General features: G+C 70.4%; 55 protein-coding genes and 2 riboswitches (2 of these 57 cut by a window edge). Of the genes, 12 read left to right on the top strand and 43 right to left on the bottom strand.

The window, feature by feature from the left end:
• Positions 1-210, top strand: partial view of a GNAT family N-acetyltransferase gene (locus AB0M51_RS05880; RefSeq protein ID WP_344196890.1) — the 3' end only. The gene continues 402 nt to the left of window position 1, outside the view; only the last 210 of its 612 coding nucleotides appear in the window; its start codon lies off the left edge, out of view; its stop codon occupies positions 208-210.
• Positions 211-232: 22 nt separating this feature from the next.
• Here the strand turns inward: AB0M51_RS05880 and AB0M51_RS05875 are convergent, their stop codons facing one another.
• Both AB0M51_RS05875 and AB0M51_RS05870 read right to left on the bottom strand, forming a co-directional pair.
• On the bottom strand, positions 233-1,843 hold the full coding sequence (locus AB0M51_RS05875; protein WP_344196892.1) for a DNA polymerase Y family protein: 1,611 nt from the start codon (positions 1,841-1,843) through the stop codon (positions 233-235).
• Positions 1,843-2,790 (bottom strand): hypothetical protein, encoded by a 948-nt coding sequence (locus AB0M51_RS05870; protein ID WP_363748237.1) that lies wholly within the window; start codon positions 2,788-2,790, stop codon positions 1,843-1,845. The genes AB0M51_RS05875 and AB0M51_RS05870 overlap by 1 nt, the downstream gene beginning before the upstream one ends.
• Before the next feature lie 76 nt (positions 2,791-2,866).
• On the opposite strand from AB0M51_RS05870, the gene AB0M51_RS05865 reads away from it, so the two are divergent.
• The 3 genes from AB0M51_RS05865 to AB0M51_RS05855 are packed head-to-tail and all read left to right on the top strand — an operon-like array spanning position 2,867 to position 4,583.
• A complete protein-coding gene (locus tag AB0M51_RS05865; RefSeq protein ID WP_363748235.1) occupies positions 2,867-3,388 on the top strand; it encodes a hypothetical protein in 522 nt (173 codons plus the stop codon).
• Between the two features lie 5 nt (positions 3,389-3,393).
• Positions 3,394-3,858: a PPOX class F420-dependent oxidoreductase gene (locus AB0M51_RS05860; protein WP_344196898.1), complete on the top strand. Its 465-nt coding sequence runs from the start codon at positions 3,394-3,396 to the stop codon at positions 3,856-3,858.
• Positions 3,858-4,583 (top strand): PIG-L family deacetylase, encoded by a 726-nt coding sequence (locus AB0M51_RS05855; protein WP_363748233.1) that lies wholly within the window; start codon positions 3,858-3,860, stop codon positions 4,581-4,583. Before AB0M51_RS05860 ends, AB0M51_RS05855 begins: the two co-directional genes overlap by 1 nt.
• Here the strand turns inward: AB0M51_RS05855 and AB0M51_RS05850 are convergent.
• The 13 genes from AB0M51_RS05850 to AB0M51_RS05790 all read right to left on the bottom strand — a co-directional run bounded on the left by AB0M51_RS05850 (position 4,549) and on the right by AB0M51_RS05790 (position 15,593).
• Complete coding sequence (locus AB0M51_RS05850; RefSeq protein WP_344196902.1) at positions 4,549-5,238, bottom strand: GntR family transcriptional regulator; 690 nt, start codon at positions 5,236-5,238, stop codon at positions 4,549-4,551. The two genes, AB0M51_RS05855 and AB0M51_RS05850, sit on opposite strands and share 35 nt — an antisense overlap.
• Before the next feature lie 104 nt (positions 5,239-5,342).
• Positions 5,343-6,287, bottom strand: coding sequence for a zinc-binding alcohol dehydrogenase family protein (locus tag AB0M51_RS05845; RefSeq protein WP_363748230.1), 945 nt, complete (start codon positions 6,285-6,287; stop codon positions 5,343-5,345).
• 64 nt (positions 6,288-6,351) lie between these two features.
• On the bottom strand, positions 6,352-7,251 hold the full coding sequence (locus AB0M51_RS05840; RefSeq protein WP_363748228.1) for an amidohydrolase family protein: 900 nt from the start codon (positions 7,249-7,251) through the stop codon (positions 6,352-6,354).
• A 1-nt stretch (position 7,252) separates the two neighbouring features.
• Positions 7,253-7,642, bottom strand: coding sequence for a cupin domain-containing protein (locus AB0M51_RS05835; protein ID WP_363748226.1), 390 nt, complete (start codon positions 7,640-7,642; stop codon positions 7,253-7,255).
• Positions 7,639-9,198 (bottom strand): FAD-dependent monooxygenase, encoded by a 1,560-nt coding sequence (locus tag AB0M51_RS05830; RefSeq protein ID WP_363748223.1) that lies wholly within the window; start codon positions 9,196-9,198, stop codon positions 7,639-7,641. The genes AB0M51_RS05835 and AB0M51_RS05830 overlap by 4 nt, the downstream gene beginning before the upstream one ends.
• 5 nt (positions 9,199-9,203) lie before the next feature.
• Positions 9,204-9,929: an SDR family NAD(P)-dependent oxidoreductase gene (locus AB0M51_RS05825; protein ID WP_363748221.1), complete on the bottom strand. Its 726-nt coding sequence runs from the start codon at positions 9,927-9,929 to the stop codon at positions 9,204-9,206.
• Positions 9,926-10,624 carry a GntR family transcriptional regulator gene (locus AB0M51_RS05820; RefSeq protein ID WP_344196914.1) on the bottom strand — a complete coding sequence of 233 codons (699 nt, stop codon included), beginning with the start codon at positions 10,622-10,624 and terminating at the stop codon, positions 9,926-9,928. The genes AB0M51_RS05825 and AB0M51_RS05820 overlap by 4 nt, the downstream gene beginning before the upstream one ends.
• Positions 10,621-11,457 carry a fumarylacetoacetate hydrolase family protein gene (locus AB0M51_RS05815; protein WP_344196916.1) on the bottom strand — a complete coding sequence of 279 codons (837 nt, stop codon included), beginning with the start codon at positions 11,455-11,457 and terminating at the stop codon, positions 10,621-10,623. The genes AB0M51_RS05820 and AB0M51_RS05815 overlap by 4 nt, the downstream gene beginning before the upstream one ends.
• A gap of 39 nt (positions 11,458-11,496) precedes the next feature.
• Positions 11,497-11,892 carry a RidA family protein gene (locus tag AB0M51_RS05810; RefSeq protein ID WP_344196918.1) on the bottom strand — a complete coding sequence of 132 codons (396 nt, stop codon included), beginning with the start codon at positions 11,890-11,892 and terminating at the stop codon, positions 11,497-11,499.
• The gene (locus AB0M51_RS05805) at positions 11,892-12,980 is read right to left on the bottom strand and encodes an Ldh family oxidoreductase (protein ID WP_344196920.1); all 1,089 of its coding nucleotides are present in this window, start codon (positions 12,978-12,980) and stop codon (positions 11,892-11,894) included. Before AB0M51_RS05805 ends, AB0M51_RS05810 begins: the two co-directional genes overlap by 1 nt.
• A complete protein-coding gene (locus AB0M51_RS05800) occupies positions 12,977-13,759 on the bottom strand; it encodes an ABC transporter permease (RefSeq protein ID WP_344196921.1) in 783 nt (260 codons plus the stop codon). Before AB0M51_RS05800 ends, AB0M51_RS05805 begins: the two co-directional genes overlap by 4 nt.
• Positions 13,756-14,535, bottom strand: a complete 780-nt coding sequence (locus tag AB0M51_RS05795; protein ID WP_344196923.1) for an ABC transporter ATP-binding protein — start codon at positions 14,533-14,535, stop codon at positions 13,756-13,758. Before AB0M51_RS05795 ends, AB0M51_RS05800 begins: the two co-directional genes overlap by 4 nt.
• Before the next feature lie 32 nt (positions 14,536-14,567).
• Complete coding sequence (locus tag AB0M51_RS05790) at positions 14,568-15,593, bottom strand: ABC transporter substrate-binding protein (RefSeq protein WP_344196925.1); 1,026 nt, start codon at positions 15,591-15,593, stop codon at positions 14,568-14,570.
• Between the two features lie 362 nt (positions 15,594-15,955).
• On the opposite strand from AB0M51_RS05790, the gene AB0M51_RS05785 reads away from it, so the two are divergent.
• Positions 15,956-17,248, top strand: a complete 1,293-nt coding sequence (locus AB0M51_RS05785; RefSeq protein WP_344196927.1) for a histidine kinase — start codon at positions 15,956-15,958, stop codon at positions 17,246-17,248.
• A gap of 1 nt (position 17,249) precedes the next feature.
• Positions 17,250-17,900: a response regulator transcription factor gene (locus tag AB0M51_RS05780; RefSeq protein WP_344196929.1), complete on the top strand. Its 651-nt coding sequence runs from the start codon at positions 17,250-17,252 to the stop codon at positions 17,898-17,900.
• 8 nt (positions 17,901-17,908) lie between these two features.
• On the opposite strand, the gene AB0M51_RS05775 is transcribed toward AB0M51_RS05780, so the two are convergent.
• Positions 17,909-18,457 carry a MarR family winged helix-turn-helix transcriptional regulator gene (locus AB0M51_RS05775; protein WP_344196931.1) on the bottom strand — a complete coding sequence of 183 codons (549 nt, stop codon included), beginning with the start codon at positions 18,455-18,457 and terminating at the stop codon, positions 17,909-17,911.
• A gap of 126 nt (positions 18,458-18,583) precedes the next feature.
• Here AB0M51_RS05775 and AB0M51_RS05770 point away from each other — a divergent pair, with 126 nt between their 5' ends.
• Positions 18,584-19,252, top strand: a complete 669-nt coding sequence (locus AB0M51_RS05770; RefSeq protein WP_344196933.1) for an NAD(P)H-dependent oxidoreductase — start codon at positions 18,584-18,586, stop codon at positions 19,250-19,252.
• 49 nt (positions 19,253-19,301) lie between these two features.
• On the opposite strand, the gene AB0M51_RS05765 is transcribed toward AB0M51_RS05770, so the two are convergent.
• From AB0M51_RS05765 to AB0M51_RS05695, 15 genes are all read right to left on the bottom strand, one after another.
• Entirely contained in the window at positions 19,302-20,132 is an 831-nt protein-coding gene (locus AB0M51_RS05765) for a putative RNA methyltransferase (RefSeq protein ID WP_344196935.1), read from the bottom strand.
• A 30-nt stretch (positions 20,133-20,162) separates the two neighbouring features.
• Positions 20,163-21,251 carry an ABC transporter permease subunit gene (locus tag AB0M51_RS05760; protein ID WP_344196937.1) on the bottom strand — a complete coding sequence of 363 codons (1,089 nt, stop codon included), beginning with the start codon at positions 21,249-21,251 and terminating at the stop codon, positions 20,163-20,165.
• Entirely contained in the window at positions 21,238-22,176 is a 939-nt protein-coding gene (locus AB0M51_RS05755; protein WP_344196939.1) for an ABC transporter ATP-binding protein, read from the bottom strand. Before AB0M51_RS05755 ends, AB0M51_RS05760 begins: the two co-directional genes overlap by 14 nt.
• Positions 22,177-22,178: 2 nt before the next feature.
• Positions 22,179-23,318, bottom strand: coding sequence for a hypothetical protein (locus AB0M51_RS05750; RefSeq protein ID WP_344196940.1), 1,140 nt, complete (start codon positions 23,316-23,318; stop codon positions 22,179-22,181).
• Positions 23,319-23,429: 111 nt separating this feature from the next.
• Positions 23,430-24,026, bottom strand: a complete 597-nt coding sequence (locus AB0M51_RS05745; RefSeq protein ID WP_344196942.1) for a hypothetical protein — start codon at positions 24,024-24,026, stop codon at positions 23,430-23,432.
• Positions 24,023-25,396 carry a 5,6-dimethylbenzimidazole synthase gene (gene bluB, locus AB0M51_RS05740; RefSeq protein ID WP_344196944.1) on the bottom strand — a complete coding sequence of 458 codons (1,374 nt, stop codon included), beginning with the start codon at positions 25,394-25,396 and terminating at the stop codon, positions 24,023-24,025. The genes AB0M51_RS05745 and bluB overlap by 4 nt, the downstream gene beginning before the upstream one ends.
• Positions 25,393-26,736, bottom strand: a complete 1,344-nt coding sequence (locus AB0M51_RS05735; RefSeq protein ID WP_344196945.1) for a cobyrinate a,c-diamide synthase — start codon at positions 26,734-26,736, stop codon at positions 25,393-25,395. Before AB0M51_RS05735 ends, bluB begins: the two co-directional genes overlap by 4 nt.
• On the bottom strand, positions 26,730-27,344 hold the full coding sequence (gene cobO, locus AB0M51_RS05730) for a cob(I)yrinic acid a,c-diamide adenosyltransferase (protein ID WP_344196947.1): 615 nt from the start codon (positions 27,342-27,344) through the stop codon (positions 26,730-26,732). The genes AB0M51_RS05735 and cobO overlap by 7 nt, the downstream gene beginning before the upstream one ends.
• A 1-nt stretch (position 27,345) precedes the next feature.
• Positions 27,346-29,427: a putative cobaltochelatase gene (locus tag AB0M51_RS05725; RefSeq protein ID WP_344196949.1), complete on the bottom strand. Its 2,082-nt coding sequence runs from the start codon at positions 29,425-29,427 to the stop codon at positions 27,346-27,348.
• A gap of 66 nt (positions 29,428-29,493) precedes the next feature.
• Positions 29,494-29,650: riboswitch (cobalamin riboswitch) on the bottom strand.
• Positions 29,645-30,511 (bottom strand): alpha/beta hydrolase, encoded by an 867-nt coding sequence (locus tag AB0M51_RS05720; RefSeq protein ID WP_344196951.1) that lies wholly within the window; start codon positions 30,509-30,511, stop codon positions 29,645-29,647. Its footprint overlaps the riboswitch before it by 6 nt.
• A 7-nt stretch (positions 30,512-30,518) precedes the next feature.
• On the bottom strand, positions 30,519-31,274 hold the full coding sequence (gene surE, locus AB0M51_RS05715; RefSeq protein WP_344196952.1) for a 5'/3'-nucleotidase SurE: 756 nt from the start codon (positions 31,272-31,274) through the stop codon (positions 30,519-30,521).
• 12 nt (positions 31,275-31,286) lie between these two features.
• Entirely contained in the window at positions 31,287-34,994 is a 3,708-nt protein-coding gene (cobN, locus tag AB0M51_RS05710) for a cobaltochelatase subunit CobN (protein ID WP_363748211.1), read from the bottom strand.
• 32 nt (positions 34,995-35,026) lie between these two features.
• Positions 35,027-35,141: riboswitch (cobalamin riboswitch) on the bottom strand.
• 1 nt (position 35,142) lies between these two features.
• Complete coding sequence (locus AB0M51_RS05705; RefSeq protein WP_344196956.1) at positions 35,143-36,111, bottom strand: DUF3500 domain-containing protein; 969 nt, start codon at positions 36,109-36,111, stop codon at positions 35,143-35,145.
• On the bottom strand, positions 36,102-36,782 hold the full coding sequence (locus AB0M51_RS05700) for a phosphoglycerate mutase family protein (RefSeq protein WP_363748209.1): 681 nt from the start codon (positions 36,780-36,782) through the stop codon (positions 36,102-36,104). Before AB0M51_RS05700 ends, AB0M51_RS05705 begins: the two co-directional genes overlap by 10 nt.
• The gene (locus AB0M51_RS05695; RefSeq protein WP_363748207.1) at positions 36,773-37,753 is read right to left on the bottom strand and encodes a cobalamin biosynthesis protein; all 981 of its coding nucleotides are present in this window, start codon (positions 37,751-37,753) and stop codon (positions 36,773-36,775) included. Before AB0M51_RS05695 ends, AB0M51_RS05700 begins: the two co-directional genes overlap by 10 nt.
• Positions 37,754-37,796: 43 nt before the next feature.
• On the opposite strand from AB0M51_RS05695, the gene AB0M51_RS05690 reads away from it, so the two are divergent.
• The 3 genes from AB0M51_RS05690 to AB0M51_RS05680 are packed head-to-tail and all read left to right on the top strand — an operon-like array spanning position 37,797 to position 40,548.
• Positions 37,797-38,624 (top strand): serine hydrolase, encoded by an 828-nt coding sequence (locus AB0M51_RS05690; protein ID WP_363748205.1) that lies wholly within the window; start codon positions 37,797-37,799, stop codon positions 38,622-38,624.
• On the top strand, positions 38,621-39,685 hold the full coding sequence (locus tag AB0M51_RS05685; protein ID WP_363748203.1) for a dipeptide epimerase: 1,065 nt from the start codon (positions 38,621-38,623) through the stop codon (positions 39,683-39,685). The genes AB0M51_RS05690 and AB0M51_RS05685 overlap by 4 nt, the downstream gene beginning before the upstream one ends.
• Positions 39,682-40,548: an NlpC/P60 family protein gene (locus AB0M51_RS05680; protein WP_363748201.1), complete on the top strand. Its 867-nt coding sequence runs from the start codon at positions 39,682-39,684 to the stop codon at positions 40,546-40,548. The genes AB0M51_RS05685 and AB0M51_RS05680 overlap by 4 nt, the downstream gene beginning before the upstream one ends.
• 736 nt (positions 40,549-41,284) lie before the next feature.
• Here AB0M51_RS05680 and AB0M51_RS05675 read toward each other — a convergent pair.
• The 5 genes from AB0M51_RS05675 to AB0M51_RS05655 form a co-directional block, all read right to left on the bottom strand.
• Entirely contained in the window at positions 41,285-42,289 is a 1,005-nt protein-coding gene (locus AB0M51_RS05675; protein ID WP_344196970.1) for a TerC family protein, read from the bottom strand.
• Between the two features lie 266 nt (positions 42,290-42,555).
• On the bottom strand, positions 42,556-43,392 hold the full coding sequence (locus AB0M51_RS05670) for an NAD(P)H-binding protein (RefSeq protein ID WP_363748199.1): 837 nt from the start codon (positions 43,390-43,392) through the stop codon (positions 42,556-42,558).
• Between the two features lie 89 nt (positions 43,393-43,481).
• Entirely contained in the window at positions 43,482-44,447 is a 966-nt protein-coding gene (locus AB0M51_RS05665; RefSeq protein WP_344196974.1) for an Lrp/AsnC family transcriptional regulator, read from the bottom strand.
• Positions 44,444-44,794 carry an MmcQ/YjbR family DNA-binding protein gene (locus AB0M51_RS05660; protein ID WP_363748197.1) on the bottom strand — a complete coding sequence of 117 codons (351 nt, stop codon included), beginning with the start codon at positions 44,792-44,794 and terminating at the stop codon, positions 44,444-44,446. The genes AB0M51_RS05665 and AB0M51_RS05660 overlap by 4 nt, the downstream gene beginning before the upstream one ends.
• The gene (locus AB0M51_RS05655) at positions 44,787-45,155 is read right to left on the bottom strand and encodes a VOC family protein (RefSeq protein WP_363748195.1); all 369 of its coding nucleotides are present in this window, start codon (positions 45,153-45,155) and stop codon (positions 44,787-44,789) included. Before AB0M51_RS05655 ends, AB0M51_RS05660 begins: the two co-directional genes overlap by 8 nt.
• 35 nt (positions 45,156-45,190) lie before the next feature.
• On the opposite strand from AB0M51_RS05655, the gene AB0M51_RS05650 reads away from it, so the two are divergent.
• Together AB0M51_RS05650 and AB0M51_RS05645 are read left to right on the top strand one after the other, a co-directional pair.
• A complete protein-coding gene (locus AB0M51_RS05650; protein WP_363748193.1) occupies positions 45,191-46,723 on the top strand; it encodes an FAD-dependent monooxygenase in 1,533 nt (510 codons plus the stop codon).
• 27 nt (positions 46,724-46,750) lie between these two features.
• Positions 46,751-47,356 (top strand): PadR family transcriptional regulator, encoded by a 606-nt coding sequence (locus tag AB0M51_RS05645; RefSeq protein WP_363748191.1) that lies wholly within the window; start codon positions 46,751-46,753, stop codon positions 47,354-47,356.
• Between the two features lie 32 nt (positions 47,357-47,388).
• Here AB0M51_RS05645 and uvrB read toward each other — a convergent pair whose 3' ends face one another.
• The 7 genes from uvrB to rpsA form a co-directional block, all read right to left on the bottom strand.
• The gene (gene uvrB, locus AB0M51_RS05640; RefSeq protein WP_344196984.1) at positions 47,389-49,506 is read right to left on the bottom strand and encodes an excinuclease ABC subunit UvrB; all 2,118 of its coding nucleotides are present in this window, start codon (positions 49,504-49,506) and stop codon (positions 47,389-47,391) included.
• 61 nt (positions 49,507-49,567) lie between these two features.
• Positions 49,568-50,326 carry a hypothetical protein gene (locus tag AB0M51_RS05635; RefSeq protein WP_344196986.1) on the bottom strand — a complete coding sequence of 253 codons (759 nt, stop codon included), beginning with the start codon at positions 50,324-50,326 and terminating at the stop codon, positions 49,568-49,570.
• A gap of 40 nt (positions 50,327-50,366) precedes the next feature.
• The gene (locus AB0M51_RS05630; protein ID WP_363748188.1) at positions 50,367-51,317 is read right to left on the bottom strand and encodes a hypothetical protein; all 951 of its coding nucleotides are present in this window, start codon (positions 51,315-51,317) and stop codon (positions 50,367-50,369) included.
• Positions 51,314-52,435: a PT domain-containing protein gene (locus AB0M51_RS05625; RefSeq protein ID WP_363748186.1), complete on the bottom strand. Its 1,122-nt coding sequence runs from the start codon at positions 52,433-52,435 to the stop codon at positions 51,314-51,316. Before AB0M51_RS05625 ends, AB0M51_RS05630 begins: the two co-directional genes overlap by 4 nt.
• Positions 52,432-53,553, bottom strand: a complete 1,122-nt coding sequence (locus AB0M51_RS05620) for a PrsW family glutamic-type intramembrane protease (RefSeq protein ID WP_344196992.1) — start codon at positions 53,551-53,553, stop codon at positions 52,432-52,434. Before AB0M51_RS05620 ends, AB0M51_RS05625 begins: the two co-directional genes overlap by 4 nt.
• Before the next feature lie 201 nt (positions 53,554-53,754).
• Positions 53,755-54,372, bottom strand: coding sequence for a dephospho-CoA kinase (gene coaE / locus AB0M51_RS05615; protein WP_363748184.1), 618 nt, complete (start codon positions 54,370-54,372; stop codon positions 53,755-53,757).
• Positions 54,373-54,459: 87 nt separating this feature from the next.
• Positions 54,460-55,502, bottom strand: partial view of a 30S ribosomal protein S1 gene (gene rpsA / locus AB0M51_RS05610; protein WP_344196996.1) — the 3' portion only. 436 nt of this gene lie beyond the right edge of the window; only the last 1,043 of its 1,479 coding nucleotides appear in the window; its start codon lies off the right edge, out of view; its stop codon occupies positions 54,460-54,462.

Raw genomic sequence — 55,502 nt, 5'->3', positions numbered from 1 at the left:
ACGTACCACCTCGCCCGCGCCACGATCGCCCATGCCCGCACCCGCGGCGCCCGCGCGCTGGAGGCCTACCCGATGTTCACCCAACCCGGCAAAACCATCACCTGGGGCGAACTCCACGTAGGCCCGCACCAAGCCTTCGAAGAAGCCGGCTTCCACCAACTCACCCACCCCACCCTCCGCCGAACGGTGATGCGCATCGACTTCCCCTGACCCCGGCTGCGCGGGACAACATTCAGTCGTACGTCGCCTGTGCGCGCCAGTTGTTCTGGGTGAGGGTGAAGAGCCAGGCACGGGTGTCGGCGGTCTGGAACTGGAAGCGGGCCTGGCGGGACTCGGTGGCCGGGTCCCACCAGCGGTCGGTGGTCAGCCAGGGGCCGGCCCAGGAGCTGATCGGGTGGATCTTGTTGCTGTCGGCAACTTGAACGCGGGCGCCGTCCGACGGGCCGAGGGTGAACGCGACGGGGGCGCCGGACAGCTCGCCGCGGGCGGTCACCGAGACCAGGGTGCCGTCGGCGGCGAACACCTTCGCGGGGATCGGCTCCGGGAAGATCGTGGTCGGGGCCAGGGTCGGCCAGCGCTTCGGGTCCGCGCCGGTGATCGCCCCCGGCCACGGCTGGTCCGGCGGCCGGGCCGGCACCGGCGGGTCGCCCCACGGCACCAGCGTCTGCCGCTCGGCGAACCCGCGCCCGCCGCCGATCACCACCGACACCACCGCGCCGTGCCCGAGCATGCTCTGCACCCGCGACAGCGCACGGTGGATCCGCTCGTCCGGCCCGCCGCCCCACAGTCCGTCGGCATGCGCGCCGACCGGGTCCGCCTGGCCCGGGACCAGCCGCACCCGGACCACGGGTGAGGTCAGCTCGCTGGTCGCCGTACCGCTGCCCTGCAGTTGCCAGCGCACCCGGTCCACCACGTCCGCCGCGGTGAACCAGCGCGGGTGCAGCCACTCCCGCTCGTGCACCCGCCCGGACTCGGTGCCGACCTCGACCCGCAGCGTCGTACACACCAGGCCGAGCTCGGTCAGCCGGACGACCAGCTCGTCGGCGGCCGACCGGACCGCGAACGCGACCTGGTCGACACGGTCCACGGCCGGCTCGAAGTCGACCGTCCGGGTGAGCTCCGGCGGGATCTCCCGGCCGGTCACCGGGCGGTCGTCGGCGCCGCGGGCCAGCCGGTGCGCGAACGCGCCGTCCGGGCCGAAGCGGGTCAGCACCTCGGAGCCGGACAGCCCCGCGAACGCCCCCAGCGACCGCAGCCCGAGCCTGCGCAGCAGGTCGGTGAGCGCAGGCTGCTCGAGCAGGTCGACCGACAGCGGCGCCAGGAACTCCGGCGAACCGCCCGGCGGCACCACGTGCACCCGGGTCCGCGCGGAGCTCACCCGGGCGGCCTGCTCCGCGGCGAACGGGCCGTCGGCGATCCCGATCCGGCTGCCCTGCACGTCGTACGTCTCCAGCCGGTCGAGGAGTTTCTCCGCGGCCGCCTCCTCGCTGCCGTAGAACCGCGCCGGGCCGCGGGCCTTCAGCGCGCACATCCCCGGGCGGATCATCTGCACGCCGGGCGTGATCGCCTCCAGGCAGGAGATCACCGGGTCGAACGCGCGGGCGTCGAGCACCGGGTCGTACTTCAGCACGACCAGCTCCGGGCACCGCGACTGCGCGTCCCGGGCCCGTTGACCGCGGCGCACCCCCTCGGCGCGCGCGGCCGCGGACGTGGCGAGCACCTTGCCCTTCTCCAGCACCGCGATCGGCTCCTCCGCCACCCGCCCACTCGCCCCCGCGGCCGCCACCACCGGCCAGTCCGGCACCCAGATCACCATCGACCGGGTCAGGCCCCGCCCACTCATCACCCCACCGCCCCGATCTGCTCGGCCCACTCGTCGGCGGAGTGCTCCGTGGTCCGCTCGACCGGGCGGATCTCGCCGTCCGGTGCGGGTAGCCAGAGCTGGTGACGGCGAGCGCGCACGGCGGCTCGCCGGCCGGTCACGGCGACCGTCGCCCGGCGTGCCGTGAGCAGGCCTTCTCCCTCGCCCAGGCCGGTCCACGTGCTGGTCTCGATCTCGAAGCGGGCCTCGCTGCCCGGCCAGGACCCGTACGCGATCAGCATCGCGCCGCGGGTGCGAAGCCGCGCCGCCAGCCGGGACGCCTCCCCCGACGTCACCTCGCCGGGCGGCCGCACCACCACCACGGTCAGCGCGTCGACCAGCGCGGCGACCACGCTGAGCCACTCGCGCCCCGGGTCCGGGACCAGCACCAGCCGCTCCAGGTCCACCCCGAGTCCGCGCGCCGCCTCGGCCCCGAACGACGGCACCCCGACGACACCGCACCAGGCCCCGTCCGCGGACGGCCCCGCCATCAACGCCATCACCAGCGCGGCGCTCCCACGCACCGAGTACGCCGAGCCACCGCGCAGCCCGGCCCCGGCCAGCAACTCCCGCACCGCCGGATGCGTAGGCAGCTCCCGCTCCACCCCTGCCGTGTCCAGCGCCTGCTGCACCCGCGCCGTGTCCGTCCCCCGCTGCACCCGCGCCGGCGAGGACGTCCGCCCCCCGTCGACCGCGGCGAGCCGCTCCCCCGTCCCGGGCTCAGGCTGGTGGACGAGATCCGGGTCGAAGCTCGCAACAGTCGCCAACCGCACCGGCCCGGCGGGCGGGTGCCGGTCCGGCGGGGAGTCCTCCAGGATCGGGACGGAGGCCTGACCTGCGGCGGCTTTCTGGGCCTTGGCCCGGGCCAGGAGCGCGCGGGCCTGGTCGAGCGCTGTGACTCGACTCTCCGGTGCCGCGTTCCCCGTCATACTCCCATGTTCGAACACCTGTTCGAACAAGTCAATCCGGTCGTCCACAGCCCCGCGGCTGGCTAGAGTCCGGGGCATGCGACGTGTCGATCACCCTCGGTTCACCGCCGCCCTGCAGCAGGTCGAGGACAGTATCGACGCCGCCTGGGACAGTTTCCGCACCGCCTCCGGGGTGGCCGCGGAGGACGCCCGTGAGCTGGCTGAGGTCGTGCTGCAGGACACCTCCGAGTTCGACTGGCGCGTGGTGGACGGTGCGCTGAAGCAGCTGATCTGCCCGGAGTGCGGTGCCCAGCTCGGAGCGGGCAACCTCGGCTGCCGGAGCTGCGACCTGGCGAACGGATTCCGGTTCGCCGCACGGGAGACCGACCGTCCCGGCGTACCGCCGGGGAACGAGCACGCGATCCGGGTGTCCTCGGCCGTGGCTCGCACCCGCCACCGGTACACCCCGCGCGCCCGCGCCGGCTACGAGCTGCTCCTGCCCGACCTGCTCGCCGGACAGCTCCCCAGCACCGCCCAGGCCCAGCACGCCAAGGACCTCGTCAACCAGCTCACCGACGACGAACTGGAATGCCTCGTCACCCCGGCGGACTTAGGGTAAGAGGCATGCCTAGAACTATTGCCACCAACACCAAGGTCGAGCTGGACGGGCTGCTGGAGTTCGTCCGGCCGCGGCACCATATGTTGCTGCTGACAACGAGAGCGGACGGGTCCGTGCAGGCGTCGCCGGTGTCCGGCGGGGTGGACGAGCAGGGCCGGATCGTCATCTCGTCGTACCCGGAGCGGGCGAAGAGCCGGAACGTGAAGCGGGCCGGCAAGGCGAGTGTGGTCGTGCTGTCGGACGAGTGGAACGGCGCCTGGGTGCAGGTGGACGGCAGCGGCGAGGTGATCGAGCTGCCGGACGCGGTGGAGCCGCTGGTCGACTACTTCCGGGCGATCTCCGGCGAGCACCCGGACTGGGACGAGTACCGCGAGGCGATGGTGAAGCAGGGCAAGTGCCTCATCCGGATCACCCCGGAGCGCTGGAGCCCGATCGCCACCGGCGGCTTCCCGTCCCGCCTCGCCGATTGATGCGCACCGCCCTGGTCGTCCACGCACATCCTGACGACGAGGTGTTCGCCACCGGCGCGGCCACCTCGGTTCTCAGCGAGCAGGGCTGGAACGTCGTACTGCGTGTTGCCACCGCCGGCATGCACGGGGCGTCCGATCACCTCAGCGCTTCCTGCGAACTGCTGGGCATCGCCGACTGGGACTGGCTGGGCGCGCCGGACCAGTGGATCGACGACGGCGGCCGCAACAGCTCACGCACGCTGGCAGCTGCTCAGCGGTACGACGTGGTCGCGGCTGTCGAAGCGGCCGTCGACAAGCTCCAGCCGGAGCTCATCCTCACGGTGGGCAGCGACGGGCTGACCGGTCACCCGGACCACATCGCGATCTCACAGGCAGTCCAACGCATCCAGTGCCGCGCACTGGGAGCACGCCTCAGAGCGCAGGACGTGCGTGCAGGTGAGCAACTGGTGCAGCAGCTGGCTCCAGGTGAGCATGTCGGCTCAGGGCACGTCAAAGGCTGTGACGTGCCGCTGCAAGAGATCGGTGGTGCGTCCGAGGAGCGCAGGCGCCAGGCTTTGGACGCGTACTACGACGGTCTCGGCAGCAAGCCGCTCGCGGAGCTCATCACGACCCACCGTGCGAGCAGCGACGGCCTGCTGCTGCGTGCGGTCTTCGACGCGACCGGCTGGCAGCAGGACCGCTTCGAGGAGCTCACTGCTTCGAGCGCCGCTCCATCGTCTCGGTGATGCGCTGCATGGCCCCTTCGAGGTGCTGCCGCAGCGCGGCCTCGGCACCTTCCTCGTCGTGGGCCAGGCACGCGTCGAGGATGGCCTGGTGCTCGCGCCGGGTCTGCTCGATCCGGGCCTTGGTCTGCCGGGAACCGAACCGGTAGCGCTCGCTGTTCTGCCAGACCGGCTCGATCGCCCGCGGCAGCCAGCGCGAGCCGCCGGCCCGGTAGATCGCGAAGTGGAACTCGGTGTGCGCCTGCCGGGAGGCGATGTTGTCGCCGAGCTTCGACAACCGGACGTGCTCGGCCAGCGCCGTCCGGGCCGCGGTCGCGTCCGCGTCGGAGAACCGGGTGGCGGCCGCCCGGACCGCCAGCGACTCCAGGGCCAGCCGGGTCTCGTGGGTGTCGCGCAGGTCCTCCATCGACAGCTCGCGGACCCAGGCCCCCTTGTGCGGGACGATCTCGACCAGCCCCAACGCCGCCATCCGCCGCAGCCCTTCGCGGATCGGCATCTGGCTCATGTCCAGGCGCTTGGCGAGCTCCTCGAGCCGGAGCGCCGTACCGCTGGGCAGCTCGCCGGACAGGATGAGCTCGTGCAGCTCGGCGGCGGCTTCCTCGGCGAGCGTACGGCGTCCGGTCGGTCCCCCAGGTGTGAGCTCGAGTCGTCGGATCATCAGTAGCGGGCTGCCTCTCTCCTGTTCAGCTCTGGAGGTACGGTAGCCGCCCGCCGGGCTTCTGGTGGCCTTCGAGGGCAGATTGCCCAGTAAACACAAGTGGTCTAGGCCACCGAGAGGCCTGTCAGGTCCAGCAGCACCCGGCCTCCCGGGCGCTCCAGTACGTCGCCGATCCGGTCCGCCGGTACGACGTCGTAGTCCGCACGCCAGGGCACCGACGCGATGTCCGCGAGCGCCTGACCGGCCGCGTCCGGAGCCAGCGTGGTGCGCTGCAGGTTCACCGGCAGCAGCCGCAGGTCCCGGCCGATCAGCTGGTGCAGGTCGATCGTGGTGAACTCTCCGGCCTTGTACCCGAGTACAACAATCCGCCCGCCGGGTGAGACGTGTCCGAGCACCCCGCCGGTCACCGGACCGCCCATGGTGTCGACGACCGCGTCGCACCACGGCAGCTCCCGGCCCACCTGCCCGAGCCCGTCCACGCGGACGAGCTGGTCGACGAGTCCGCCGATACTGTCCGCGGAATCGTCCAGCGACACCAGCCCGATCACCCGGGCCGCTCCAGCTGCCCTTGCGATCGCCGCGCACATCCGCCCGATCAGCCCGGTCACACCGGTGACGACGACGGTCTCACCCTTCTGTACGTCGGCCACCCGCCGTACCGCGGTGTGCGCGGTCAACGCGGGCGTCAGCAACGCCAGCGCGGCAGCAGGCTCCAGCGACGACGGCACAGCATGTACAGCGGCGTTGGGTACAACGGCGTACCGTCCCCACACGCCCTGCCGCGTCACGCCGACGCCCTCGCCGCGGACCAGGACGGTCGCGCCGGCGGCCGCCACGTCCGAGCTCAGCACCACGCCGATGCCCTCGGAGCCCGGGACGAACGGCGTGCCCGGCTGCCTGCCCGCCAGCGTCGACCGGTCCAGCGGAGTCACCGCGGCCAGCCGCATCTCGACCAACGTCTCACCCGGCCCGACGGTCAGCTCGACCTCGTCGGCCTTCAGCTGTCCCCCGGGTCCATGACTGTGCAGCACAGTCCCCCGTGTACTCACTCCGCTACCCCGTTCCCCACGATTTGATATCTGATCACAACCTCGACCAGACCGAAGACCCGTCTCACTCCGCGGAGACCTCCGTCGCCAGCGGCCGGGTGAGCACCTCGGCCGTCGCGGACCGCGCAGCGGACACCTCGTCGCTGCCCATCGGGAACGGCCAGTCACTCCCGGCCAGCACCCGCTCGGCACCGAACGTCTTGGTCAGCAGTTCCAGTACGGCGTCGTCGTGCACGAGATCGTCCACGTAGAACCGGCGCAGCGCCTCGGCCACCGGCAGGGACACCGGCTCGATCCCGGGCCGGGCCTGGTCGATCCCGCGCTGCCACCGTCCCGCGACAGCCGCCGTCACACCACCCCCATGACACAAACAGAACCGGATCCCCGGAAACCGCCCCGGCACGTCCGCGAAGACGAGCGAAGCCGCTGCCACTCCGGTCTCGTACGGATTCCCCAACAGGTTCGACAGGTAAAACGAATCAAGCCGTTTGTCGTCACTGGCACCTGGATGAATCAAAGTGAACGCCTCAGCCGCGTCCAGCACCCGCCACAGCGGATCCAGCCCGGCATAGCTCGGCGTGCCGATGGCGAAGCCGCTGAAGACGCCCTCACCCGCAAGGCCGGCCGCGACACCAGGCGCGGCCGGGTCGAGCAGAGGCAGGTGCGCCAGCACGCGGAGCTGCGGTGTGGCGAGCTCGCGGAGTCCCTGGTTCACCAGCTCGACCCACTCGGGTCCTGCGTCGTACCGGAACAGGGGCGGCGGCACGGACACCACGGCGCCGTCCAGGTCCTGCGTGGCGATCCAGTGCAGCAGGGCGGCCGGGTCGGCGAGCCGGCGGAGCGGCAGGCGGTTGCCGTCGACGACCAGCGAGCCGCTGTCGACGGACAGCCCGAACTCGCCCCGATGCGCCGCTGCCAGCACGGTCGGCGGGATCAGGTGCGTGTGGACGTCCCATCCGGCCATGTCAGCGGGCGTCCTCGTCGTTGTCGTAGAAGTCCGGACGCTCCGGGTAGTGCGGACCGTCGTACACCTCCAGCAGCACCGAGGTCTCCTCGGCCCGCGTCGGTCCGTGGACGACGCCCTTCGGGTTCCAGTAGAAGCTGCCCTTGGTGAGGGTCGTCCCGGTCGGCAGGTACACGTACCGGCCGGACAGGCAGAACATGAACTGGTTCGAGGCGTGCTTGTGCTCCGACGGAATACCGGAGCCCTTCTCGAAACGCACCAGCGCGATCGACGCCTCGGTCTCCGGGTCCCGCCAGAGCATCTTGTGGGACAGGCCGGCCAGCGACTTCTCCACCCATTCCAGGTCATCCGTCTGCAGCAGGATCTCCCGCAACGGTAAGTCGAAACTCACGGCACCTCCCGGCCTGTTACGTGCTTGTAGAGGTCCTCGGCCACACCGGTACCCATCGGGGCGACCGCGGCGATGTGGCCGTCCGGACGGATCAACACGACGCTCTCCGGCGGTACGCCGTACCTGTTGGTGGCGACGCTGCCCGGGTCGAACAGTGCCCGGTCGCGCAGACCGGAGTCGTGCGGCGCGTCCCACCGGGACACCGCGTAGTGCTGCAACGCGGGAGAGCCGTTGACCGGGATCTCCGGCCGCCGGCGTACGTCGGTGAAGTACAGCGCGACGAACGAGTCCTTGCACAGGTCGTGGATCGTCGTACGCCCCGTCGGGCTCTGCAGCACCAGGTCCGGCGCCCTGTCCCCCGCACGGACCGCGGGTGGCGCGGCGGACGTGGCCACCATCGACCAGTCGCCCACGCCCTCCACGTCGAGCCGCACGCTCAGCAAGGTCCGGTTGTACGCCGTGGCCCACGCGCCGGTGTTCTCCGTGACAGCACCGCGCTGGAACGACATGTACTTCCGGGCCGCCTCGGCCATCTCGCCCGAGCCCTCGATCGCGACCGGCCGCTGCTCCTGCTCGTAGCCGTCCAACAGCTCAGGGGAAGCCCAGCCGCGCAGTACCCAGGCCAGCCGCCACGGCAGGTTGGACGCGTCCAGCGCGCCGGTGTTCAGCCCGAGCGCCCACATCGGCGTGATCAGGTGCGCCGCGTCGCCCATCAGGAAGACCTTGCGGTCGGCGGTCCACTGCTCCGCGACCCGGTGGTGCACGTTGTAGACGACCGAGCCCATCAGCTCGATCCGGTCCACCTCGCCGATGAACTGCTTCACCTTCACCAGCAGGTCCTCGTCGCCCGGCGCGTCGGCCCCTGCCGCCAGCGGGAACAGGAACCGCCAGTTGTCCGGCTGCCGGATCAGCACCATCCACTCGGACTTGTCCGCGAAGTACGCGAGGTACGGGTAGTCCCGGGCGTTGTCGACGTCCAGGTCCACCACGACGTCGATCAGCATGTACCGCTCGGGGAGGGTCTCCCCCACGACCTTCACGCCCAGCGCGTCGCGGATCCGCGACCGCCCGCCGTCACAGGCCAGCAGGTACGACGCCTCGAGCTCCTGCGGGCCGTCCGGCGTCTCCAGATGCAGCACGACGCGGTCGTCGCGGATCTCGAACGACGTCATCCGGTGCTGCGTGCGGACCGGCTCGGTCAACGCCTCCGCGAGCAGCGGCTCCATCTTCTGCTGCGGCAGGTTGATCACGAACGGGAACTGGGTGTCGTTGACCAGCTCGGCCAGCTGCACCGAGGCCCGCGGGGTGTTGGTGGCCCGGTCGATGTCGCCGATCTCGTCGATCCGCAGCGCGGCACCGAGGATCCGGTCGACCGCGCCGTACCGGTTCCAGATCTCCAGCGTCCGGCTGAGCGTCGTACCGGCCTTGGTGTCCGAGGAGAGCGTGGCGTCCTCCTCCAGCAGCACGTACGGGATGCCGTAGTGCTGCAGACCGAGCGCGGTGGTCAGACCGATCGGTCCGGCTCCTACTACCGCCACAGGAAGCTGTTCAGTCAACTTGTTCACTCCACAAAGCTCTTGAGCTTGGCAAAGGCACGTTCTCGCGTCAGCGTCGACCCGGTCATCGCGGCCGCGTCGGACAGCAGGAACAACAGCGGGCCGACCACGTCGTCGGGATCGCCGATACCTATGGTGTCCTGCCAGTGCTCCCGGTCGGCACCGGCGTTCGCTCCCCGGAACTGCTCCGTGTCGATCACCCCCGGCGCGACCACGTTCACCCGGACCCGGTCCGCCGCCACCTCCGCCGCGAGCGTCTTCGCGAACGCCACCAGCGCCGCCTTGCTCGCCGCGTACGCCGCAGCGCCCGGGTACCCGCTGGACGCCATCCCCGAGGTGAAGACCACCACCGAACCGGACCGGCGAGCGACCATGTGCGGTACGACGGCCTGGCACGCCCAGACCACTCCGTCCAGGTTCACCTGCAACGTCCGGGTCCACTCGGCCGCGTCCAGCTCCAGCACAGCCGACCGCGGCTGCACGGCCGCGCCGGCCACGAGCCCGTCGATCCGCCCGTACCGCGCCAGCACCTCATCGACCGCCGCCACGACCGCCGACCGATCTGCCACGTCCGCCTGGACAAAAGCCGTGCCGTCAGGCGGCGCAGCGACGTCCAGGACCACCGCAGTACCGCCGGCAGCGTTCACAGCCTTGGCGAGCGCCGCACCGATGCCCTGAGCGCCGCCGGTGATCAGCACGACCTCACCGGTCGCGTCGAAGGCCGCCTTCATAGCGTGTCCTTCTGTTTCGAGGTCATGGTCTCGGTGATCCGCTGGAACGCACCAGCCAGATGACTACGCAACGCCAGCTCGGCGGCGTCCGGATCACGCGCTACGCACGCGTCCAGGATCGCCTGGTGCTCCTGGCGGCTCTTCTCGATCAAGAACGCGGTAGGACGACTCCCGAACCGGTAACGCTCGCTGTTCTGCCACACCGGCTCGATTGCCCGCGGCAACCACTGCGACCCGCTGGCACGGTAGATCGTGAAGTGGAAGTCCGCATGCGCGTCCCGGGCGCCGGCAGAGTCCTCGGCGCGCGACAGCCGCAAGTGCTCCGCCAACGCGGCCGCTGCCTTCGACAGATCCTCTTCGGTGAAACGAGCAGCCGCCGCCCGTACGGCGAGGCTCTCCAACGCCAGCCGCGTCTCGTGCGTGTCCCGCAGATCCGCCAGCGACAGGTCACGGACCCACGCGCCGCGGTGCGGGATGATCTCGACCAGCCCCAGTGCCTCCAGCCGGCGAAGGCCTTCACGTACCGGCATCTGGCTCATCTCCAGCCGGCTGGCCAGCTCCACGAGGCGCAACGGCGTACCGCTGGGCAGCTCACCGGACAGGATCAGCTGATGCAGCTCGGCGGCCGCGTGTTCGGCGAGGGTACGACGACCGCCCTTGCCGCCGCCCGGCAGCAGTTCCAACGGTCCGCTCATCCTCGGGTCACCCTGTTGCGCAGCTCCCCCAGCTTGTCGGAGCGCGTCACGACCACGTCGCCGTCCTGCAGGAACACCTGCGGCTCGCGAGCGTTCCCGATACCGGCGGGCGTACCCGTCAGCAGCAGATCACCCGGGCGCAGCGTCATACCGAACGACAGCTCACTGATCAGCGTGGCCACGTCGAACGCCATCTGCCGCGTCGACGCGTCCTGGCGCACCTCGCCATTCACGAGGCACTGCAAGTGGATGTCCTGCGGGTCGCCCAGCTCGTCGGCGGTGACGATCCACGGGCCGAGCGGCATCGTGTCGTCGATGCTCTTGCCCTTCAGCCACTGCCCGCCGTGCGCGCGCTGCAGATCGCGCTGCGACACGTCGTTCGCGAGCAGGTAGCCCCAGACGTGGTCGAGTGCCTCGTCCACGGGAATGTTCTTGCCGGCCTTGCCGATCACCAGCGCGACCTCGGCCTCGTAGTCCCACTTGGCGGAGATCGCCGGGTCCCAGGCGATGTCGTCGTACGGCCCGATCACCACGTCCGGGCCCTTGGTGAAGAACGTCGGGTGCTCCGGCCGGTCCACGTCCTGGCCCTCGCGCTTGCCCCGGCTCTCCTCGAAGTGGTCCCAGTAGTTCCACCCGGTGCACAGGATGTCCCGCCGGAACCGCCGCAGCGGCGCCCGCAGAATCTCTTCCCGATAGGGAATCTGCTCGCCGGTCAGCTCAGCCCCGGAGAGAATCACCTCGGTCAGGTCTGTTGCTGCCAGCAACTGAACCGAGTCTGCAGCGAGCACGCCGGGGACGACCGCCCCGGCGTGCTCGACCATCACATATCTCATCTCAGGTCCACTCGACGCCGCGCACAACATCACCCCCGGTCATGAGACCACCGCGATCGCGTTGATCTCGATCAGATAGTCAGGATTGGCGAGCTTGCTGACCTCGACCATGGTCGAGGCCGGCAAGGGTTCCTGGAAGTACTGCGCCCGGACCTCGTGGATCTTGGCGAAGTCCTCCATGTTGCGGACATACACATCGACCCGGCAGACGTCCGCGAGCGTTCCGCCGGCCGCCTCGACGGCCGCCTTGACGTTCTCGCACACCTGCCTGGTCTGCTCCCGGACGTCCCCGACGCCGGCGATGCTGCCGTCCGGCGTCCGTGCGGTCATCCCGGAGACGAACACCAACCGCCCGGTCGCCTCGACCGTGGTGGCCTGCGAGAACACCCCGTTCGGGCTCCGCAGCGCCGCGGTGGAAATCTGTGTCTTCGGCATCAGTTCAGCACCCCTCCCGCCGGTACGACGGCACCGACCGCACGCGCGGCGGCCAGCAGCCCGTCGAGTCCCGACCTCTCGATCAGTACGCCGTTGCGCCGTTGCTGTGCGGCGCGTTCGGCCTCTATCTCCCCCGGCAGGTACAGCCGGTTCACCCCCGGTGCGGTCGCGCTGCCCCGGACCCGGGCCGCCAGCCCCGACGACCGGCGCTTGAAGTCCTCGACGCCGCCCATCAGCTCCGGGTCGATCGCCAGGAACAGGTGCGCGCAGTCGTTCGGCCGGTCCGGCTCGCGGTACAGCGGGCGGACCTGGTCGCCCCAGCCGCCGCCGCTGAGGACGCCGGTGAGCACGTCGATCATCAGCGCCAGCCCGAAGCCCTTGTGGCCCGCGGCCGGCAGCAGCATGCCCAGGACGGCCTCGTCCGGGTCGGTGGTCGGCGTACCGTCGCGGTCCGTCGCCCAGCTGTCCGGGATCGTCCGGCCGGCCGACGCGGCCAGCCGGATCTTGCCCAGGGCAACCGCCGACAACGCCATGTCCAGCACGATCTCGACGCCGGCCGTGGTCGGTACCGCGATCGCCAGCGGGTTGTTGCCGACCAGCCGTTCCGCGCCGCCGGGAGCTGGCATCAGCGGGGTCGTGTTCGACATTGCGATACCGATACACCCAGCTTCGCCGGCCTGCATCGCCCAGCGGCTCGCGGCGCCGAAATGGTGCGCGTTCCGCACCGAAACGATGCCGATCCCGTGCCGCCCGGCACGCTCGACCGCGTGGGCCATCGCCTGCGGGCTGGTCAGCTGCCCCATGCCGCCGCGGGCGTCCACCACCATCGCGGCTCCGGCGTCGAACAGTACGTCGAGCTCGCGCTCCCGGGTGACACCGCCGGCGTTCAGCCGTTCGACGTACATCGGGACCAGCATCACGCCGTGCGAGCTGACGCCGCGCAGGTCCGCCTCCACGAGCGCGGACGCGATCTCACCGGCGTCCGCGGACTCGAACCCGAGCGCACCGAACACCCCCGCCACCGTGGCCTCAAGCCACTCCGGCCGAACCAAGACCCTCCGGTCCGCGCCAGATGCCTGTGCGGTCATCGCTTCTCCTTGGCCCAGGGGAGCAATACGTGCTCCAGGAGGGTCAGGCCGTAGAAGAGGACGATGCTCATCACGCTCAGCAGCATGATCGCGGCGAACGCCAGCGTGGTGTCGGCGCTCGCGCCGGACTGCTGGATGACGTACCCGAGGCCCTTGGTAGCGCCGACGAACTCGGAGATCACCGAGCCGATCACCGCGAGCGAGATCGCCACCTTGAGCCCGGTGAAGATCTGCGGCATCGCGTACCGCAGCCGGAGCTTGAAGAACTCCTGCGTCCGGCTAGCGTTCAGCGACCGCATCAGCTCGACCAGCTCGGTCGGGGTCGACTTCATCCCCTCCGCGGTCGAGATCACAATCGGGAAGAAGCACAGCAGCAGCACCATCACGACCTTCGGCCACTGCCCGAAGCCCATCCAGATCACCAGCAGCGGCGCCACCGCCACCTTCGGGATCGCGTTCACCATCAGCAGCAGCGGGTACACCAGCCGCTCGAGGATCACCGAGCGGACGATCACCAGCGCGATCGGTACGCCGATCACGATCGCCAGCAGGAAGCCCTCGATCGTCTCGGCCAGCGACGTACCGGTCTCGGACAGCAGCTGTCCGGGCTGCTCGAAGAACTTCTGCAGCACCGCCCACGGGCTCGGCAGCAGGAACGGTTCGATCGCGAACACGATCGTCGCGCCCCACCACAGCCCGATAGCGGCCAGCAGGCCGACGATCGGCAGTACGACCGCCGAGGCCGGGGACGAGGTCAGCCAAGAGCGTCTGTTCGTCACGGCCGCACGTCCTGAACCTCTTTTTCGGCCAGCAGCTCGTGCAGCCGTCCGCTGATCTCCGCGACCTCGGTCAGGTGCGCGTTCTGGCCGAGGCTGCGCGGCCGCGGGATGCCGATCTCGACGACCTCCCGCATCCGGCCCGGCCGCGGCGTCAGCACGACCACCCGGTCGGCGAGGACGACGGCCTCCTCGATCGAGTGCGTGACGAACACGATCGTCGTGGACAGCTCCATCTTGATCCGCTGCAGCTCCTCGGACAGCTCGGTCCGGGTGAGCGCGTCGAGCGCGGAGAACGGCTCGTCCATCAGCATCACCTGCGGGTCGCGGATCAGCGACCGGCACAGCGACACCCGTTGCTGCATACCGCCGGACAGCTCGTGCGGCAGCCGCCGTTCGAACCCCTGCAACCCGACCAGCTCGAGCAGCTGGTGGGCCCGATCCAGGTACGCCGCCTTGGTGCCGGCGCCCTTGTCGATCTCCACCGGCAGCATCACGTTCGACAGCACCGACCGCCACGGCAGCAGGGCCGGCCGCTGGAACATGAACGAGACGTCCCGGCGGGGTCCGGTGACGGGTTCCCCCGCCACCTGGACCGCACCGGACGTCGGCGGCAGCAGTCCCGCGATCAGCCGGAGCAGCGTGGACTTGCCACAGCCGGACCGGCCGATCAGCGTGACGAACTCACCGCCGCGAACGTGCAGGTCGATCTCCTCCAGGGCGGTCACCCGGCCCTCACGTCCGTCGAAGACCTGCCCCACACCGTCCAGGCGAATCATCCGGTTCCAGTACTCCTAACCTGAGCTCTGCGTCAGCTCTTCGGGGCCAGGTTCATCGTCACGATGTCGTCCGGCTTGATCGAGCCCTTGCCGATCGCCTGCGACTCCTCGAGCAGCGCGATGATCTTCTGTACCCGCTCCTGCGTGACCTCGCCGAGCGGACCCTTGAAGGTGTCCGGCTTCACGTACTTCTTCATGATCTCGAGTTCCTTGGTGGCAACGTCCAGATCGGTGTTCGGCACGTACTTCTTCAGGATCGCGGCGGCCCCGGCCGGGTCGTTCACGGTGTCCTGCAGGCCCTTCAGCAGGGCGGTGGTGAACTTCTTCACCTGGTCCGGGTGGTCCTTCGCCAGGTCCGACCGGGTGATGATCGTGTTCCCGTACAGCTCCGGAAGCTTGTCGCCGTACGGCAGCGTGATCACCTTGCGGTGCTTGTTGTCGGCCTTCGCGATCAGCGGCTCGCCGACCACGAACTGGCCGATGCCCTGCACCTTCCCGGAGGCCAGCAGGGCCGGCAGCCCCGGCGGCGGCGACGGCAGGAACGTGACCGACTTCGGGTCGATCCCGATCGCCTTGGCGTAGACCGGGAACATCACCGTGTTGGTGGAGCCCGGCTGGTCGCCGATGGTCTTGCCCGGCAGGTCCTGCGGCTTGTTGATGCCCAGGCCGTCCAGCGACATGATCGCGGCCATCGACCGCTGGTGGACCATGCCGACCGAGGTGACCGGCAGCTTCTGCTTGGCGAGGGTGATCGCGAACGCGGTGAAGTCGCCGATGCCGTAGTCGGCCTGACCGCCGGCCACCAGCTTCATCACGTCGACGGTCCCGCTGCCGGGAGTGATCTTGACGTCGAAACCGGCGTCCTTGAAGTAGCCCTTCTCGAGCGCGACATACGCGTACGCCTCGCGACCGAAGGTGTTGAACGACGTCAGGTAGTTGACCTTCTGCAGGCCACTGTCACCGCCGCTCGACGCCTTGTCGTCACCGCCGCCACACGCACTCACCACGGCGAGCCCCAGGACCGCCATCAGGGCGATGACGGAACGCCTCAACCTCATATCGACCTCTCTCGTCCCGATATTTGATCAAACATCAAATGCAGAAAGGTGGTCAATCGGTCCGCGGGGACTTCACGGGGACTTAACGTCCGCCGCACCGGGTCCTCGCATCCTGCCGGCCACCCGTTCCTGGAGCTCCCCCATACCTGTCCGTAACCAGACGGGCACCCGCCCCGACCACAGACCGTACCTGCCTGGGCAGCAGATCGCGACGCCCCTGGGGACCGAACCCGGTGGCATTGCGTCAAATTTGCGTAAACCCTCAACTTTCCGGGTGACCCAGACCACGTCGGCGGCCGGTTTCCCGCGTGCTCACTCCGGGGAGGGAGGTGGCGGTCCCCCGGCTTTGACACGATGTGACGGTGAGAACGACGGCGGGACGGGTGTGGCGGGCGATCGGTTGCCTGTGGCGTCCGTCGACCTACCTGCGCTGGGTGTACCTGCTGCTCGGCGCCGCGCTGGTGCTGGCGTTCATCCTGGTCGACAGCGCGCTCGGTGCCGTGGTCTCCGGCCTCGGCCTGCCGAAAGTTGCCACCGGCACCCTCTACGTGGTGCTGGGGCTGGTGCCGCCGCTGGTGCTCGGACTGCTCCCCGCGGTCCGCGAGGTCGAGGGCATCGCGGTCGAGTCGCTGCTCGCGGTGCGGTTCGAGGAGCGGCCGCTCGGCCCGGCACGGACCTGGGCGCAACGCCGCCGTACGACGGCCTGGTTCTGCCTGCACCTGCTGGCCGGCGGCGTGATCGGCGTCCTCAGCACCTTTGTGTTCGGGCTCGGCGCGGTCTGGCTGTCGGCGCCGTTCCGCTCGACCGGTCCGCACGACGTCGTGCCCGGCTGGTCGTACGACGTGCGCGGCGACTGGACCGACCTGTGGATGCCTGCGGCCGCGATCGGCGGGCTCGTCGTACTGTTCCTGCTCTCGTCCGCGGTCGGAGCACTGCTGGCGTACGTGGCACCGCGGGTCCTCGGCCCGACCGCCGCGGAGCGCATCGAACTGCTGGAGAAGCAGACCGCGACGCTTGCCGAGCGCAACCGTCTGGCCAGGGAGCTGCACGACAGTGTCGGGCACGCCCTCAGCCTGGTCACCATCCAGGCCGCGGCCGCCCGGCGCGTGCTGGCCAGCGATCCCGAGTTCGCCGAGACCGCGCTGGCCGCGATGGAGACGTCCGCCCGGGCGGCGCTCGCGGACCTCGACCACGTCCTCGGACTGCTCCGCGACGACCGCCGCTCCGGTTCCCGTACGTCGCCGCAGGCCACCCTGGGCGGCCTGGACCGGCTGGTCGAGGCGACCCGGGCCGGCGGCATCACGGTCGAGGTCGAGCACCACGGCGACCTGGAGCAGCTGCCCGCCGCGGTGTCCCGGGAGGCGTACCGGATCATCCAGGAGGGCCTGACCAACGCGATCCGGCACGCGGGCCGCCCGGCCGGCGACCTCGCCGTCCAGCTCTCGATCTGCCTGGACACGTCCGGGCTCGAGCTGATCGTGGCCAACCCGGTCAGCGGCCGGTCCGACCACTCGGGTGGCGGCCGCGGGCTGGCCGGGATCCGTGAAAGAGTCGCCGTACTGCGTGGCACCGTCGACGCCGGACCGGTCAGCCGTCCCGACGGCCCGGGCTGGAAACTCGCCGTACAGCTGCCGGTGAACGTGACGAAGGGATGAGATGAACCTGTCCGTGGTCGTCGTCGACGACGAGCCGCTGATCCGCAGCGGGCTGCGCGCGATCATCAACGCCGAGGAGGACCTCACGGTCGTCGGCGAGGCCGGCGACGGCGCGGAGGTGCTCCCGCTGGTCCGCCGTACCGGTGCCGACGTCGTGCTGATGGACGTCCGGATGCCCGCGGTGGACGGCATCCAGGCGACCCGGCTGCTGCTCGACAGCCTCGACCCGGCGCCGCGGGTGCTGGTCGTCACCACGTTCGAGAACGACGACTACGTGTACGACGCACTCCGCGCGGGCGCGTCCGGGTTCCTGCTCAAGCGGACACCGCCGGACGACATCGTCGCGGCGATCCGGACCGTCGCGCGCAGCGAGTCGCTGCTGTTCCCGCAGGCGATCCGCGCACTGGCCCTCGCGCACGCCGGTACGCCGGCGCCGAGCGGGCTCGGCGAGTACCAGCTGACCGAGCGCGAGCAGGAGGTGCTGCGGCTGATGGCGCGCGGGCTGTCGAACGCCGAGATCGCCACCGAGCTGATCCTCGGCCTGCAGACCGTCAAGACGCACGTCGCGAACGTGCTCTCCAAGCTGAACGCCCGCGACCGCACGCAGGCCGTGATCCGAGCGTACGAGTCAGGCTTCGTGCCGCTGCACTAGGGCAGGTCCTAGGTCTGGGCGGGGTCGTCGGCCTCAGCGAGCGTGCAGGCGTTGTGCAGGGGGTCGATGGCGTTGGCCGTCATCGCGAGCCGCTGCAGCAGCATCCGGAAGCTGGCGCGCTCGGACTCGTCGAGGATGCCGAGCATGTGGTCCTCGGTAGCGCGCAGCCGCCGCTCCAGGTCGCACATCACCTCGTGGCCCTGCTCGGTCGGCGCGATCAGCCGCGCCCGGCGGTCGGCCGGGTCCGGGCGGCGCTGCACGAGGCCGGCCTTCTCCAGGTCGTCCAGCAGATAGGTCATCACGGTTCGGTCGACGCCGAGCTGCGCGGCCAGGTCCAGCTGCCGCTTCGGGCCCTCGGAGCTGGTCGTCGCCAGCACCTGATACCCGCGCGGGCCGCCGGGCAGGCCCTCCAGCGCCGCCGCGGACGCCTTCGCGTACTGCCGGAAGAGCACGCCCAGCGCCCAGCCGAGATCGGCCTCCACGGGCGCACCACCGGCGCTCTGGGGCTCGATCCCCCGCGCTCCGCGGGCGGCGACGTCGGCCGGAGTACTGGACATGCCTCCATCCTACGTGGCGTACACCACCCGGAATACGATCTGACTTGAATATGTTCTGCTTCACAGATTATCTTCGAAGCAGCTCAACCGAGCTCGCCCCCCTCAACTCGATGGAGACAGACAGATATGAGCACCCTGCTACGCGTCGACGCCAGCATCCGGCTGGAGGGTTCGGTGTCCCGCGCGCTGGCGGACAGCGCCGAGGCCGCCTGGAAGGCGGAGCACCCGGACGGTGTCGTGGTACGGCGTGACCTCGGACAGCACCCACTCCCCTCGACCGTGTGGCCGACGCTGGCCCGGGCCCAGGTTCTCGGCCAGGAGGCCGTGACCGGGGACGACCGCGCGGCGCTCGCCGAGGCCCAGGCGCTCGCGGCCGAACTGGTGGCCGAGATCCGGGAAGCCGACGCCGTCCTGCTCGCCGTACCGCTCTACAACTACGGCATCGCGCAGAACGTCAAGACCTGGATCGACGTGCTGCTGATCGACCGCGAGCTCTCCGGCAGCGGTCAGCTGAAGGGCCGCCCGGCGATCTTCGCGCTGGCCCGCGGCGGCGGCTACGGCCCGGGTACGCCGAAGGACGGCTGGGACCACGCCACGCCGTACCTCGAGCGGATCTTCGGCGACGTCTACGGCATGAACATCCGGACCGCGGCCGCCGAACTCACACTGGCCCCGGTCACCCCCGGGATGGAGGGGCTGATCGACGCCTCCAAGGTTTCCGAGTCCGAGGCCCACGTCGAGGCCGACAAGCACGGAACGACCGTCGCCCGCGAACTGATCGGCAAGGCAGCCTGATCTGAGGTGAGCTCAGTGATGCCGTGCTCGAGCCGGCGTCACTCTGCTGTCAGGACGGCTCCCAGGTCGACAGCGTGACCGACAACGTGACGATCGAGGGTTCCGGCAGTACCGCGATCCGCTGCAGCAGTTCGCGGTAGTTCAGGTGCCGGGCGCTCGGCGTCATCAGCACCAACTGCTCAACGGCCGTCCGGTCGAGGGACATGACCTCCTCGACCAGCTCGCTGCCGGTCCGGGTGAACTCGCCGTTGAGCGACTCCTCCAGGCGGCGCTCCTTCTGCTCGTCGACGCTGACCATCCCGAGTACGTCGACCAGTTCGGCAAGATGCTGCTGGTTCGGCGTGACCACGAGCAGCCGGCCGTCCGGCGCGAGCACACGCGCCATCTCGCGGGCGTTGCGAGGCGCGAACACGTTCAGCAGCAGCTGCGCGGACCCGTCGACGAGCGGCAGCTCACGCCACGCGTCGCACACCACGGACGCGATCCGCGGATCGGCCTTCGCGGCCCGGCGCGCGGCGTACTTCGACACGTCCAGGGCGATGCCGCGCCGGTGCTCCGACAGGCCGAGGACGCCGGCCAGGTAGTACGCCGTACCCGCGCCGACCTCGACGACCAGGTCGTCGTCGCCGAGCGCGGCCGCGAGGATCAGCGCGTCCCGGATCGCCGCGTAGTGGCCGGTGCCGAGGAACACCGTCCGCGCGCCGACCATCGCGGCCGAGTCACCCTCGATCCCGTTCGACGCCGCGGGCAACAGGTTCAGGTACCCCTGCTTGGCCAGGTCGTACGCATGCCCGCGCGAACAACGCGCCGTACGACCGTCCAACACGAGCGAGTCCGCACAGACCGGGCAACGCAGTACGGCGACTAGGTCTGAATCCACCTGGCCCAGTATCCCGGACGGTGCGGACCACTAAGTTATGTCCCGGCTGGTGATTCTTGCCCAGGCGGCTGTGTAGAAGACGACGACGTAGCCGGCCTGGAGCAGGAGGTTGCGGAGGATGTCGTGGTAGTACGGCGGATCTCGGAGCAGGTCGGCGAACGACTGCCAGCGGTAGACCAGCAGCCACGGGTGGATCGCGTGCAACTGCGGGATCGCGGTCAGGATCCCGAGGATGACGAACGTGCCGAACGTCGCCGCCATCGCGGCCAGCGGCGTCGAGGTCAGCGACGACACGAACAGGCCGATCGCGGCCAGGCCGAGCAGCGACAGCGCGATCACCACCGCGATCCCGAGCGCCCGGAGCAGGCCTTCACCGAGTGAGACGGTCGAGCCGGACAGCAGCAGCACGTCGCCGACCGGGAACAGCACGAAGCCGACGATCAGCCCGGAGATCCAGATCACCATCGTCGCGGCGAAGCAGAAGACGACGAGTGCGACCATCTTCGCGGCGAGCAGCCGGGATCGCCCGGCCGGCGCCACGAGCAGGTTGCGCAGCGTGCCGAGGCTGGTTTCGCCGGCCAGCGACTCACCGGAGACCACGGTCACCGCGGTCGGCAGGAAGAACGGCATCGACAGGCCGAGGCTGCCGACGATCAGGAACAGTCCGTTTCCGGCGATCTGCCCGAGGAACCCCTCGGTGCCGCCGTCGGTGCCGGAGAGCTTGATCGCGATCCCGATCAGCAACGGGACCGCGGCCAGTACGGCGAGCCCGACCTGGGTCCGCGCCCGCCCGAACACCAGCCGCAACTCGGACCCGAACAACGCCACCGTATGCCGCCCCGCACTCGGCCCCCCGGAGCCCGCCGTCACCACTCCAGCTCCCGACGCCACCGTCGGCTCTGCGCCCGTCGGCTCGGCGTCCCGCGTCAGCGCGGCGTCGGCGTCCCGCGTCACCGCGGCGTCGGCGTCCCGCGTCACCGCGGCGTCGGCGTCCCGCGTCACCGCGGCGTCGGCGCCCGGCGTCACCGTGGGGTCGGGGTCCCGCGTCGTCGCGGGGTTGGTGGCCGGCGGCGCGGCGGGGTTGGGGGGTGGGGTGGTTGTGGGTTCACTCGGCGACATCGAAGCCCTCCCCGGTGAGTGCCACGAACGCGTCCTCCAGGCTCGGGCGTTCCAGGCCGAAGCCGTGGATGCGGACGTCGGCCGCGACCAGGGCGGCCGCGAACTTCTCGATCGGGAGGTCGCCGGGGTCGCCCTCGACGGTCTCCTCGGTGGTCTTCAGATCCGTCACACCGAGACCCTGCAGCGTCTCCGCCGCCTGGGTGAGATCCGGCGTACGCACGACCAGCCGGGGACGGAGCTCCGCCCGCAGATCCGCCACCGTGGACTGCCGGAGCAGCTTCCCGCGGCTCATCACCGCGGCGTGCGTGCAGACCTGCTCGACCTCGGCCAGCAGGTGCGTCGACGTGAACACCGTCGTACCGTCACTCGCCAGCTCGCGGATCAGGTGCCGGACCTCGCGGGTGCCCTGCGGGTCCAGGCCGTTCGTCGGCTCGTCCAGCACCAGCAGCTCGCGGCGCTGCATCAGCGCGACCGCGATCGCGAGCCGCTGCCGCATGCCGAGTGAGTACGCGCGAACCTTCTTGCCGGCCGCGTTCGACAGCCCGACCCGCTCCAGCGCCTCCCCGGCGCGCGCCTTGCGGGTCTTCGGGTCTGCCGTCCGGTCCGCGGCGTCGAAGCGCAGCAGGTTCGCCTGACCGGTCCAGAAGGGGTAGAAGGCCGGGCCCTCGACCAGCGCGCCGACCCGCGGCAGCACCTGCAGGTGCGCCTTCGGCATCGACTCGCCGAGCAGCTCGACCGACCCGGACGTCGGCGCGATCAGGCCCAGCAGCATCCGGATCGTGGTGGTCTTCCCCGACCCGTTCGGGCCGAGGAAGCCGAACACGCTACCGGCCGGCACCTCCAGATCGACGGCGTCCACCGCGATCTGGCCGCTGCGGAACCGCTTGGTCAACCCGTGGGTGACGACCGGTGCTCCACTCGTCATGCTCAGCGCGGGGCCTTCGCCGCGGCGGCCTGCAGGGTGTCCGGAGTAACCAGACCGGCGAACACCCGGCCGTCGTCCGTGATCAGCACACTCACCATCTTGCTGGTCAGCACCTTGCCCTTGCCCCAGGAGCCCTGCACGGTCGGCGCCTTCGCGAGCAGCTGCGCGAGCTGACCGTTCCCGGTCAGGCCTGCGGTCTGCGCGCCGCCCTTGATCATCACGACGCTGTCCCAGCCGGTCCCGATCACGGTCGGCTTGTCAGCCGGCGTCCCGGACTTGCGCGGCAACACGTTCCGCGGCGGCGTGACCTGCTTCGGGGCGATCTGCTTCGGCGCGACCTTCGACGGCACCTTCTGGTCGGTGACCTTCACACCCTTCGGCGGGGTGAACGTGAACGTGCTCGCGGACGGTACGTCGAACGAGACCGAGGTGAAGCCCAGCTCGACGGCCGGGTTGCCACCGCTGCGCGGCATCACGGTCACGTCCAGCGGCACCCAGGTCTTCGAGTCGATCGCCAGCGTCACCGAGCCGACCGTCGTCTTGTCGGTCTTCGGCACCAGGCGCAGCTTGTACGCGTCCCGGCCGGCGACCTTCTCGGTCCCGCTGACCTGGACCGCGGTGGTCGGGTCGATCGCGGCCAGGAACTGCTTGGCCACGTCCTGCGGGTTGTAGTTCTGCGGCATCTTCCCGGGCGCCGTCTTCTCCGGCTTGGCGTTCTGGTGGGCGGGCAGCGTCAGCTTGGTCGCCTCACGCCTGGCCGAGTCGTACGCCCAGGCCGACGTGCCGTCGGTCGTCCAGACCCGCTCGGCCTGGTTGTCGAGCACCGACACCCGGGCCTTGTCCGGGGACGCGAACGCGATTCGCGCGGTGTGCTGACCGCTGAGCATCTCGGTGAGCTGGCTGCTGCCGCGGCCGGACATCCCCGGGATCGCCGGGAGCCCCAGATCCGCGCTCGAACTGACCGTGCCACTGAAGCCGTCCACCTTCGCGGTCTGCACCTTGGTGAGCAGATCCTGCGCGGTGATGCTCGGCAGCTTCGGCGAGGCGTCCGCGACCACCGGACCGAGTGCCCCCACCCCTGCCACCACGGCAACCGCCGTGACCGGAACCAACCATCGTCTGTTGCGCTGCGCTACGCCCATGAATACAGACTCGCACTGCGTGCCGACGGAACCAAGGCCCCTCGGGGCAGGTTCACCCGAAAGAGTGAGGCCGGTGTACGACCCTGGTAGTACGCCGGCCTCAGAAACGTCTCAGCGGGACTGCAAAGCGTCCAGCGCGACCGTCATCGCGGCCGCGACCCGGAAGTCCAGGCGCTGGTCCTGCACGGTGATCCGGTAGCGGTCCCGGACCGAGATCTTCCGCTCCACCGACAGCACCGGCTGCTGCGTGTCCCGGGCAGTGAAATCGAAGTGGAAGACGAACGGCAGCGGGATCTCCCCCACGATCGGGACGAACTCCCAGACCCGGCGCACGACCGCGACCGTCGGGTTGCGCTCGGTGCCGTCCGCGTCGACACCCGGCGCGCTGAGCTGCCAGCTCGACCGGAGCAGGCTCTTGCCGAACTCCTTCTTGAAACAGCCGATCGCCTGCCCGTTCGCGTCGTACACGTCGTACCCGGAGCCGAGGTCGATCGTCTTACGGGCCTTGAACGAGAACACCGGCTGGGACTTGGTGTCGTCGGTGTAGAACGTCACCTGCTCCTTGAACGCCATCCGCTTCTGCTGCGCGAAGGCGAGCAGCGGCCCGTCACTCCCGTCCGGGTTGGTGGCGATCAGCTCGTACTTGTTCGCCATCATCGTGATCCGCTGCTTCATCGAGAACGCGGGAACGTACATCGGCTGACTCATGCGCAGGAGTGTGTCAGACCGGAGGCCGACGCACCGGCCATCAGTCCTTCCGCCAGTGCTTTCGCGTTCGGCTCGTCCGTTGCCAGTCGCACCTGAAGGTGGCCTGCGCCTTGCAGGGCGAGGTCCCGCGCGATCTCGACGCCGTACTCCTCAGCTTCCTCGGGGGTACGGGCGGGGCGCCAGAGTACGCCGAAGTCGTGGTCGGGTCTGGTGCTGCCGAGATCGATGACCAGCGACTCCTGCTGTCGGAGGTCTTCGGCGTCGCCGCCGACGATCACGTGGATGCGTTGGCCAGCCGCACGTACGGCGTTCTGGGCGGCGTGCCGGGCGTCGTCGACGATCGACGTGTCGCGGCGGCCCCACTCGTCGTGGTGGATCGCCCAGGACAGCGGGCGACGTTCGGCCCAGCCGGATCGGACCAGTTCGGGCGCCGGCGCGAACTCGTCGACGTACCCGACGCAGAGGTAGCCGATCAGCTCGACGTGGGGCGGGAGGCCGAGCACTTCCGCGACCTCGTCCGGGCCGAAGAACGAGACCCAGCCGACGCCGATCCCCTCGGCGCGGGCGGCCAGCCAGAGGTTCTGGATCGCGATCGCGGCGGAGAACCAGGTGGTCCGCGGGTCGGCGTGCCGGCCGAGTACGTGCCGGCCGCCGCGACCCGGGTCGCAGGTCACCGCGATGTTCAGCGGGGTGTCGAGGATCGCCTCGATCTTCAGCCCGTCGAACTTCTGCCGGCGCTGCTCCGGAAGCGATCGCGCGAACGCGTCACGCTGCCGGCTCGCCAACTCGTGTACCTTCCGCCGGGTCGTGACGTCCCGGATCAGCAGGAAGTCCCAGGGCTGGCTGAGCCCCACACTCGGCGCCCGGTGCGCCGCCTCGAGTACCCGCGTCAGCGCCTCGCCGTCGATCGGCACGTCGAGGAAACCCCGCCGCACGTCCCGCCGCTCGGCAATCACCCGCTGCACGACCTCACGCTCCCGCACGTCGTAGCCGGCTCGGCCCGAGGTCGCCGCGGCTGGCAGCCGGCCTACTGCGATGGTGGTGTTGGGGGTCTTGTGCTTGGGGACCAAGAGTTCGGCGCCGGTCGCCAGCACGGCCGCTTCGGCGACGCTGGGGGTGGTCTTCAGGTGGGCGACCTGGGCGCTCGGGGTCGGGGCCGGCTGGTCGGCGAGCTCACCTGCTGTGAAGGTACGCAGTTCGGCGTGCAGGTGATCCGCCAACTGCCGCAGGGCGGGTTCGGATTCGCGGCCGGTGAGGGTGACAAGCAGGCGGACCTCGCCGGGGAGGTCCTGCACGGCCGCTGCGACGGCGGCGGCGAGTTCGGCGTACGGCGTACCGGATCGGAGGCCCACTCCGACGACGAGGCTCATCCGGCGTACTCGCGGGCGGCCGCGACGAAGCGGGCCGGGACGTCCGGGGTGGCGGTCCAGTGCAGGTGCAGGTACGACGCGTGCACGTGTGGGAGCGTGACGCCTTCGGTGCCCGTCGGGAGGTGCCAGGCGGGACGGACGTCCTGGTCGAGCGTGATCGCGGTCCGGTGGAACTCGTGGCCGCGGACCCGGCGGCCCTCGTCGAAGAACGCCGTCGTGGCGGCGGCGACCGCCGTACGGTAGCCGAGGGTGAGGCGCGGCGTCATGGTGGCGGTTGCCGGGAGTACGCCGGTCATCTCGTGGCCGTCGAGCTCGCGACAGAGGTAGAGGAGGCCGGCGCACTCGGCGATCACGGGGAGGCCGTCCGATACTGCGGTCGCCACCTGTTCACGGAGGCCGGCATTCGCGGACAGGGCTTCGGCGTGCAGTTCGGGGAAGCCGCCGCCGAGGTACAGGCCGGCGGTTGCTTCGGGCAACTTGTCCATCAGCGGGTCGAAGGTCACCACCTCGGCGCCTGCCGCGGTCAGGAGCTCGGTCGTCTCGGTGTAGTGGAAGGAGAACACCGGACCACCCGCAACAGCGATCACCGGCCGCCGCCCGAGAACTGCCGCGGGGCTGTTCGGGATCCACGGGGTGGTTTGCCGGGGTGGGGCGGCTTGGGCTGTGGCCGCTACTGCTTCGAGGTCCACGCCTTGGTGGACGAGTTCTGCTGCGGCGGCTACCGCGTCCTCTGCCTGGGTCCGCTGTTCGCCGGCGGGCACCAGGCCCAGGTGGCGGCTGGGGACGGTCAGGCGGGTGTCCCGACGGAGGACACCCAGGACGGGTACGCCGGTGGGTGCCACCCCCGCGCGTACTTCGGCCTCGTGGCGGTCGGAGCCGACCTTGTTGAGAATCACGCCGACGATCCGTACTTCGGTGTCATAGGCAACGAAACCCTGTACGACAGCCCCGACGCTGCGGCCGGCCGCGGACGCGTCCACCACCAGGATCACCGGTGCCGCGAGGAGTTTCGCGACGTGCGCGGTGGACGAGAAACCTTCCGTGCCGAGCGCACCGTCGTACAGCCCCATCACCCCCTCGACGACGGCCAGGTCCGCGCCGGCGGAGCCGTGGGCGAAGAGCGGCGCGATGCGTTCCTCCCCGGACAGCATCGGGTCGAGGTTGCGTCCCGGCCGGCCGGTGGCGATCGCGTGGAACCCGGGATCGATGTAGTCCGGCCCGACCTTGAAACCGGCCACCGTGTGCCCGGCCCGCCGCAGTGCCGCCATCAACCCGACCGCGACCGTCGTCTTCCCCGCGCCCGACGACGGCGCGGCGACCACCACCCGCGGGATCACCACTCGATGCCCTTCTGGCCCTTCTGGCCGGTGTCCATCGGGTGTTTCAGCTTGGTCATCTCGGTGGCCAGGTCCGCGGCCGCGAGCAGCTTCGGATGCGCGTCGCGGCCGGTGATCACGACGTACTGACGGCCCGGCCGCCCGGTCAGCGTCTCGACGACCTCGTCGACGTCGATCCAGCCCCACTTCATCGGGTACGTGAACTCGTCCAGCACATACAGGTCGTGCGTCTCCGCGGCCAGCCGGCGCTGGATCTCGCGCCAGCCCTCGAGTGCGTCGGCGGCGTGGTCCTCCTCGGTGCCGGCCTTGCGCGACCAGCTCCAGCCCTCGCCCATCTTGTGCCACTCGACCGGCCCGCCCTGCCCGGTCGCCTCGTGCACCGAGCCGAGCGCCTTGAACGCGGTCTCCTCGCCGACCTTCCACTTGGCGCTCTTCACGAACTGGAAGACCCCGATGTTCCAGCCCTGGTTCCAGGCCCGCAACGCCATCCCGAACGCGGCCGTCGACTTACCCTTCATCGCGCCGGTGTGCACCATCAGCAGCGGCCGGTTGCGGCGCTGGCGGGTGGTGAGACCGTCCTCCGGTACGGCGACCGGTTGTCCCTTCGGCATCTCAGGCCGCCTTCCGTTCGGTGACCGTGCGGATGAGGTTGCCGGCGGCAACGTCTCCGAGGTCGAGGTACTCCGCACCGAGATCGGCCGCGAGCTCCGCGGCGAGGCCGAGCCGGACGCCGCGACGCGGTTCGCAGTCGACCACGACGGTGGCGATCCCGCGCTGCGCGAGCTGACCGGCCGCCTGCCGGGCGCGGGCGAACGCGTTGTCGCCGTACGTCGCGCGGCCGTCGGTGACCAGCACGAGGAGCGGGCGTCGGCGGGGGTCCCGGACGGCGGCGATCCGCAGTACGTCGGCGGCTCGCAGGAGGCCTTCGGCGAGCGGGGTACGGCCGCCGGTGGGGAGCGATTCGAGGCGCCGTACGGCGGTCTCGACGCTGCCCGTCGGCGGGAGCGCGACCGTCGCCTCCGGGCCGGCGAACGTGACGAGGCCGACCGTGTCGCGGCGCTGGTACGCGTCCAGCAGGAGCGAGACGATCGCGGTCTTCACCTCGACCATGCGCTTCTTGGTCCCCATCGAGCCGGATGCGTCGACGCAGAACAGCACGAGGTTGCCTTCACGTCCTTCGCGGACCGCGAGCCGCACGTCGTCCGCGCGCACCACCAGCCCAGGTCCGCTGCGGCCCCGAACCTTCTGGTACGGCGCCGCGCTCCGCACCGTCCCCAGCACATGCGGCCGCCCGGACTCCCGCCCGACCCGGGCCCGCTCCCCCACGACCCGCCCCACCTCGGTCAACGCCCGCGACCGCCGCCCGGCCACCCCGGCCCCAGCAGCAGAAACACTCAACAACCGGGCCTTGTACGGCGCCGTACTCGCAACCACGTCCTCGCGCTGCCCGCCCGCGTTGACGCCCGGCTCGGCCGCTTCGCGGTGCGCGCTCTCGTGCACGCTCGGCTCGGCGGCGCCGTTCGTGGGGTCCGAGTCGCCGTCGGCGGGCTCTGCTCCTCCGCCGGGTCCGCCCGGTCCTCCGGCTCCACCGGGGCCGCCCGAACCGTCGGGGTCCGGGTCCTCGTCGGGTGGGGTGCTGTTGTTGATGGCTTCTTCCAGCTGCTGCTGGTCCAGACCGGGTTCGTCGAACGGGTTCCGACGCCGCCGGTGCGGCAGCGCGAGCTTGGCGGCGGCGCGGACGTCCTCGACCTCGACGACCGTACGACCCGACCAGGCGGCATGCGCCACCGCCGTACGAGCGGTCACCAGGTCGGCGCGCATCCCGTCCACGTCGAACGAGGCGCAGATCTCCGCGATCTGCCGCAGTGCCGCGTCGGTCAGGATCACCTCGGGCAGCAGGTCGCGCGCCTTCACGATGCGTTCCGCCAGCTCCCGCTGCGGGCCGTCGTACCGGGCCACGAACCCGTCCGGGTCCGCCTCGTACCCGAGCCGCGCCCGCATCACCTCGACCCGTACGGCGGGATCCCGGCTGGCGACCACGTCCACGGTCAGCCCGAACCGGTCGAGCAGCTGCGGCCGCAGCTCGCCCTCCTCCGGGTTCATCGTGCCGACCAGCACGAACCGCGCCGGATGCGTGACCGACACCCCGTCCCGTTCCACCGTCGCCCGGCCCATCGCGGCGGCGTCCAGCAGTACGTCGACCAAGTGGTCGTGCAGCAGGTTGACCTCGTCGACGTACAGCAGCCCGCGGTGCGCGGCCGCGAGGAGCCCCGGCTCGTACGCCGTGACGCCCTCGGCGAGCGCCTTCTCCAGGTGCAGCGACCCGAGCACCCGGTCCTCGGTGGCCCCGACCGGCAACTCCACCAACCGAGCGGGACGCACAGCCCGCCCACCGGCCACGTGCCCGGCGCTCACGTCCTGAGCAGTGCCGGACTCCCCCGCGTGCGGACCGTCGGGGCACGTCGGGTCCGGCCGCTCCGGGTCGCAGGAGAAGCGGCAGCCCGGTACGACGTCCAGCGGCGGCAGGATCTCGGTCAGCGCCCGGACGGCGGTCGACTTCGCCGTACCCTTCTCGCCGCGGATCAGGACCCCGCCGATCGCCGGCGAGATCGCGGCCAGGACCAGCGCGAGCTGGAGCTCGTCCATCCCGACGACCGCGGTGAAGGGGAAAGAGTTCGGCACTGCAGCCCGCATCAGCGGTCGCCCTTTCGTCGAGCGGGTGTCCACGCCCGCTACGGCTGGTACGCCGGGACCGCACGTGCGGGTCCGGCGGACGACCGCGGATGTCCTGGCTTCCAGGCTCTGTCAGAACCGCACAGACCTGGTCACAGTGGCGGGACCGCCCCGGACTCGCACCGGTGTTCCTCCACAACCGTCGCCCCGATCATGCCACGGAGCTGCCGGGTAGCTGTCACGGGCGTTGTGTGACCTCCAGGACAAAGGCCCGCACCACCGCGGCGTACCGGACTGCTTCTTCGAAGTGCGGGAAATGACCGGAGCGCTCGAACGTGACGGTCCGCCCGCGCGGGACCGTCTCGCGATAGGTCCGGACGGACACCGGGTCGGTGGCCAGGTCGTCCACGCCCTCGATCAGCAGACTCGGCTGCGGCATCAACGCCAGCCGCTCGAGCTTCGAGGTGTAGAGCTCGTCGAGCGTGACCAGGTGGCTGTTCCCGCGCGCCCACTCCTCGTCGCTGAACCCGCCCTGCTCCCCGAGCGCGAAGAACTCGGCCCGCCGCGACGGATCGTGGAACGACAGGTCCTGGAACCGCTCGCCCAGCCCGAAGGCCAGCTCGACACTGCCGTCGGCCGGCGTCAGCCGCCGCGGTAGGGCGGCCAGCTCGCGGCACCGGTCCGCCGCCTCGGTGTCACCGAGCTCGTCGTACAACCGGGCGAAGATCGGCAGGCGATGACGGTCGTTCGCGTCGAAGTCCCAGCACGGGCAGTCGAAGATCACCGCGTTCACCGCGTCCGGATGCCGGATCGCGTACTCGACCGCGTAGTTGCCGCCGGCCGAGTGGCCGAGGATCGTCCACCGCTCGATGCCCAGGTCCGCCCGCAACTCCTCGAAGTCCGCGATCAGCAGGTCGAGGCTCACGGTCTCACCGGGAGGCAGCGGAGTCCGCAGCACGCCGCGCTGGTCCGGCGCGATCAGCCGCAGGTCGTGAGCGAGCAGGTCTGCCTGGCAGCGCTGGTAGTGATACCCGCCGCCGTGGCCGTGGATGAACAGCAAGGGCGGCGCGTCCGGGGCGCCGTACTCCGCGGTGCTGAGCTTCATCGGTGGCTCAGCGGGTGAGTCGTTTGGCGAGGGCAGTGGCGGCGTCGTCGTCGGCGACCTCGCGGATGCCGACGATCGGTGTCACTGTGACGAATCCCTCGGCCAGCAACGCCTCGTCGGTGCCGGGGATCGGGTTCGGGCGCGGCGGTTCGAGCGCGATCATCGGCTCGCCGCCCGGGCCGGTGGTGCCGATCAGGCGGGAGCGCTTCAGCGGGGCCAGCGACGCGTGCCGGACACCGGCCAACTGGTCCAGCGGGCGGTCCGGCACGTTGATCGTCAGGACCGTGCCGGCCGGCTCGGACTCGACCCAGCCGAGTGCCTCGGCCGCGACGGCCGCCGCGGTCGGCCAGTGCCGCGGGTCCTCGGAGTCGATGCTGACGGCAACCGCCGACGTACCGTAGCCGGACGCGGTGAGCGCCGCCGCGACGGTGCCGGAGTGGAAGATCGAGTCGCCGATGTTGAGCCCGCGGTTGATCCCGGACAGCACCAGATCGGGCACCGGCCCGAACGCACCGAGGACCGCCAGCGTCACCGCGCCCGCGGGCGTCCCCTCGATCCCGACGTACGTGACGCCGTTCTCCTCGTCCGACACGGTCCGGATCGGCCGGCCCACCATCCCGGCGCGGGCCGATCCGACACCGCTCTCGTCGAGCAGCGGCGCGACCACGAGTACGTCGTACCCGAGCTCGGCGATCGCCGGTGCGAGCGCCCGGATCCCGGGTGCGAGGTAACCGTCGTCGTTCGTGATCAAGACCCGTGGCATACGTTTACCCAATCAGGCGCGGTCCTCGATGTCACCCTCCGTCTCAAGGACTGCACTCCGCAGCGTCTCCAGTGCCTCGTCGGACGGCTCCGCCCAGAGTCCGCGCTGCGCCGCCTCCAGCAGCCGTTCCGCGATGCCGTGCCGGGCCCACGGGTTCGACTTCCGGAAGAACTCCGCCATCTCCGGGTCCGCGACGTACTCGGTGGTCAGCGACTCGTACATCCAGTCGTCCACCACCCCCGCGGTCGCGTCGTACCCGAACAGGTAGTCCACGGTCGCCGCCATCTCGAACGCGCCCTTGTACCCGTGCCGCCGCATCGCCGCCATCCACCGCGGGTTCACCACCCGCGCGCGGAACACCCGCTTCGCCTCCTCCTCGAGCGTCCGCGTCTTCACCTGCGCGGGGACCGCCGAGTCGCCGACGTACGCCTTCGGGTTCGCGCCGGTCAGGTGCCGGACCATCGCGATCATGCCGCCGTGGTACTGGAAGTAGTCGTCGGAGTCCATGATGTCGTGCTCGCGGGTGTCGGCGTTCTTGGCCGCGACCTGGATCCGGGCGTACGCGCGTTCCATCGAGCCGCGGGCCTCCGCGCCGTCGAGGTCCTTGCCGTACGCGTACCCGCCCCAGACGGCGTACACCTCGGCGAGCTCCGCGTCGGTGCGCCAGTTCCGGGCGTCGACCAGCGGCAGCAGGCCGGCGCCGTACGAGCCGGGCTTGGAGCCGAACACCCGGGCCGTCGCCTGCCGTACGTCGTTGCCTGCGGCAACGTCCTGCTGGACGTGGTCGCGCAGGAAGTTGGCGGCCGGCGGCTCGTCCAGGCCGGCGACCGTACGCATGGCCTCGTCGAGCAGCGCGACCACGTGCGGGAACGCGTCCCGGAAGAACCCGGAGATCCGGATCGTCACGTCGATCCGTGGCCGGCCCAGCTCCTCCAGCCCGACGACCTCGAAGCTGGTCACCCGCCGGGACGCCTCGTCCCAGACGGGACGGCACCCGAGCAGCCAGAGCACCTCGGCCAGGTCGTCGCCCTGCGTCCGCATCGCCGACGTACCCCAGATCGTCAGCCCGACGGACCGCGGGTACTCCCCGGTCTCCGCTTGGTGCCGGGCGAGCAGCGAGTCGGCCAGCGCGACACCGACGTCCCACGCGTTCCGGCTCGGAATCGCCTTGGGGTCGACCGCGTAGAAGTTCCGCCCGGTCGGCAGCACGTTCACCAGGCCCCGGGTCGGCGACCCCGACGGCCCGGCCTCCACGAACCGCCCGTCCAGCGCCCGCAGCACGTTCGCCAACTCGTCCCCGGTCCGGCCCAACCGAGGCACGACCTCGGTCGCCGCGAACGTCAGCGACCGCTCGACCTCCGGGCAGTCCCGGCCCAGCACCTCGCTGACGACCACCGGAACCTTCGTCTCGTCCCACCCGAGCGTTTCCATCCCGAGGACGAGCTTCCGCGCGACGGCCTCCAGCAGATCCACCCCGTCCGCGCCGCTCACCGCGGGCAGGTCGGCGAGCGTCGCGAGCTCGGCAAGCTCGGCAACTGCCCCCGGATCTGCCAGCAACGCGGCCTCGTCGACCCCGAACGCCTCGCCCAACGCGGTCCGCAGCCCCGGGATCGAGTACGAACCACCCCACAGCTGCCCGGCCCGCAGTACGGCGAGGACCAGGTTGACGCGTGCTTCGCCGGTCGGCGCACCGCCCAGTACGTGCAACCCATCCCGGATCTGCACGTCCTTGATCTCACACAGATACCCGTCCAGATGCAGCACGAACTCGTCGAACTCCTCGTCCGACGGCTTGTCCGACGTGTGCAGGTCGTGGTGCAACTGCGCTGCCTGGATCAGCGTCCAGATCTGCGCCCGCAACGTCGGCACCTTCTCCGGGTCGAGCGCCGACACCGTCGCGTACTCGTCCAGCAGGTACTCGAGCTTCGCCATGTCGCCGTACGTCTCGGCCCGCGCCATCGGCGGCACCAGGTGGTCCACGACCGTCGCGTGCGCCCGCCGCTTCGCCTGCGTGCCCTCGCCGGGATCGTTGACGATGAACGGGTACACCATCGGCAGGTTCCCGAGGACCGCGTCCGGCGCGCAGTCGGCCGCCATCCCGATCCCCTTGCCCGGCAGCCATTCCAGCGTCCCGTGCTTGCCCAGATGGACGACGGCGTGCGCGCCGAAGCCGCCCTCCTCCGGGGAGGCCTCCAGCCAGCGGTACGCCGCCAGGTAGTGGTGCGACGGCGCCATGTCCGGGTCGTGGTAGATCGCCACCGGATTCTCGCCGAACCCGCGCGGCGGCTGGATCATCAGCACCACGTTCCCGAACCGCAAGGCGGCCAGCGCGATCGCCGGCTCGGCACCCGAGTGGTCGACGTACAGCTCACCCGGTGCCGCACCCCATGCCTCGGTCATTGCCGTCTGCAACGATTCCGGCGTACGCCCGAACCATTGTGCGTACGTCGACAGCGGCACCTTCGCGACCGCGTTCTCCAGCTGCTCGTCGGTCAGCCAGTCCGCGTCGTGCCCACCGGCGGCGATCAGCCGGTGGATCAGTCCGTCGGCGCCGTCCGCCCCCTGCAGCTCGCTCAGGTCGAGCCCGCCGAGGTCGTACCCGGCCGCTTCCAGCCGGCCGAGCAGCTGGACCGCGGACGCCGGGGTGTCGAGGCCGACCGCGTTCCCGATCCGCGCATGTTTGGTGGGGTACGACGAGAGCACCAGCGCGAGCCGCTTCTCGCCCGCGGGCACGTGCCGCAACCGGGCATGGGCGACCGCGATCCCCGCGAGCCGGGCGCACCGCTCCGCGTCCGGTGCGTACCGCGCGAGCCCGTCGGCGTCGTACGACTTGAACGAGAACGGCACCGAGATCAGCCGCCCGTCGAACTCCGGGATCGCCACCTGCGTCGCCGCGTCCAGCGGGCTCACGGCCGCGTCGCTCTCCAGCCACTGCTCGCGGGTCGAGGTCAGCGCCAGCCCCTGGATCAACGGGATGTCGAGCGATGCCAGCGCACCCGCGTCCCAGGCGTCGTCCGCCCCGCCGGCGCTCGCGTTCGCCGCGACCGATCCACCGGCGGCGAGCAATGTCGTCACGAGTACGTCGCACTTCCGGAGCAGGTCGAACAGCCCGGCGTTCTCGTCGCCGGCCGGGTCGAGCCCGCGCAGCGTCCCGCAGTACACCGGTAGCGGCTGCGCTCCGGCGTCGGCCACCGCGGCGGCCAGGGCGTCGACGAACGCGGTGTTCCCGGAGATCTGGTGCGCGCGGTAGTACACGATCCCGACGACGGGCCGATCGTCCTCGACGTACGCCCCACGGACGCCGTACGCCGGGAGCGCGCGCGGCGGCTCGAACTCGTCGCCGGTCAGCAACAGGGTGTCCCGCAGGAACCCGGCCAGGTTCCGGAGGTTGTCCGCGCCGCCCTCGCGCAGGTAGGCGAGCGCCTCGGTGACCGCACCGGCCGGCACGGTCGACAGCGACATCAGCTCAGCGTCCGGCGCCGCCTCCCCGCTGACGACGACCGCCGGCTTCCCGGCCGCGAGCACCGCGTCCAGCCCGTCCTCCCAGGCCCGCCGCCCGCCGAGCAGCCGCACCACAACCACGTCGGCGCCGTCGAGCAGCTCACCCAGCTGAGCGAGCTCCAGCCTGGCCGGGTTGGCGACCGCCCACCCCGCGCCCGCCTCCGCGGCAGCCAGCAGATCGGTGTCGGCAGTAGACAGCAACAGCAGATTCGCAGCCACGCGCACATGTCCTTCCCGGGGTATCCACGCCCCAGCTACAGGTACGACGGCGGCAGTTCCTGACTCCCCCTACACGGGGTCACAGTGGCGGGACCGCCCCGGACTCACACCGGGTTCCTGCTGATGCCGTCGGTTGACGCGGTTGACTCTAGCGGTGCATGGCGTAGTGGGCAGCTAGGAGGTCGGTGCCCCAGTCGTTGCGGAGGTCACGCCACACGGAGTGGATGTGGTTGGCGTTGTCCTGGGTGTTGTCGTACTCGGCGAGGAACGTGGGGCCCGCGATCGAGTAGTAGTGGCGGTGGCCGATGCCGGGAGTCGTTTCGCCGGCCCAGGCGAAACTCAGGTTCTCGATGCCGTGCTCGGTGATGTCCTGCCAGGTCTGCAGGCCGATCGGGCCGGCGGCGCGGCCGACGTACTGGCCGATCAGCAGGCTGAGGAGCTGGCGCTGCTGTTCGTTCATGTCGCCGTACGGCAGCCCGCGGTGCAGCAGCGACGCGTCGGCGACCGGGTCGTGGCGGGTCAGGATGTCGTCGGGAGCATCAGGTGAGACCAGTGCAACCTCGAGCTGGCCCGGCTCCAGCGCGTGGAGCAACTGGAAGCCCAGGTCCTGTTCAGCAGCCAAGAACCGACGTCCGGTCTGTGGGCCGGTCAGTACCTCGGCAGGGTTCGAGCCGAGGAACTGCGGGGTGAAGGAGATCGCGCCGTCGATCAGCGTGACGTGGATCGCCAGGTGGTGGCCGTTCAGCCGCCAGGCCCACGGGTCCGTCCCGGACGGGTCACCCAGCACCCGGAGGAAGTACCGATCGCCGACGACCGAGCCCTCCCACTCCCCCGACGGCGGCAGGTCCGGAATCCCGCGGACGATGATCTCGGCGTCCAGGACCGCCCAGACGTCGCCGGTACCGCGCTCGCTGCACCCGATCGCGACCAGCCGCTCGGCGAGCTTCTGCTGCACCGGGGTCAGCTCGGTCAGCGCGAGGCCCGGCACCGGGCCGGGCAGGTACGTCCACTGTTTGTGCTCCGGGATGTCGAACGGCGCCCGGATCTTGCCGAGCTGCGCGGGCGTGAGGCTCGCCAGCAGGTCGAGTACCGCGTCCCGCGTCTGCTCTACAACCATGCCGATCGCTCCAAGTCCGTCGGTTGGTAGGGCGCCCACTGCTCGAACGGCCGGTCCAGCTTGTACCGGAAATCGGCCTGCCGCAGCAGGACGCGTGTTTCCCCATTCTCCGGGTTCCGCAGCGACTCGAAGAAGTTGACCGACCAGTGGAACCAGCGCATGCAGAACAGCCGCATGGTCAGCCCGTGCGAGACCAGCAGCACGTTCTTCGGTGCGTCCGGTGCCTCGAAGTCGCGGTGCATCGTCTCCAGGAACGTCGACACCCGGTCGTACACATCCGACCCGGACTCGCCGTGCGTGAACCGGTAGTAGAAGTGCCCGAACGAGTCGCGGAGCTTGCGCTGCCGCTCGATGTCCTCGGTGTCCTGGAAGTTCGCCCAGTCCTGCTCGCGCAGCCGCGGCTCCTCCCGGGCCGGACCGATCAGGTCGTCGAGACCGAGCGAGTCCAGCGTCTGCCGGGCCCGCAGGTACGGCGAGACGTACACCCGGACCGGCTCGTTCTCGAACAGCTCGCGCAACTGCCTCCCAGCCTTGGCCGCCTGTTCGTGCCCGCGCGCGGTGAGCGGGATCGCGTGGTCCGGCATCCGTTCGAAAAGCGTCTTGTCCAGGTTTGCCTCGGACTCGCCGTGCCGGATCAGCGCGATCCGCAACGGCCGGTGACTTAAACCCATCTCGTCCCCCTGCTGCCGGTTCCACCCCGCTGCGCGGGTCGGGAGGTGGGTCCGGGGCGGCGGGTGAGCAGTGCGGTGAGTGCCGCGACGGCGGCGGCCGCCAGACCGACTCGTCCGGCGAGGTCGGCCGTGCGGCGGATGTCCGGGACTGTGGGTGGCGGGCCGTCGCCGAGCGTGCCGCGGTTCTCGACGTACGTTCCGTAGTCGTTGGTGCCGCCCAGCGTCAGGTCGAGTGCTCCGGCGAACGCCGCCTCGACCGGTCCCGCGTTCGGGCTCGGGTGTTTGCGGGCGTCTCGCCGCCAGATCCGGAGGGATTCCGCAGGCCGCCCCGACGTCAGCCCGGTCAGCAGCGCGCACGCCCGCGCGGGTAGCAGGTTGAGTACGTCGTCCAGCCGCGCCGCCGCCCACCCGAAGTTCTCGTACTTCGGCGAGCGGTACCCGACCATCGCGTCCAGCGTGTTCGCCGCGCGGTACGCGAGCAGCCCGGGTACGCCGAACGCCCCGCCCCACAACAGCGGCGCCACGCACGCGTCGGACGTGTTCTCGGCGATCGACTCGACCGTCGCGCGGGCCAGCTCGTCGGCCTCCAGGTCAGTCGCGTCGCGCGCGCACAGGTGGCTGAGGCGATCGCGGGCGCCCGGGATGTCCTTCTCCTCCAGCAGGGTCGCCATCGTCGCGGCTTCGCGTTCCAGGCTGCGGGCGCCGAGGACGGCCCAGGTGGCGGCGGCAGTTGCCGCAGTGTGCAGGAGCGGATGGTTGCGGGTGATTCGCTCGGCCGCGATGCCCAGAGCTGTTGTCGCACCGACGAGCAGCGCTGTGTGGGCGGCCCCGTTGACGCGTGAGTCGGCGTACATCCGGGATTCGAGGCTGGACGCCGTACGGCCGAAGCCGGCCACGGGGTGGTAGCGGCGCGGGTCGCCCAGAAGGCGGTCGGCGGTGAAGCCCAGGAGGATGCCTAGCGCACGGGACACCCTGGGAAGTCTGCCAGGTGGGCGGCTGTGATTGGGTGACCGCATGGGAATCGCTGAGCTGCTCTCGAAGGTGGACGGGAGCGGGGAGTTCGGGGTCTGGCTGGGCCGGTTGGACGGCGTACCGGTGTTCGTGCACGAGGCGGAGCGGCCGCATTACTCCGCGAGCACGATGAAGCTGCCGGTGGCGATGGCGATGATGCGCAAGGTGGAGGCCGGTGAACTCGCGCTCGACCGGCCGGTGACCGTGCACAACGACTTCGCGTCCGCGGCCGGCGGCCGGTTCGGGGTGAACCCGGACGAGGACGAGGCGCCCGCCACCTGGTCGCGGATGGGCGAGCAGGTCCCGCTCGGCTGGCTGGCCACCGAGATGATCACCCGCTCCAGCAACCTCGCCACCGATCTCGTCCTCGAACAGGTCGGTGCCGACGCGGCCCACGCGGTCCTCGCCGGGTCCGCCTTGGCGTCGTCGCCGGAGCCCGCGTCCAAGATCCAGCGCGGCATCGACGACACGGCCGCGCAGCGGGCCGGGATCAGCAACCTGATGAGCCCGGCCGGGCTGGCCGGCGTACTCGTTGCGGTGGGCAACCAGGACGGTGCCGCCGGCGACTACCTGCGCGACCTGCTGGCCGGCAACCAGTGGAACGGCGAGATCCCCGCCAAGCTGCCGGCCGGGACCCGGGTCGAGCACAAGAACGGCTGGGACACCCGGATCCGGCACGACGGCGGCATCGTGCGCCCGTCCGACGCCGACCCGTTCGTCCTGGTTGTGTGTACTACGTCCGACCTGCCGGACAGCGAGGCGCAGCAGCTGATCGCGTCGATCGCGCTCGAGGCGTGGAACCACCGGCACGACCTGGAGGCGGTGCGGTGAAGCTCACGACGCATCTGGTGTCGGCGCCGCTGCACACGCCGTTCGTCACCGCGCTCCGGACCGCCACCCACGCGGAGTCACTGCTCGTGGAGATCAATGACGGCTCGCTGAGCGGATGGGGCGAGGCGCCGCAGGTCTGGAAGGTGACCGGCGACTCGCTCGCCGGTGCGAAGGCCTGCATCGAAGGCCCGATCAGCGCCGCGCTCGACGGGCTCGGCCCGGACGACCTCACCGAGGCGCTCCGCCGGGTGCAGGGCGCCGTCGTCGGGAACTTCGGCGCCAAGGACGCGGTCGACGTCGCCCTGCACGACCTCGCGGCCCGGCGCCGCGGGCAGACGCTGCACGGGTTCCTCGGCTCGACCGTCGACGTCGTACGGACCGACATGACGCTGTCCGTCGGCGATCCGGACGCGCTGGCCGGCACCGCGAAGGCGCGGGTCGCGGACGGGTTCGACGTACTCAAGATCAAGGTCGGTACCGACGCGGCCGGCGACGTCGAGCGGGTCCGCCGGGTGCGGGACGCGATCGGGCCGGACGTCCAGCTGCGGCTGGACGCCAACCAGGGCTGGACGCGGCGCGACGCGGTCAGCGTGATCCGGGCGCTGGAGGACGCCGGCTGCGCGATCGAGCTGGTCGAGCAGCCGGTCGCCGCCGCCGACCTGGACGGGATGGCGTGGGTGACCGACCGCGTCGGTACGCCGATCCTCGCCGACGAATCCGTGTACGGCGTGCGCGACCTGGTCGCCGTGATCCGCCGGGGTGCGGCCGATCTGGTGAACGTGAAGCTGGCGAAGTGCGGCGGGCTGGCCCCCGCGCGGACGCTGCTCGAACTGGCCCGCGAGCACGGGATCGGCGCGATCGTCGGCTGCATGATGGAGGGCCACGTCGGCGTCGGCGCGGCGGCCGCGCTGGTGTCGGCGTACCCGACGACCGCGGTCAACGACCTGGACGCCGCGTGGTGGCTGCGCGAGCCGGCGGTGACCGGCGGCATCCGGTACGAGGGCTCGCTGATCCACCTGCCTTCTGCCGCTGGACTGGGCGTGACAGGCTTGAGGGTATGAAGTTAGCCGCCACCAAGGTCCCGGTCAGCACGGTCTGGACCTCGCCGGACGCGCCACGTGACATCGACGCACCGGCAACCGCCGAACACCCCGACGTCGCCGCGTGGGCGAAGTCGATGGACACCGAGACCCGCCTCGGCCTGCACGGCCGGACGCTGACCCAGCTGCTGTTCGCCGAGCCCGTCCTGGTGCGCTCGGAACGCGACGGCTGGTCGGAGATCCTCGCGCCGTGGCAGCCTTCGTCGGAGGACGAACTCGGGTACCCGGGCTGGGTGCCGTCGAGCCACCTGGGCGAGCTGCCGACGGCCGCGTCCGACCCGGTCGCAATCACCGTGCCGACCGCCTCGTTGCTGGCCGAGCCCGGTGGGCAGCCGGTCGCGGAGCTGTCGTTCGCGACGGTGCTCGCGTCGATCGAGCACGCCGACGGTCACACGCGGGTGGCGACACCCGACGGCGGGTCCGGCTGGTTGCGCGACGCCGTACTGCGTTCGGTGTCGGAGCCGTCGGACACGGACGAGCGATTGCGTCTGGGTGAGCAGTTCCTCGGGTTGGAGTACCTGTGGGGCGGTACGTCGGCGTACGGGCTGGACTGCTCCGGGCTGGTGCACGCGGTGAGCCGCGTCCTCGGCCTCCGCACCCCGCGCGACGCCCACGACCAGGCCGCCGACCTCCCCAACATCCCCCTCGACGAGGCCCGTCCCGGCGACCTGTACTTCTTCGCCCGGGACAGCAAGCCGATCCACCACGTGGGCTTCGTCTCCCCTACCGGCATGCTGCACGCCTCCGAAACCGGCAAACTCCTCGAAAACGCCCCCCTGACCCCCGACCGCCGCAAAACCCTCACCACCGCCGCCCGCTTCTAACCCGCGCCCCTCACCTCCCCACCCCACCGCGCACCAAGCCGCGGGCGACCCCCAGGACCCCCGCCCCTCGCTCCGCTCGGGGCGGGTGGAAGGGATGGGCGCCCGTCATGCTGGCGTCAGGTTGCTCCTCCCCGCCGCAAGCGCTGCGAGGGGCGCCCCATCACCCACTGAGCGCGCGGGACGCCTCACCCAGTCGGGCGGGGCGCTCCCTCCTACCCGGTGTGAGCGCAGAAGCACTCACCCAGCTGGGCGGACTACTCCGTCCTGCCCGGTGCGAGCTCAAGGGCACCTCACCCAGGTGGGTGGGGTGCTCCGTCCTGCCCGGTGCGAGCTCAAGGGCACCTCACCCAGGTGGGTGGGGTGGGGCGCTCCCTCCTACCCGGTGTGAGCGCAGGAGCACCTCACCCAGGTGGGCGGACTACACCGTCCTACCCGGTGTGAGCTCAAGGGCACCTCACCCAGGTGGGTTGGGTGGGGCGCTCCCTCCTACCCGGTGTGAGCGCAGGAGCACCTCACCCAGGTGGCCGACTACTCCGTCCTACCCGATGTGAGTGCAGGAGCACCTCACCCAGGTGGGTGGAGTGCTCCCTCCTACCCGGTGTAAGCACAGAAGCACCTCACCCAGGTGGGCGGACTACTCCGTCCTACCCGATGTGAGTGCAGGGGCACCTCACCCAGGTGGGTGGGGTGCTCCTCTTGCTTCCCCGCCCGAGCGGAGCGAGGGCGGGGTGTTTTCTCAGGACTCTTTGGGGTGGAGTTCGGGGTGGTTGGTGGGGGTTTTGCGGGACTTGGCGAGGCTGGCCACCGTGGTGATGCCGAGGGTGATGATGATGAAGCCGAGGGAGAACCAGATCGGGATCTCCGGGGCCCAGCCGATGTGGTGGCCGCCGTTGATGAACGGCAGCTCGTTCACGTGCATCGCGTGCAGGACCAGCTTCACGCCGATGAACGCCAGCACCACCGACAACCCGAGCGAGAGGTAGACCAGCCGCTTCAGCAGGTCGCCGAGCAGGAAGTACAGCTGCCGCAGCCCCATCAGCGCGAACACGTTCGCGGTGAACACCAGGAACGGCTCCTGCGTCAGCCCGTAGATCGCCGGGATCGAGTCCAGCGCGAACAGCAGGTCCGTCGTACCGAGCGCGATGATCACGATCGCCATCGGGGTGACCAGCCGCTTGCCGTTCTTCACCAGCGTCAGCTTGACCCCGTTGTACTCGTCGGTCGCGTTCAGCCGCTTCTTCGCGAACCGGATGACCGCGTTCTCCTTGAAGTCGTCGTCATCGTTCTCACCCTGCTTCGCGAGGTGGATCGCGGTGTAGACCAGGAACGCGCCGAAGAGGTAGAAGACCCACGAGAACTGGTTGATCGCCGCCGCGCCGACCGCGATGAACACCCCGCGGAACACCAACGCCAGGATGATCCCGATCAGCAGCGCGGTCTGCTGGTACTGCCGCGGCACCTGGAACCTGGCCATGATGATCAGGAAGATGAACAGGTTGTCGACGCTCAGGCTGTACTCCGTCAGCCAGCCGGCGAAGAACTCCCCGGCGTACTGCCCGCCGGAGAACCACCACACGCCGAGCCCGAACACCGCCGCGAGACCGATGTAGAACGCGATCGCGGTCGCGGACTCGCGGGTGCTCGGCTCGTGCGGCCGACGGCCGATGATGAAGACGTCGAAGGCCAGCAGCGCGAGCAGCAGGCCGACGGTGATGTACCAGACATAGTCAGCAACGTGCACAGAATCCTCCGGAGCTCAGACGAGAACATCCACTCCGAAGGTCTCTTCCGCCTCACCGGGTGTGATCGGTGAGACCGGGGGCACCGGGCCGTGGGACGAACCCCGGCCGTGATGACGATGCCGCCGCGAAAGGAATACTCCCCTTCTCCGCGACCATTCTGACGGTTCGGCGTCCGAGATTCCAAATCCCCGCCCCGGGTCCTTGATCACAATCCGATCCGGGAATAGTTGCAGCGCGTGATCTATTGCCTTCCGATCGATCGAAGTCAGCGGAACTCCGCGACATGATCACGCGCCCAGGCGGCGAACGGCACGGGCGAGCGGCCGAGGACCCGCTCGGCGGTGCCGGTCCGGAACCAGCCGCCCTCCCCGGTCCCCCGGCGGACGAAGTCCAGGATCGCCTCGACGGTCCCGGGCTCCCCCACGCCGAACATCTCCCGGGCCCGCGTCTCGTCGATCTCCTCGACGGCGATCGGCTCCCCGACGGCCGCGGCGATCAGCCCGACCTGGTCGCGGAGGGTGATCGGCTCAGCACCCGTCAGCAGGGCGGAAACCTCCCGCGGATCGGCGCCCGACAGTGCCGCGAGTGCGACCTCCGCGATGTCGCGCTCGTGGATCGGCGCGGAGACGGACCCGGGGTGGACCAGCCGGACGACCCGTTCGGACCTGATCGACGACGCCCAGTTCCGGGCGTTGTTCGCCAGCACGAGCGGCCGGATCGGCACCAGTTCCGGGCCGCTGCCGGCCAGCAGCTCCTCGGTCGTCCGGTGCTCGACGGTGATCGGGTTGGCCGTTGCCCAGGGCACCAGAACGCTGCCGGAGGACAGCAGCACCAGACGCCGTACACCGGCGACCAGCGCGGCCTTGCCGAAGTCGGCCGCGCCGCTGGGTTCGGCGTACAGGAAGACCTGGTCGACGCCGTCGAGGGCGGCGGGCAGGGTGTCCGGCTGGGTCAGGTCGGCCTGTACGACGTCGACGCCCGGGGCGAAGTCAGCCTTGGCGAGATCGCGGACCGAGGCGCGGACCGGCGTACCCGCGGCGAGCAGCCCGTCGACGACGTGCCGGCCGACGGCGCCACGCGCACCGATGACAAGAGTGGTCATGCCGACCAGCCTGCTCGAATCCGCCCCGCAGCCACGCCCGATCGCCCGGGAGTGTTCCGATCTCGACAACCGATGCCGCTCGGACGTCGTTATCCGACAGAGCGTCGGTAGTGTGTCGTGGCAGCCTTCACCGTGCGTAGCACGGGCGTCAGGTTGACCTGCGTGACGCCGGACTGCCCGGCGATCTGCGTGGTCAGGTAGCGGTACAGGCCGTCCGGCGAGTGGCTCCCGATCGCGGCGTACAGGGAGGTCGATCCCGTGGTCGCGGCCACGAACGCGACCTCGGTGTGCTCGGCGAGGGCGCGCCCGGCCGCGTCGAGACGATCCGGCGTGACCGCCAGCCTGAGCATGGCCCGCGCGGGCAGTCCCAGCAGCGCCGGCTCCGCATCGACGTCGAAGCTGATCACCCCGCCGGCGACCAACGCGTGCAGCCGGCGGCGGACAGTCGGCCCGGAGACACCGCACGCCTTCGCCAACTGCTCGATCGACGCCCGTCCGTCGGTGCGCAACTCCTCGAAGAGCCGCCGATCGAGTCCTTCGAGCACGACGGTGTCAGTACGAGCCTCAGGGGCAGGCTGCTCGAGTACGGCGACCTGCTCCGGGCGCAACGGTCCCGCCTTGGCGTACGGCGACCCCGCGCCGCCGTAGAAGACCTGAAGCACCTCGGCAGCCTCCACGTCCAGCACCTGCCGCGTCCGGGGCAGGACCTCGAGGAGGAGCGGCCCGACGTCCGCGCCGTACACCGTGCACTCGATCTCGGTACCGCCCGCGCAAAGGTTCACCCAGCTGGTGTCGGGCCGCCGGGCGAGCGCATCCGCGACCTCACCGGCCGCGCTCGGCACGGCACGGACCCGGAGCAGCCACTGCACCTCGCGGGTCCGTCCCGGGTGGCTCAGCGCCGTGACCCGCAGCGCCCCGCTCTCGCGCAGGCGTGCGTACCGCCGCGCCACCGTCTGGTCGGACACGCCGAGCACCTCGCCCAGCCGGCGGAACGGCGCGCGGGCGTCGATGGACAACGCGTGCAGCAGCTCCCGGTCGAGCTCGTCGTACGTCACGTCGGACGCAGGCGCCGCGGCAGCTTGGAAACGACCGTGTCGTACGACGTGTCGACCAGCTCGAGGATCTCGTCGTCCGGGACCGCGCCGCCGAGCTGCACGGTGTTCCACCCGGCGCGCCCGATGTACGCCATCTTCCGGACGTCGTCCGGGTACGCCGCGACCAGCTCGTCGGCCTCGTCCCGGTTCGCCCCGCACTTCAGGCCGACACCGCTCGCGCCGAGGAACGCGAAGATCTTGTCGCCGACCTTCGCCACGGTGTCGCCGTCCCACGGCTCGTCCGGCCAGGCTCCCGCCTTCGCCAGGCAGTACTCGCGCAGGTCGTTCCCGGTCAGCCGCTCAGGCATGCGTGACGACCTCGACGTTGTTCGAGTCCGGGTCGCGGAGGAAAACGGCGTAGTAGCCCGGGTGGTACTCGGGCCACTCCCGAGGCGCGTGCAGCACCTCGACCCCGGACTCCTCCGCCGCCCGGTGCACGGCGTCGACGGTCGCCCGGTCCGGCGCGGTGAACGCGAGGTGGATCTCGCGCTGCTTGCCTCCGGTCGTCTGCGCGCCGAGCCAGAACTTCGGCACAACGTCCGCCGCGGCCCAGCCGAGCACGTCTCCGAAGTCCATCGTCACCCCGACCCCGAGCGGCCCCAGCACCAGCTCGTAGAACCGCCGGCTCGCCGCGAGGTCGTCGCACTGCAATGACAAGTGATCGAACACGCACACACCCTACGACCGGCATGTATAGTCATAATATGACTATTGCTAATGAGACTACTGAAGTGCTGGTGGTCGGCGGCGGGCTCGTCGGGCTGGCCACCGCGGTCTTCCTGGGCGAGCTCGGCGTCCGGACGGTGCTGGTCGACCGGCACGCCGGCGCCTCGATCCAGGGGCGGGCCCGGGGCATCAACCAGCGGACGATGGAGCTCTACCGGGCCGTCGGGCTCGAGGCGGAGATCCGCGCCGCGGGCCGGCCGTTCGCGGACGACTGGGGCGTCGCCCGGTGCGAGACACTCGCCGGTGACTGGCACTGGCTGTTCGCCGACGACGCCCCGAAGGCGTGGCCGGACCTGAGCCCGTCCGAGTTCTGCCAGGCCGACCAGAGCGCGATCGAGCCGATCCTGATCGCGGCCGGCCGCACCCGCGGTACGTCGTACCGCTTCGGCACCGAACTGGTGTCCCTGACTCAGGACGAGGACCGGGCGACCGCGGTACTGCGCGACCTCGCGACCGGGGCAAATTCCACAGTCGAGGCGCGGTACGTGGTGGCGGCCGACGGGCAGCGCAGCCCGATCCGCGAGCAGCTGGGCATCCCGCGGACCGGCCCGGGCGTCATCCAGCACTCGGCGAGCATCGTGTTCCGGGCAGACCTCGCACCGTACGTACCCCGTCGGGCGCTGTTCTGGATCATCGCGAACGACGCGGTCGGTGCCGGACTGGTGACCACCGCGGAGCCCGGCCGCTGGAGCCTCAACGTCGCCTACGATCCGGCAGCCGGTCAGTCGCTCGAGGACTTCACCACCGAACGGGCGATCGCCGCGGTCCGCGCGGCGGTCGGTGTACCGGACCTGGCGGTGGAGATCGAGGACGTGGCCGGCTGGCAGCAGACGATCGGCCTGGCCGACCGGTACCGCGCCGGTCGGGTCTTCCTGGCCGGCGACGCTGCGCACACCTGGCCGCCCGCCGGTGCCATGGGCGCCAATACCGGCGTTCAGGACGGGCACAACCTGGCCTGGAAGGTGGCCGGGGTGCTGCGCGGGTGGGCAGGTGAGAGGCTGCTCGACAGCTACGAGGCGGAACGGCGTACGGTCGCGGCCGAACTGTCGGACCTGATCGTGAAGAGGCAGCTGAAGCGCATCGGTACGACGGTCGAGGACGACACGACCGACGACCAACTCTGGACGCTCGGCCAGCGCTACCGGTCCGACGCGGTCGCCGGCGCCGACCACACGACGGTCTTCGGCGACACGCTCGACCGGACGGTCCGCCCGGGCTGCCGCGCGCCGCACGTCTGGATCGACAACCAGATCTCGACCCACGACCTCTTCGGTCGGAGCTACGTCCTGTTCGCTCCGACGGACCCGCAGCCCTGGCTCGACGCGATCCGCCAGGTGCAGCCGACGATGCCTGTCGAGGGGTACCGGATCGGCACCGAACCGCGGTGGAGCAGCTACGGCCCTTCGCCACTCGTGAGCCTGATCCGTCCTGACGGCTATGTCGCGTGGACGGGAACCGCCCCGGAGCACCTCGCCGGCGTGATGCCGTCGTTGCTGGCTCTCGATCGGTAGGTCGCGCCCCGATGGCAGGATGACGTCATGGCACGAGCGGCGAGCAGCGACCGGGAGTCAGCGGACCACGAGCAGGACGCGACGGTACGACGCTCGCCGCTCGCGATGGCCGTGCTGGTACTGCTGACCGGGCACCCGCAGCACCCGTACGGACTGCGGCAACGGATCCGGGAGTGGCAGAAGGACCAGGTCATCAACGTCACCCAGGCGAACGCGATCTACCAGACGATCGGCCGGCTCGAACGCCACGGGCTGATCGAAGCGGTGGAGACCGCTCGGGAAGAACGCCGACCGGAGCGCACCCTCTACCTGACCACCGACCGCGGACGGCAGCTGTCCCGGCGATGGGTGCGGGACCTGCTCAGTACGCCGATCAACGAGTACCCGAGCTTCCCGGCCGCCCTCTCCTTCGCCTCGGCACTCCCGCACGACGAAATGGTCACCGCGCTCGTCGAGCGGCTGCGAACCGCCGAACGGCAACTGGTCGCCTTCGACGCCGCCACCGAGGAGGGGCTGGCCGCGGCCGACCGGTCGCCGAGCCTCCTGGACCTGGCGGACCACGAGTACCGGCGGGCGATGGCCGAAGCCGAACTGACCTGGCTCCGCGGCTTCCTGGACCGCATCACCGGCTAGACAAACAGCGGGCGATGCGGTCCTCGCCGGCGCTACTTCGCGCCGGCGTTGGTCATCTGGCGGAGCTCCTTCTTGAGCTCGGAGATCTCGTCGCGGAAGCGGGCCGCGACCTCGAACTGCAGCTCGGCAGCCGCGTTGTGCATCTGGTCGGTGAGCTGCTGGATCAGGTCCGCCAGGTCGGACGACGGTAGGCCACCGGCCAGCTCCTTCGCCTTCTCCCCCGCCCGGTCACCGGCACGGCCCTTGCCGCCGCCGGGCACCGGGGCCTTGCCGCGGGACTGGGTGCGGCCGGAGCCGAGCAGCTCGGCGGTGTCCGCGTCCTCGCGGGCCAGCATGTCGGTGATGTCCGCGATCTTCTTCCGCAGCGGCTGCGGGTCGACCCCGTGTTCCTCGTTGTACGCGATCTGCTTCGCGCGCCGCCGGTTCGTCTCGTCGATCGCCTGCTCCATCGACGGGGTGATCTTGTCGGCGTACATGAACACCTGGCCGGACACGTTCCGGGCGGCCCGGCCGATGGTCTGGATCAGCGACCGGCCCGACCGCAGGAAGCCTTCCTTGTCCGCGTCCAGGATCGCGACCAGCGACACCTCCGGCAGGTCCAGGCCCTCCCGGAGCAGGTTGATGCCGACCAGTACGTCGAACTCGCCCATCCGCAGCTCGCGGAGCAGCTCGACCCGGCGCAGCGTGTCCACCTCGCTGTGCAGATACCTGGTCCGGATCCCCATCTCCAGCAGGTAGTCGGTCAGGTCCTCGGACATCTTCTTGGTCAGCGTGGTGACCAGCACCCGCTCGTCGCGCTCGACGCGGACCCGGATCTCGTGGATCAGGTCGTCGATCTGCCCCTTGGTCGGCTTCACGATCACCTCGGGGTCGACCAGACCGGTCGGCCGGATGATCTGCTCGACGAACCCGTCGGACTTGTCCTGCTCGTACTGCCCCGGGGTGGCGGACAGGTAGACGGTCTGGCCGATCCGCTCCAGGAACTCCTCCCAGCGCAGCGGCCGGTTGTCCATCGCGGACGGCAGCCGGAATCCGTGCTCGACCAGCGTCCGCTTCCGGGACATGTCGCCCTCGTACATCCCGCCGATCTGCGGGACCGTCACGTGCGACTCGTCGATGACCAGCACGAAATCCTCGGGGAAGTAGTCCAGCAGGCAGTGCGGCGCGGTCCCCGGCTCGCGGCCGTCGGTGTGCCGCGAGTAGTTCTCGATCCCGGAGCAGGTGCCGATCTGGCGCATCATCTCGATGTCGTACGTCGTACGCATCCGCAGCCGCTGCGCCTCCAGCAGCTGCCCGTTGCGCTCGAGCTCCGCGAGCCGCTCCTCCAGCTCCGCCTCGATCGAGGTGATCGCCCGCTCCATCCGCTCCGGCGCGGTCACGTAGTGGGTGGCCGCCCCGATGTAGACCTCGTCCTCCTCGGACAGCACCTCGCCGGTCAGCGGGTGCAGGGTCATCACGCGCTCGATCTCGTCACCGAAGAACTCCACCCGGACCGCGAGCTCCTGGTACACCGGGAAGACCTCGAGCGTGTCGCCGCGGACCCGGAAGGTGCCCCGGGTGCCGGCCAGGTCGTTGCGTGCGTACTGCACGCCGACGAGCTTGCGGAGCAACCCGTCGCGGTCCATCTCGGTGCCGACCTTCACGTGGATCATCCGGTTCAGGTACTCGTCGGCGGAGCCCAGGCCGTAGATGCAGGAGACGGTGGCGACCACGATCACGTCGCGGCGGGTCAGCAGCGACCAGGTCGCGGAGTGCCGGAGCCGCTCCACCTCCTCGTTGATCGAGGAGTCCTTCTCGATGTAGGTGTCCGTCTGCGGGACGTACGCCTCTGGCTGGTAGTAGTCGTAGTACGACACGAAGTACTCGACGGCGTTGGCCGGGAAGAACTGGCGCAGCTCGTTCGCGAACTGGGCGGCGAGGGTCTTGTTCGGCTGCAGGATCAGCATCGGCCGCTGGATCTTCTCGGCCAGCCAGGCGACGGTCGCGGTCTTACCCGTACCGGTCGCGCCCAGTAGCACGACGTCCTGCTCGCCGGCGTTGATCCGCCGCTCGAGGTCCGCGATCGCGGCCGGCTGGTCACCCGCCGGCTCGAAGTCCGACACCACTTTCAGCGGGGCGACCATCCGCTGGAGATCCGACACCTGTCTCATGCCCTCCACCGTACGGCCGCCCGCCGACAGTTTCTAAAACACACCCGCCGAGCGGGGCGGGTCAGAAGCTCTTGATCAGGCTGGCGTTCATGTACTGGAGCTCGTTCACCCGGCGCTTGTACACCCGGGTCTCGAGGGCCGCGTCGGTCGCCGTGACCCGGTCGAACTGGTCCTGGTACGCCGTCACGAAGCCCTGCATCGCGACGTGCCGGCCGTCCTTCGACACCCAGTCACCGGTGTAGGTGAGCGCGTAGCAGGTCTTGATGTTCGGGTTCGCCGGCTTGCACTCGGCGCCCTTGCCGATCCGGACGCCCTGCATCCCGTTCGACTCGACGTCGACCAGGTGCTCGGCGAAGCCCTTCGCGTCGTACAGCGTGGTCTGCCGGACCCAGTAGTACCCGTCGATCAGGCCGCGGGCGTTGAACTGCTGGAGGATGTAGTTCTTCCCGGCCTTGGTCTTGTCCCAGTCCGGGAGCCAGCCCTTGGAGGGCGTGAACCAGACGCCGTACCCGACCTCGACCCCGACGTCGTTCGGCCCCTTGGAGTCGTTCGGGGTCGGCGTCGGTGACGGTGTGTACATGGTGCCGAGCGGCTCCGGCGACTTCTCCGCGGCGGTCTTGCCGTCGTCCTTGCCGGTCACCAGCAGGACGACGCCGACCGCGACCAGCAGCACCGCGACGATCGCGCCGGCCATGATGATCCACGGCAGCTTGCTCGACTTCGGCGGATGGTTCGGGCGCGACGGGCCGGGTCCCCAGCCGCCGGGGGCCGGGGCGGGGGCCGGCGGCGGGCCCGGCGGTGGACCGTACTGCTGACTCATGGTTGTTCCTCGCGGTAGTTCTGGGGACACGAGCTGCTGCTCAGAGGCTGTCGATCACGGACTTCTTCATGGTCGCGGCGTCCGCCTCGGCCTTCGGGGCGAAGTCGGCGTTGGTCCGGAAGTCCAGCGCGGTGACCACACCGTCCTTGCGCCGGTACACCTCGATGGAGCCCTTGACCTTCGTCTCGGCACCGTTCTTCGTGAAGGTGGAGGTGTAGTCGATCGCAACGCACTCCACCAGGACGTCCTTCGGGCACGGCAGGTTCCGTACGCTGCCGAGCTCGGTGATCTCTTTCTCGGTCTCACCCTCGACGATGCCCATCAGGTACGCGTTCGCCGTCACGTCGCGCTTCTGGCGGACCCAGAAGAACGCCCGTGCAGCCCCCGCGTCGCCCGTGCTGCCGGGCGGATAGATCGCCAGCTGCTTGCCGGCCTTCTCCTTCGTGTACAGCGTCCAGCCCTGGGCCGGGACCACCGACACCCCGAAGCCCACCGGGATCGCGTTCGACGGCGGCTGGTACGACGTCTTCGGCGCGGCCGGCGTACTGACCGGGGTACTCGGCGGGTTGTCCGGGCCGGCCTTGTCGTCGCCGCCGGACAGCGCGACCAGCACGATCGCGACGATCACCACCACCAGCAGGCCGGCTCCGATCGGGATCAGCAGCGGCGGGATGCTCGGGCGCTTCTTCTGCGGGGGCGGACGGCGCAGCGACGGCGGGCCCACCTTGTCGCCCCAGGACGACGAGGTCTGCGTCGCCGGACCGGAACCCGGACCGCCCGGGCCGGCGGGACCGCCCGGGCCGTTCGGGTCGTTCGGCGGGTTGGGTCCGGGCGCGGCAGAGCCGCCCCACGGTGACGGGGGCGGCTGCACCTCGAGGTTCCAGGGCGACGGCGGAAGCTGCTCCTCCGGCTCGTCGCTCTGGACCTCGTCCGGTCCCGGCTGGTTGACCCAAGGGTTACCGGCAGGACCCTTGTCGCGCTTTCCGCTCACTGACTCTGGACCACCGACTTCAGCATCGCCGTCGAGTCCGGGTCGAGCGTGGCGAGCTTGTCCTTACGCCCGTACGCCTGCGCGACCGTGATCACGCCGTCGTTGCGCTCGATCACCGCGACGAACCCGACCACCGCGAAGCTGCCGCTCTGCGAGGTCGTGACGCCGGAGTACGCCTGCGACATCAGAACCTTCACCGGCGTCTTGTCGTCCGGACCCGGCTTCGCGGTCTTGACCTGCTTGGTCTGCACCGAGGACAGCGACTTGGTGTTGGCCTTGACCACGTCGGCCAGGATCGACTCGCTGGACTCGCTGGTCTTCGCCGCCGCGACCATGAACAGGCCTTCGCCCTGCTTGACCAGGAACACGCCCTTGTAGCCGTCGAGGCTCTGCCGGACGTAGCCAGGCTGCGGCTTCACGTAGATGCCCTCGGCAACCGCGATGCCCTCGTCGCTGCCGGTGCTCGGCTGGTTGGTCGGCTGCGCGGTCGGCTCGGCCGTGGGCTCGCCGGTCGGGTTCGCGGTCGGCTCACCCGTCGGCCCGTCGGTCGGGTTCGCCGTCGGCGCGGACGAGGTGGTCGGCGTCGGGTCGGCCGTGTCGTCGTTGCCGCCCTTGAAGATCAGCGCGAGGATCACGCCGATGATGGCGACCGCGGCGAACGCACCGCCGGCGATCAGCAGGGTCTTGCTGTTGCCACCACGCCGAGGAGGCTGCTGACCGCCCCACTGCTGGCCACCGTACTGCTGCTGCTGACCCGGGAACCCCTGCTGGTACTGCTGCTGGCCGGGGTAGCCCTGCTGCGGCTGCTGATACTGCTGCTGGCCAGGCTGGCCAGGCTGCCCCGGGAACGACTGCTGCCCCGGCTGCTGACCCTGCTGCTGGCCTGGTTGCTGGCCCTGCTGCGGGTACTGACCGCCGTACCCGGGCTGCTGCTGGTACTGCCCCGGCTGCTGCGGCTGACCGTACCCAGGCTGCTGCTGGCCAGGCTGCTGGCCAGGCTGTTGTGGAGGCTGTTGAGGAGGCTGCTGCTGTCCGTAACCAGGCTGCTGTCCCGGCTGGCCGCCGTACGGCGGTTGTCCGCCCTGGCCGCCGTACGGCGGTTGCTGCTGGTTGCTCATGCCTGCGTCTCTCCACTCGTCGCAGCGGTCGGTGCGGTCACCCCGCGCGCGGACTTCGGTACCGAACGCACCGAGTTGCCGCAGGCGGAGCAGAAGTCGGACTGCGGGAGCAGCGGCATCTCGCAGCGCGAGCAGAACGCCAGCTCACCGGACGCATGGTTCGAACCGCCACGCGCGGCCGACTCCAGCGCCGCTTCCAGGAGACCCGTGTGCAGCACGGTCCGGACCCGGATGATCAGCGCGCCGAGCAGCAGCACGCCCCAGACGACGCCGAGCACCGCGCCGATCGTGGAGCCGCGGCCGCCGACGAAACCGAGCAGGTAGATCCCGCCCTGGAACAGCGCGTTCACCGCCATCGCCTGCAGCAGGCCGCCGACCCAGCGCGGCGTGAAGCCGTCGTACCCCTCGCCCAGGCCGGAGAACTCCGCACCCGCGAGACCGGTCGCCGAGCCGTACACCAACGGCTTGACGAAGCCGTGCAGCACGACGATCGAGATCCACGTCCCGGCACTGCTGCCCGGACCGGCGAAGCCGCCGTTGATCCAGCCCCAGTGCAGCACCAGCGTCTCGAAGCAGGCGTACCCGACGCCGGCGACGACGCCGAACGTGAACCCGTCCATCAGGTCGTCGTAGCGCGGCCGAGAGGCCAGGTAGAGCGGGCCGATCTGCCGGATCAGCTCGGACACCACCGGCACCAGCAGGAGCAGGATCAGCAGGTCCCGGAGCGACGGTCCGGCGCTGTTGCTGCCGAGCGAGTCGAGCGACAGGCCGATCTTGTCCGACCAGATCCAGGTGAACAGCCAGGCGAGCAGCCCGGTCAGCACGAAGGCCGCCGCGACCACCGGGATCGGCTCGTCCTCCCAGAGGTTCACGTCGTACAAGTAGATGATGTAGACGATCGGGATCGCGAAGGCCGCGATCATGATCGCCACCGGGAGCGCGCCGAGCGCGGCCGTCACCACGGTCAGCAGCAGGGCGATGCCGAGCGCGACCTTGTAGGTGTACGGCTGCTTGCCGGATCCCTGCGGCATGATCGTCGAGACAAGTTTGAAGGACGCCACCGGCTCATCGGGCCTGGCGGCGTACGCGTTCTTCCGCTTCGAGTCCCCGGTGCGCATGTCGTTGCCACAGTGGTGGCAGAAGTGCGACACATCGGGGACGTCAGAGCTACAGCGCGGGCAGACCACGCCATCCTCCCAACCTCGGACGTCCGGACCGGTGCGGGCTGCACCGGCCGGGTCCGGCCCCGAACGGTGCGGGCCGGACCGGGACAGATTCTCGTACAGGGGGTCCCGGGAGCATCATTTCCCGCGCAGGGGTCACCTTTTCGTGTCCGGACCGTGCCTTAGCCGGTGCTCGAACGTTGCCCACAGCTCGTCCAGGCGCCGATCCAGGTCGTCGAGGCTCCCGGAGTTGTCGACCACGACGTCGGCGACCGCCAGCCGGTCCGCTCGGGACGCCTGGCTGGCGATCCGCTGCTCGGCCTCCGCGGCGGCCATCCCGCGCTGCGCGGTGAGCCGTTCGACCTGGACCTCGACCGGTACGTCGACCACCAGCACCAGGTCGAACCGGTCCGCCTGGCCGGTCTCCACCAGCAGCGGGATGTCGTGGACGACGATCGCGTCGCTCGCCGCGGCCGCCTCGATCTCGGCGGCCCGGGCCCGGACCCGCGGGTGGATGATCGCCTCGAGCTTCCGTCGGGCGGCCTCGTCGCCGAACACGATCTTCCCCAGCGCCGGCCGGTCCAGCTCGCCGTCGGCCGTCAGTACGCCGTCCCCGAACGCCGCCACCACCTCGGCCAGTCCGTCGGTTCCGGCCGCGACGACCTCCCGCGCCAGGAGGTCGGAGTCGATCACCACAGCCCCACGATCAGCCAGCCGCGCCGACACCGCACTCTTCCCGGACCCGATCCCGCCGGTCAGTCCCACTCTCAACACCCCAGCACCCTATCCAGCCCGCCGGCCCGGACGTGCGAAACCCCCGCACCCGGAGCCGGGTGCGGGGGTTTCGAAGGGTCGAACTGATCAGCCCTGGCCGGTCAGCTTCTCGCGGAGCGCCTGCAGCGCCTCGTCGGAAGCGAGCGCACCCTCGACGGGAGCGTCGTCCTTCGGGGCAGCGGCCGAGGAGTACGACGATGCCTCGCCGGCCTCCACGTCGGCCGTCTTGGCCTCCTCGATCTGCTTCTTGTGGGCCTCCCAGCGCGCGTGGGCCTCGGCGTACTGCCGCTCCCACTCCTCACGCTGCTTGTCGAAGCCCTCGAGCCACTCGCCCGTCTCCGGGTCGAAGCCCTCCGGGTAGATGTAGTTGCCCTGGTCGTCGTACGTCGCCGTCATGCCGTAGAGCGTCGGGTCGAAGTCGTCCGAGACCGGGTCGACACCCTCGTTGGCCTGCTTGAGCGACAGCGAGATCCGGCGCCGCTCCAGGTCGATGTCGATGATCTTGACCATGACGTCGTCGTTGACCTGGACGACCTGCTCCGGGATCTCGACGTGCCGCTCGGCCAGCTCGGAGATGTGCACCAGACCCTCGATGCCCTCCTCCACGCGGACGAACGCACCGAACGGAACCAGCTTGGTGACCTTGCCGGGCACGATCTGGCCCATCTGGTGGGTCCGGGCGAACTGCTGCCACGGGTCTTCCTGGGTCGCCTTCAGCGACAGCGAGACGCGCTCGCGGTCCATGTCGACGTCCAGCACCTCGACGGTGACCTCCTGGCCGACCTCGACGACCTCGGTCGGGTGGTCGATGTGCTTCCAGGACAGCTCCGAGACGTGCACCAGGCCGTCCACGCCGCCGAGGTCCACGAACGCACCGAAGTTGACGATCGAGGACACGACGCCCTTGCGGATCTGGCCCTTCTGCAGCTGGGTGAGGAAGTTCATCCGCACCTCGGACTGCGTCTGCTCCAGCCACGCCCGGCGGGACAGGACCACGTTGTTGCGGTTCTTGTCCAGCTCGATGATCTTCGCCTCGATCTCCTGGCCGACGTACGGCTGGAGGTCGCGGACCCGGCGCATCTCGACGAGCGAGGCCGGCAGGAAGCCGCGGAGGCCGATGTCCAGGATGA

It is taken from the genome of Kribbella sp. NPDC051137, from assembly GCF_040682535.1.
Lineage (GTDB): Bacteria > Actinomycetota > Actinomycetes > Propionibacteriales > Kribbellaceae > Kribbella > Kribbella karoonensis.
Note: the sequence above shows the minus strand (reverse complement) of the source record. Positions and strands in the feature narration are given on the sequence as shown.

Excerpts from the sequence above, each read along its gene's own strand:
- AB0M51_RS05760 (WP_344196937.1), bottom strand. The coding sequence starts at position 21,251 with ATGTCGCCGAGTGAACCCACAACCACCCCACCCCCCAACCCCGCCGCG.
- AB0M51_RS05780 (WP_344196929.1), top strand. The coding sequence starts at position 17,250 with ATGAACCTGTCCGTGGTCGTCGTCGACGACGAGCCGCTGATCCGCAGC.
- AB0M51_RS05620 (WP_344196992.1), bottom strand. The coding sequence starts at position 53,553 with ATGCGCACCGGGGACTCGAAGCGGAAGAACGCGTACGCCGCCAGGCCC.
- AB0M51_RS05875 (WP_344196892.1), bottom strand. The coding sequence starts at position 1,843 with ATGAGTGGGCGGGGCCTGACCCGGTCGATGGTGATCTGGGTGCCGGAC.
- AB0M51_RS05750 (WP_344196940.1), bottom strand. The coding sequence starts at position 23,318 with ATGGGCGTAGCGCAGCGCAACAGACGATGGTTGGTTCCGGTCACGGCG.
- bluB (WP_344196944.1), bottom strand. The coding sequence starts at position 25,396 with ATGAGCCTCGTCGTCGGAGTGGGCCTCCGATCCGGTACGCCGTACGCC.
- uvrB (WP_344196984.1), bottom strand. The coding sequence starts at position 49,506 with ATGAGACAGGTGTCGGATCTCCAGCGGATGGTCGCCCCGCTGAAAGTG.
- AB0M51_RS05815 (WP_344196916.1), bottom strand. The coding sequence starts at position 11,457 with ATGAGATATGTGATGGTCGAGCACGCCGGGGCGGTCGTCCCCGGCGTG.
- AB0M51_RS05720 (WP_344196951.1), bottom strand. The coding sequence starts at position 30,511 with ATGAAGCTCAGCACCGCGGAGTACGGCGCCCCGGACGCGCCGCCCTTG.
- AB0M51_RS05810 (WP_344196918.1), bottom strand. The coding sequence starts at position 11,892 with ATGCCGAAGACACAGATTTCCACCGCGGCGCTGCGGAGCCCGAACGGG.
- AB0M51_RS05625 (WP_363748186.1), bottom strand. The coding sequence starts at position 52,435 with ATGAGCAACCAGCAGCAACCGCCGTACGGCGGCCAGGGCGGACAACCG.
- surE (WP_344196952.1), bottom strand. The coding sequence starts at position 31,274 with ATGCCACGGGTCTTGATCACGAACGACGACGGTTACCTCGCACCCGGG.
- AB0M51_RS05790 (WP_344196925.1), bottom strand. The coding sequence starts at position 15,593 with ATGAGGTTGAGGCGTTCCGTCATCGCCCTGATGGCGGTCCTGGGGCTC.
- AB0M51_RS05690 (WP_363748205.1), top strand. The coding sequence starts at position 37,797 with ATGGGAATCGCTGAGCTGCTCTCGAAGGTGGACGGGAGCGGGGAGTTC.
- AB0M51_RS05865 (WP_363748235.1), top strand. The coding sequence starts at position 2,867 with ATGCGACGTGTCGATCACCCTCGGTTCACCGCCGCCCTGCAGCAGGTC.
- cobO (WP_344196947.1), bottom strand. The coding sequence starts at position 27,344 with ATGCCGAAGGGACAACCGGTCGCCGTACCGGAGGACGGTCTCACCACC.
- AB0M51_RS05650 (WP_363748193.1), top strand. The coding sequence starts at position 45,191 with ATGACTATTGCTAATGAGACTACTGAAGTGCTGGTGGTCGGCGGCGGG.
- AB0M51_RS05635 (WP_344196986.1), bottom strand. The coding sequence starts at position 50,326 with ATGAGTCAGCAGTACGGTCCACCGCCGGGCCCGCCGCCGGCCCCCGCC.
- AB0M51_RS05700 (WP_363748209.1), bottom strand. The coding sequence starts at position 36,782 with ATGGGTTTAAGTCACCGGCCGTTGCGGATCGCGCTGATCCGGCACGGC.
- AB0M51_RS05725 (WP_344196949.1), bottom strand. The coding sequence starts at position 29,427 with ATGCGGGCTGCAGTGCCGAACTCTTTCCCCTTCACCGCGGTCGTCGGG.
- AB0M51_RS05775 (WP_344196931.1), bottom strand. The coding sequence starts at position 18,457 with ATGTCCAGTACTCCGGCCGACGTCGCCGCCCGCGGAGCGCGGGGGATC.
- AB0M51_RS05795 (WP_344196923.1), bottom strand. The coding sequence starts at position 14,535 with ATGATTCGCCTGGACGGTGTGGGGCAGGTCTTCGACGGACGTGAGGGC.
- AB0M51_RS05705 (WP_344196956.1), bottom strand. The coding sequence starts at position 36,111 with ATGGTTGTAGAGCAGACGCGGGACGCGGTACTCGACCTGCTGGCGAGC.
- AB0M51_RS05870 (WP_363748237.1), bottom strand. The coding sequence starts at position 2,790 with ATGACGGGGAACGCGGCACCGGAGAGTCGAGTCACAGCGCTCGACCAG.
- AB0M51_RS05855 (WP_363748233.1), top strand. The coding sequence starts at position 3,858 with ATGCGCACCGCCCTGGTCGTCCACGCACATCCTGACGACGAGGTGTTC.
- AB0M51_RS05770 (WP_344196933.1), top strand. The coding sequence starts at position 18,584 with ATGAGCACCCTGCTACGCGTCGACGCCAGCATCCGGCTGGAGGGTTCG.
- AB0M51_RS05850 (WP_344196902.1), bottom strand. The coding sequence starts at position 5,238 with ATGATCCGACGACTCGAGCTCACACCTGGGGGACCGACCGGACGCCGT.
- AB0M51_RS05645 (WP_363748191.1), top strand. The coding sequence starts at position 46,751 with ATGGCACGAGCGGCGAGCAGCGACCGGGAGTCAGCGGACCACGAGCAG.
- AB0M51_RS05660 (WP_363748197.1), bottom strand. The coding sequence starts at position 44,794 with ATGCCTGAGCGGCTGACCGGGAACGACCTGCGCGAGTACTGCCTGGCG.
- AB0M51_RS05820 (WP_344196914.1), bottom strand. The coding sequence starts at position 10,624 with ATGAGCGGACCGTTGGAACTGCTGCCGGGCGGCGGCAAGGGCGGTCGT.
- AB0M51_RS05840 (WP_363748228.1), bottom strand. The coding sequence starts at position 7,251 with ATGGCCGGATGGGACGTCCACACGCACCTGATCCCGCCGACCGTGCTG.
- AB0M51_RS05680 (WP_363748201.1), top strand. The coding sequence starts at position 39,682 with ATGAAGTTAGCCGCCACCAAGGTCCCGGTCAGCACGGTCTGGACCTCG.
- AB0M51_RS05755 (WP_344196939.1), bottom strand. The coding sequence starts at position 22,176 with ATGACGAGTGGAGCACCGGTCGTCACCCACGGGTTGACCAAGCGGTTC.
- AB0M51_RS05745 (WP_344196942.1), bottom strand. The coding sequence starts at position 24,026 with ATGAGTCAGCCGATGTACGTTCCCGCGTTCTCGATGAAGCAGCGGATC.
- AB0M51_RS05805 (WP_344196920.1), bottom strand. The coding sequence starts at position 12,980 with ATGACCGCACAGGCATCTGGCGCGGACCGGAGGGTCTTGGTTCGGCCG.
- AB0M51_RS05670 (WP_363748199.1), bottom strand. The coding sequence starts at position 43,392 with ATGACCACTCTTGTCATCGGTGCGCGTGGCGCCGTCGGCCGGCACGTC.
- AB0M51_RS05825 (WP_363748221.1), bottom strand. The coding sequence starts at position 9,929 with ATGAAGGCGGCCTTCGACGCGACCGGTGAGGTCGTGCTGATCACCGGC.
- AB0M51_RS05860 (WP_344196898.1), top strand. The coding sequence starts at position 3,394 with ATGCCTAGAACTATTGCCACCAACACCAAGGTCGAGCTGGACGGGCTG.